Origin of the sequence: Helicobacter pylori, assembly GCF_003638305.1 — a bacterium.
Classification (GTDB): domain Bacteria; phylum Campylobacterota; class Campylobacteria; order Campylobacterales; family Helicobacteraceae; genus Helicobacter; species Helicobacter pylori_DJ.
The window spans coordinates 1-57,671 of sequence record NZ_MVYP01000006.1; the positions used below are offsets into that span (position 1 = coordinate 1).

The 57,671-nt window shown below is 37.8% G+C and carries 60 protein-coding genes and 2 pseudogenes (1 of these 62 running past the window's edge); 34 read left to right on the top strand and 28 right to left on the bottom strand.

The features are described 5' to 3' along the window. The 15 genes from EAL04_RS03600 to EAL04_RS03670 form a co-directional block, all read left to right on the top strand. On the top strand, positions 1-668 hold a 668-nt coding region (locus tag EAL04_RS03600; protein WP_120973461.1), incomplete at its 5' end, for an energy transducer TonB. 3 nt (positions 669-671) lie between these two features. Further along, the gene (pyrC, locus tag EAL04_RS03605) at positions 672-1,691 is read left to right on the top strand and encodes a dihydroorotase (protein ID WP_120973329.1); all 1,020 of its coding nucleotides are present in this window, start codon (positions 672-674) and stop codon (positions 1,689-1,691) included. Continuing rightward, positions 1,667-2,785 (top strand): 3-deoxy-d-manno-octulosonic acid hydrolase subunit 2, encoded by a 1,119-nt coding sequence (locus EAL04_RS03610; protein WP_120973331.1) that lies wholly within the window; start codon positions 1,667-1,669, stop codon positions 2,783-2,785. Before pyrC ends, EAL04_RS03610 begins: the two co-directional genes overlap by 25 nt. Before the next feature lie 6 nt (positions 2,786-2,791). Beyond that, on the top strand, positions 2,792-3,367 hold the full coding sequence (locus EAL04_RS03615) for a 3-deoxy-d-manno-octulosonic acid hydrolase subunit 1 (protein WP_120973333.1): 576 nt from the start codon (positions 2,792-2,794) through the stop codon (positions 3,365-3,367). Further along, positions 3,351-5,396, top strand: a complete 2,046-nt coding sequence (locus tag EAL04_RS03620) for an LTA synthase family protein (RefSeq protein ID WP_120973335.1) — start codon at positions 3,351-3,353, stop codon at positions 5,394-5,396. The genes EAL04_RS03615 and EAL04_RS03620 overlap by 17 nt, the downstream gene beginning before the upstream one ends. 80 nt (positions 5,397-5,476) lie before the next feature. Further along, positions 5,477-6,349 (top strand): bifunctional methylenetetrahydrofolate dehydrogenase/methenyltetrahydrofolate cyclohydrolase FolD, encoded by an 873-nt coding sequence (gene folD, locus EAL04_RS03625; RefSeq protein WP_205585778.1) that lies wholly within the window; start codon positions 5,477-5,479, stop codon positions 6,347-6,349. Then, positions 6,349-7,221, top strand: a complete 873-nt coding sequence (lepB, locus tag EAL04_RS03630; protein WP_120973339.1) for a signal peptidase I — start codon at positions 6,349-6,351, stop codon at positions 7,219-7,221. The genes folD and lepB overlap by 1 nt, the downstream gene beginning before the upstream one ends. A gap of 8 nt (positions 7,222-7,229) precedes the next feature. After that, on the top strand, positions 7,230-7,928 hold the full coding sequence (locus EAL04_RS03635) for a site-2 protease family protein (protein WP_120973341.1): 699 nt from the start codon (positions 7,230-7,232) through the stop codon (positions 7,926-7,928). Between the two features lie 20 nt (positions 7,929-7,948). Beyond that, entirely contained in the window at positions 7,949-8,410 is a 462-nt protein-coding gene (gene rpiB, locus EAL04_RS03640; protein WP_001039831.1) for a ribose 5-phosphate isomerase B, read from the top strand. A gap of 44 nt (positions 8,411-8,454) precedes the next feature. After that, positions 8,455-8,787: a hypothetical protein gene (locus tag EAL04_RS03645; protein WP_000495089.1), complete on the top strand. Its 333-nt coding sequence runs from the start codon at positions 8,455-8,457 to the stop codon at positions 8,785-8,787. A gap of 61 nt (positions 8,788-8,848) precedes the next feature. Further along, positions 8,849-9,388 (top strand): adenine phosphoribosyltransferase, encoded by a 540-nt coding sequence (gene apt, locus EAL04_RS03650; protein ID WP_001006106.1) that lies wholly within the window; start codon positions 8,849-8,851, stop codon positions 9,386-9,388. A 14-nt stretch (positions 9,389-9,402) separates the two neighbouring features. Further along, on the top strand, positions 9,403-9,981 hold the full coding sequence (locus tag EAL04_RS03655) for a DedA family protein (RefSeq protein ID WP_000393402.1): 579 nt from the start codon (positions 9,403-9,405) through the stop codon (positions 9,979-9,981). A gap of 47 nt (positions 9,982-10,028) precedes the next feature. Next, positions 10,029-11,519: a leucyl aminopeptidase gene (locus tag EAL04_RS03660; RefSeq protein ID WP_120973343.1), complete on the top strand. Its 1,491-nt coding sequence runs from the start codon at positions 10,029-10,031 to the stop codon at positions 11,517-11,519. A gap of 1 nt (position 11,520) precedes the next feature. Further along, positions 11,521-12,621 (top strand): redox-regulated ATPase YchF, encoded by a 1,101-nt coding sequence (ychF, locus tag EAL04_RS03665; protein WP_120973345.1) that lies wholly within the window; start codon positions 11,521-11,523, stop codon positions 12,619-12,621. 29 nt (positions 12,622-12,650) lie between these two features. Then, on the top strand, positions 12,651-13,523 hold the full coding sequence (locus EAL04_RS03670) for a radical SAM/SPASM domain-containing protein (protein WP_162982480.1): 873 nt from the start codon (positions 12,651-12,653) through the stop codon (positions 13,521-13,523). A 356-nt stretch (positions 13,524-13,879) separates the two neighbouring features. On the opposite strand, the gene EAL04_RS03675 is transcribed toward EAL04_RS03670, so the two are convergent. Further along, positions 13,880-14,929, bottom strand: a complete 1,050-nt coding sequence (locus EAL04_RS03675; RefSeq protein ID WP_000647337.1) for an AI-2E family transporter — start codon at positions 14,927-14,929, stop codon at positions 13,880-13,882. A 114-nt stretch (positions 14,930-15,043) separates the two neighbouring features. On the opposite strand from EAL04_RS03675, the gene dapF reads away from it, so the two are divergent. Together dapF and EAL04_RS03685 are read left to right on the top strand one after the other, a co-directional pair. After that, entirely contained in the window at positions 15,044-15,880 is an 837-nt protein-coding gene (gene dapF / locus EAL04_RS03680; RefSeq protein WP_120973347.1) for a diaminopimelate epimerase, read from the top strand. A gap of 96 nt (positions 15,881-15,976) precedes the next feature. Next, positions 15,977-16,624: a YkgB family protein gene (locus tag EAL04_RS03685; protein WP_001148267.1), complete on the top strand. Its 648-nt coding sequence runs from the start codon at positions 15,977-15,979 to the stop codon at positions 16,622-16,624. Positions 16,625-16,647: 23 nt separating this feature from the next. On the opposite strand, the gene EAL04_RS03690 is transcribed toward EAL04_RS03685, so the two are convergent. Further along, entirely contained in the window at positions 16,648-16,893 is a 246-nt protein-coding gene (locus tag EAL04_RS03690; RefSeq protein WP_000418870.1) for a ribbon-helix-helix domain-containing protein, read from the bottom strand. A 171-nt stretch (positions 16,894-17,064) separates the two neighbouring features. On the opposite strand from EAL04_RS03690, the gene EAL04_RS03695 reads away from it, so the two are divergent. The 7 genes from EAL04_RS03695 (at position 17,065) to EAL04_RS03725 (ending at position 23,093) form a co-directional block, all read left to right on the top strand. After that, entirely contained in the window at positions 17,065-18,315 is a 1,251-nt protein-coding gene (locus EAL04_RS03695) for a hypothetical protein (protein ID WP_120973349.1), read from the top strand. A 100-nt stretch (positions 18,316-18,415) separates the two neighbouring features. After that, the gene (gene rpsU, locus EAL04_RS03700; RefSeq protein WP_001117785.1) at positions 18,416-18,628 is read left to right on the top strand and encodes a 30S ribosomal protein S21; all 213 of its coding nucleotides are present in this window, start codon (positions 18,416-18,418) and stop codon (positions 18,626-18,628) included. Positions 18,629-18,666: 38 nt separating this feature from the next. After that, positions 18,667-19,410, top strand: a complete 744-nt coding sequence (gene fabG / locus EAL04_RS03705) for a 3-oxoacyl-ACP reductase FabG (RefSeq protein WP_001160863.1) — start codon at positions 18,667-18,669, stop codon at positions 19,408-19,410. A gap of 225 nt (positions 19,411-19,635) precedes the next feature. Further along, positions 19,636-19,872, top strand: a complete 237-nt coding sequence (acpP, locus tag EAL04_RS03710) for an acyl carrier protein (RefSeq protein WP_120973351.1) — start codon at positions 19,636-19,638, stop codon at positions 19,870-19,872. A 102-nt stretch (positions 19,873-19,974) separates the two neighbouring features. Continuing rightward, on the top strand, positions 19,975-21,213 hold the full coding sequence (locus tag EAL04_RS03715) for a beta-ketoacyl-ACP synthase II (protein ID WP_120973353.1): 1,239 nt from the start codon (positions 19,975-19,977) through the stop codon (positions 21,211-21,213). 22 nt (positions 21,214-21,235) lie between these two features. Beyond that, positions 21,236-22,174, top strand: a complete 939-nt coding sequence (gene accA / locus EAL04_RS03720; RefSeq protein WP_001029401.1) for an acetyl-CoA carboxylase carboxyl transferase subunit alpha — start codon at positions 21,236-21,238, stop codon at positions 22,172-22,174. Between the two features lie 481 nt (positions 22,175-22,655). Then, positions 22,656-23,093: a hypothetical protein gene (locus EAL04_RS03725; protein ID WP_120973356.1), complete on the top strand. Its 438-nt coding sequence runs from the start codon at positions 22,656-22,658 to the stop codon at positions 23,091-23,093. A 70-nt stretch (positions 23,094-23,163) separates the two neighbouring features. On the opposite strand, the gene EAL04_RS03730 is transcribed toward EAL04_RS03725, so the two are convergent. Genes EAL04_RS03730 through rpmE form a run of 5 tightly spaced genes read right to left on the bottom strand, consistent with a single transcriptional unit; the run spans position 23,164 to position 26,756 of the window. Beyond that, positions 23,164-23,985 carry a hypothetical protein gene (locus EAL04_RS03730; RefSeq protein ID WP_120973358.1) on the bottom strand — a complete coding sequence of 274 codons (822 nt, stop codon included), beginning with the start codon at positions 23,983-23,985 and terminating at the stop codon, positions 23,164-23,166. Beyond that, positions 23,982-24,956 (bottom strand): sialidase, encoded by a 975-nt coding sequence (locus EAL04_RS03735; RefSeq protein WP_120973359.1) that lies wholly within the window; start codon positions 24,954-24,956, stop codon positions 23,982-23,984. Before EAL04_RS03735 ends, EAL04_RS03730 begins: the two co-directional genes overlap by 4 nt. A gap of 12 nt (positions 24,957-24,968) precedes the next feature. After that, positions 24,969-25,652, bottom strand: a complete 684-nt coding sequence (rlmB, locus tag EAL04_RS03740) for a 23S rRNA (guanosine(2251)-2'-O)-methyltransferase RlmB (RefSeq protein ID WP_120973361.1) — start codon at positions 25,650-25,652, stop codon at positions 24,969-24,971. Between the two features lie 12 nt (positions 25,653-25,664). Next, on the bottom strand, positions 25,665-26,528 hold the full coding sequence (gene rsmI, locus EAL04_RS03745; RefSeq protein ID WP_120973363.1) for a 16S rRNA (cytidine(1402)-2'-O)-methyltransferase: 864 nt from the start codon (positions 26,526-26,528) through the stop codon (positions 25,665-25,667). A gap of 24 nt (positions 26,529-26,552) precedes the next feature. Continuing rightward, the gene (gene rpmE / locus EAL04_RS03750) at positions 26,553-26,756 is read right to left on the bottom strand and encodes a 50S ribosomal protein L31 (RefSeq protein WP_000715281.1); all 204 of its coding nucleotides are present in this window, start codon (positions 26,754-26,756) and stop codon (positions 26,553-26,555) included. A gap of 234 nt (positions 26,757-26,990) precedes the next feature. Between rpmE and rho the strand changes: the two genes are divergently transcribed. Next, positions 26,991-28,307 (top strand): transcription termination factor Rho, encoded by a 1,317-nt coding sequence (gene rho / locus EAL04_RS03755; RefSeq protein ID WP_001004709.1) that lies wholly within the window; start codon positions 26,991-26,993, stop codon positions 28,305-28,307. A 39-nt stretch (positions 28,308-28,346) separates the two neighbouring features. Continuing rightward, positions 28,347-29,114 (top strand): glutamate racemase, encoded by a 768-nt coding sequence (murI, locus tag EAL04_RS03760; RefSeq protein ID WP_120973365.1) that lies wholly within the window; start codon positions 28,347-28,349, stop codon positions 29,112-29,114. Between the two features lie 155 nt (positions 29,115-29,269). Here murI and EAL04_RS03765 read toward each other — a convergent pair whose 3' ends face one another. After that, entirely contained in the window at positions 29,270-29,644 is a 375-nt protein-coding gene (locus EAL04_RS03765; protein WP_080243588.1) for an AAA domain-containing protein, read from the bottom strand. A 107-nt stretch (positions 29,645-29,751) separates the two neighbouring features. On the opposite strand from EAL04_RS03765, the pseudogene EAL04_RS07975 reads away from it, so the two are divergent. After that, positions 29,752-29,853: pseudogene (locus EAL04_RS07975) on the top strand (RNA-guided endonuclease InsQ/TnpB family protein); the annotation flags it as partial. Here the strand turns inward: EAL04_RS07975 and EAL04_RS08075 are convergent. From EAL04_RS08075 to EAL04_RS03845, 15 genes are all read right to left on the bottom strand, one after another. Beyond that, positions 29,810-29,992 carry a hypothetical protein gene (locus tag EAL04_RS08075; protein WP_120973367.1) on the bottom strand — a complete coding sequence of 61 codons (183 nt, stop codon included), beginning with the start codon at positions 29,990-29,992 and terminating at the stop codon, positions 29,810-29,812. The pseudogene EAL04_RS07975 and the gene EAL04_RS08075 sit on opposite strands and share 44 nt — an antisense overlap. Positions 29,993-30,090: 98 nt before the next feature. Continuing rightward, positions 30,091-30,762, bottom strand: a complete 672-nt coding sequence (locus EAL04_RS08080) for an AAA domain-containing protein (protein WP_240454688.1) — start codon at positions 30,760-30,762, stop codon at positions 30,091-30,093. Further along, positions 30,671-31,669 carry a hypothetical protein gene (locus EAL04_RS08085; protein WP_240454690.1) on the bottom strand — a complete coding sequence of 333 codons (999 nt, stop codon included), beginning with the start codon at positions 31,667-31,669 and terminating at the stop codon, positions 30,671-30,673. The genes EAL04_RS08080 and EAL04_RS08085 overlap by 92 nt, the downstream gene beginning before the upstream one ends. A gap of 56 nt (positions 31,670-31,725) precedes the next feature. Then, positions 31,726-32,046, bottom strand: coding sequence for a hypothetical protein (locus EAL04_RS08090; RefSeq protein WP_120973369.1), 321 nt, complete (start codon positions 32,044-32,046; stop codon positions 31,726-31,728). Between the two features lie 42 nt (positions 32,047-32,088). Next, the gene (locus EAL04_RS08095; protein WP_240454692.1) at positions 32,089-32,415 is read right to left on the bottom strand and encodes a hypothetical protein; all 327 of its coding nucleotides are present in this window, start codon (positions 32,413-32,415) and stop codon (positions 32,089-32,091) included. Positions 32,416-32,632: 217 nt separating this feature from the next. Beyond that, a complete protein-coding gene (locus tag EAL04_RS03795) occupies positions 32,633-32,893 on the bottom strand; it encodes a hypothetical protein (protein WP_240454694.1) in 261 nt (86 codons plus the stop codon). Beyond that, positions 32,890-33,114: a hypothetical protein gene (locus EAL04_RS03800; protein WP_120973371.1), complete on the bottom strand. Its 225-nt coding sequence runs from the start codon at positions 33,112-33,114 to the stop codon at positions 32,890-32,892. The genes EAL04_RS03795 and EAL04_RS03800 overlap by 4 nt, the downstream gene beginning before the upstream one ends. Before the next feature lies 1 nt (position 33,115). Beyond that, entirely contained in the window at positions 33,116-33,649 is a 534-nt protein-coding gene (locus tag EAL04_RS03805) for a hypothetical protein (RefSeq protein ID WP_120973372.1), read from the bottom strand. A gap of 323 nt (positions 33,650-33,972) precedes the next feature. Then, positions 33,973-34,254, bottom strand: a complete 282-nt coding sequence (locus tag EAL04_RS03815) for a helix-turn-helix domain-containing protein (protein WP_120973376.1) — start codon at positions 34,252-34,254, stop codon at positions 33,973-33,975. A 250-nt stretch (positions 34,255-34,504) separates the two neighbouring features. Continuing rightward, the gene (csd6, locus tag EAL04_RS03820) at positions 34,505-35,497 is read right to left on the bottom strand and encodes a cell shape-determining L,D-carboxypeptidase Csd6 (RefSeq protein ID WP_120973378.1); all 993 of its coding nucleotides are present in this window, start codon (positions 35,495-35,497) and stop codon (positions 34,505-34,507) included. Beyond that, complete coding sequence (era, locus tag EAL04_RS03825; protein WP_162982481.1) at positions 35,494-36,399, bottom strand: GTPase Era; 906 nt, start codon at positions 36,397-36,399, stop codon at positions 35,494-35,496. The genes csd6 and era overlap by 4 nt, the downstream gene beginning before the upstream one ends. Further along, positions 36,399-37,730: an ATP-dependent protease ATPase subunit HslU gene (gene hslU / locus EAL04_RS03830; RefSeq protein WP_120973382.1), complete on the bottom strand. Its 1,332-nt coding sequence runs from the start codon at positions 37,728-37,730 to the stop codon at positions 36,399-36,401. The genes era and hslU overlap by 1 nt, the downstream gene beginning before the upstream one ends. Further along, the gene (gene hslV, locus EAL04_RS03835; RefSeq protein WP_101022799.1) at positions 37,730-38,272 is read right to left on the bottom strand and encodes an ATP-dependent protease subunit HslV; all 543 of its coding nucleotides are present in this window, start codon (positions 38,270-38,272) and stop codon (positions 37,730-37,732) included. Before hslV ends, hslU begins: the two co-directional genes overlap by 1 nt. A 3-nt stretch (positions 38,273-38,275) precedes the next feature. Further along, positions 38,276-38,725 (bottom strand): 50S ribosomal protein L9, encoded by a 450-nt coding sequence (gene rplI / locus EAL04_RS03840; protein WP_001880660.1) that lies wholly within the window; start codon positions 38,723-38,725, stop codon positions 38,276-38,278. A gap of 69 nt (positions 38,726-38,794) precedes the next feature. Then, on the bottom strand, positions 38,795-40,870 hold the full coding sequence (locus tag EAL04_RS03845) for a DUF262 and DUF1524 domain-containing protein (RefSeq protein ID WP_120973384.1): 2,076 nt from the start codon (positions 40,868-40,870) through the stop codon (positions 38,795-38,797). A gap of 136 nt (positions 40,871-41,006) precedes the next feature. Between EAL04_RS03845 and glnA the strand changes: the two genes are divergently transcribed. Further along, the gene (gene glnA, locus EAL04_RS03850; protein WP_120973386.1) at positions 41,007-42,452 is read left to right on the top strand and encodes a type I glutamate--ammonia ligase; all 1,446 of its coding nucleotides are present in this window, start codon (positions 41,007-41,009) and stop codon (positions 42,450-42,452) included. 232 nt (positions 42,453-42,684) lie between these two features. Here the strand turns inward: glnA and EAL04_RS03855 are convergent, their stop codons facing one another. Beyond that, on the bottom strand, positions 42,685-43,539 hold the full coding sequence (locus tag EAL04_RS03855; RefSeq protein WP_120973388.1) for an HP0519 family Sel1-like repeat protein: 855 nt from the start codon (positions 43,537-43,539) through the stop codon (positions 42,685-42,687). 267 nt (positions 43,540-43,806) lie between these two features. On the opposite strand from EAL04_RS03855, the gene cag1 reads away from it, so the two are divergent. The 6 genes from cag1 to EAL04_RS08200 all read left to right on the top strand — a co-directional run bounded on the left by cag1 (position 43,807) and on the right by EAL04_RS08200 (position 47,384). After that, positions 43,807-44,154: a cag pathogenicity island protein Cag1 gene (gene cag1 / locus EAL04_RS03860; protein WP_021176614.1), complete on the top strand. Its 348-nt coding sequence runs from the start codon at positions 43,807-43,809 to the stop codon at positions 44,152-44,154. 15 nt (positions 44,155-44,169) lie between these two features. Continuing rightward, entirely contained in the window at positions 44,170-44,328 is a 159-nt protein-coding gene (locus tag EAL04_RS08245) for a cag pathogenicity island protein (RefSeq protein ID WP_120973390.1), read from the top strand. Then, a complete protein-coding gene (locus EAL04_RS03870; protein ID WP_120973392.1) occupies positions 44,297-44,965 on the top strand; it encodes a topoisomerase DNA-binding C4 zinc finger domain-containing protein in 669 nt (222 codons plus the stop codon). Before EAL04_RS08245 ends, EAL04_RS03870 begins: the two co-directional genes overlap by 32 nt. Then, complete coding sequence (gene cag3 / locus EAL04_RS03875) at positions 44,950-46,395, top strand: type IV secretion system outer membrane cap subunit Cag3 (RefSeq protein WP_120973394.1); 1,446 nt, start codon at positions 44,950-44,952, stop codon at positions 46,393-46,395. The genes EAL04_RS03870 and cag3 overlap by 16 nt, the downstream gene beginning before the upstream one ends. A 9-nt stretch (positions 46,396-46,404) precedes the next feature. Continuing rightward, positions 46,405-46,914 carry a VirB1 family T4SS lytic transglycosylase Cag4 gene (cag4, locus tag EAL04_RS03880; RefSeq protein WP_120973396.1) on the top strand — a complete coding sequence of 170 codons (510 nt, stop codon included), beginning with the start codon at positions 46,405-46,407 and terminating at the stop codon, positions 46,912-46,914. A gap of 344 nt (positions 46,915-47,258) precedes the next feature. Then, positions 47,259-47,384 (top strand): hypothetical protein, encoded by a 126-nt coding sequence (locus tag EAL04_RS08200; protein ID WP_276205515.1) that lies wholly within the window; start codon positions 47,259-47,261, stop codon positions 47,382-47,384. Positions 47,385-47,393: 9 nt separating this feature from the next. On the opposite strand, the gene cag5 is transcribed toward EAL04_RS08200, so the two are convergent. From cag5 to EAL04_RS03905, 4 genes and pseudogenes are all read right to left on the bottom strand, one after another. Then, the gene (gene cag5 / locus EAL04_RS03885) at positions 47,394-49,640 is read right to left on the bottom strand and encodes a VirD4 family type IV secretion system ATPase Cag5 (RefSeq protein WP_120973398.1); all 2,247 of its coding nucleotides are present in this window, start codon (positions 49,638-49,640) and stop codon (positions 47,394-47,396) included. A gap of 8 nt (positions 49,641-49,648) precedes the next feature. Beyond that, the gene (gene virB11 / locus EAL04_RS03890; protein ID WP_120973400.1) at positions 49,649-50,641 is read right to left on the bottom strand and encodes a cag pathogenicity island type IV secretion system ATPase VirB11; all 993 of its coding nucleotides are present in this window, start codon (positions 50,639-50,641) and stop codon (positions 49,649-49,651) included. Between the two features lie 4 nt (positions 50,642-50,645). After that, positions 50,646-51,245, bottom strand: a complete 600-nt coding sequence (gene cagZ / locus EAL04_RS03895; RefSeq protein WP_108253487.1) for a cag pathogenicity island translocation protein CagZ — start codon at positions 51,243-51,245, stop codon at positions 50,646-50,648. Positions 51,246-51,382: 137 nt separating this feature from the next. After that, positions 51,383-57,671, bottom strand: a pseudogene (locus EAL04_RS03905) (CagY family CD-EC repeat-containing protein) (it continues 417 nt past the right edge of the window).

Sequence of the window (57,671 nt, forward strand, 5' to 3'; positions counted from 1 at the left end):
CTCCACCCACACCCCCAACTCCGCCAACCCCACCAAAACCCATAGAAAAGCCAAAGCCTGAGCCTAAACCAAAGCCCAAACCAGAACCCAAAAAGCCCAACCACAAACATAAGGCTCTTAAAAAAGTGGAAAAAGTGGAAGAGAAAAAAGTAGTAGAGGAGAAAAAAGAAGAGAAAAAAGTAGCAGAACAAAAAGTAGAGCAGAAAAAAATAGAAGAGAAAAAACCTGTCAAAAAAGAATTTGACCCTAACCAGCTTTCTTTCTTGCCTAAAGAAGTTGCGCCACCCAGAAAAGAAAATAATAAAGGCTTGGATAACCAAACCAGAAGGGATATTGATGAATTGTATGGCGAAGAATTTGGGGATTTAGGCACAGCCGAAAAAGATTTCATCAGGAATAATTTAAGGGATATTGGGCGCATCACGCAAAAGTATTTAGAATACCCTCAAGTAGCGGCTTATTTAGGGCAAGACGGGACGAATGCGGTAGAGTTTTACTTGCACCCTAACGGCGATATTACCGATCTTAAAATCATCATTGGCTCTGAATACAAAATGCTTGATGACAACACTTTAAAGACCATTCAGATCGCTTATAAGGATTACCCACGCCCCAAAACTAAAACCCTCATTCGCATTAGAGTGCGCTATTACTTGGGAGGCAATTAAAAAATGGAAATCACGCTTTTTGACCCCATAGACGCCCACTTGCATGTGCGAGAAAACGCGCTTTTAAAAGCGGTGTTAAGATATTCTAGCGAGCCTTTTAGCGCTGCAGTGATCATGCCAAACCTCAGTAAGCCCTTGATTGACACTCCGATCACCCTTGAATATAAAGAAGAAATTTTAAAAAATTCTTCAAACTTCAAGCCTTTAATGAGTTTGTATTTTAACGATGGTTTGACTTTAGAAGAATTGCAACGCGCTCACGAAAAAGGCATTAAATTTTTAAAACTCTACCCCAAAGGCATGACCACAAACGCGCAAAACGGCACTTCGGATTTGTTGGGTGAAAAGACTTTAGAGGTTTTAGAAAACGCCCAAAAATTAGGCTTTATTTTATGCGTCCATGCAGAACAAGCCGGGTTTTGTTTGGATAAAGAATTTTTATGCCATAGCGTTTTAGAAACTTTCGCCCTTTCATTCCCCAAACTCAAAATCATTATAGAGCATTTGAGCGATTGGCGCAGTATCGCTTTGATTGAAAAGCATGACAACCTCTATGCGACTTTGACTTTACACCATATCAGCATGACCTTAGATGATTTATTAGGGGGGAGTTTGAACCCGCATTGTTTTTGCAAACCTTTAATCAAAACCAAAAAAGACCAAGAAAGGCTTTTGTCCCTTGCTTTAAAAGCCCACCCTAAAATCTCTTTTGGCTCTGATAGCGCTCCGCATTTTGTCTCTAAAAAGCATAGCGCTAACATCCCGGCGGGCATCTTTTCTGCCCCTATTTTGTTGCCTGCGTTGTGCGAACTTTTTGAAAAACACAACGCTTTAGAAAACTTGCAAGCCTTTATCAGCGATAACGCTAAAAAAATCTACGCGCTAGACAATTTGCCTAATAAAAAAGCGCGTTTGTCTAAAAAACCTTTTATAGTCCCTACACACACGCTTTGTTTGAATGAAAAAATTGCTATCTTAAGAGGGGGCGAAACGCTATCTTGGAACCTTCAAGAAATCGCCTAAAACATGCCGCCTTTTTTGTGGGGCTTTTTATCGTTTTATTTTTAATTATAATGAAGCGCCAAACCCCCCCCTATGCTTTCATGCATAATCAAACCCTTGTTACTCAAACCCCCACCTATTTCACACAACTCACTATCCCTAAACCAAATGACGCTTTAAGCGTGCATGCGAGCTCTTTAATCGGCTTGCCTAACGACAATCTTTTGAGTGCTTATTTTAGCGGCACTAAAGAAGGGGCAAGGGATGTGAAAATCAGTGCGAATCTTTTTGACAGCAAGACTAATCGCTGGAGCGAAGCCTTCATTATTTTAACCAAAGAAGAGCTTTCTCATCATTCGCATGAATACATCAAAAAACTAGGTAACCCCTTGCTTTTCTTGCATGACGATAAAATTTTGTTATTTGTGGTAGGGGTGAGCATGGGCGGGTGGGCTACTTCTAAAATCTATCAACTTGAAAGCGCTTTAGAGCCGATTCATTTTAAGTTTGCGCGAAAGCTCTCTTTAAGCCCTTTTTTAAACTTGAGCCATTTGATAAAAAATAAACCTTTAAACACCACTGATGGCGGGTTTGTGCTACCGCTCTATCACGAATTAGCCACCCAATACCCCTTGTTGTTGAAATTTGATAAACAAAATAACCCACGAGAACTTTTAAGGCCTAATACCCTAAACCACCAGCTCCAGCCAAGCCTAACCCCCTTTAAAGACTGCGCTGTCATGGCGTTTAGAAACCATTCTTTTAAAGATAGCCTCATGCTAGAAACCTGTAAAACACCCACCGCTTGGCAAAAACCCACGCTCACGAATTTGAAAAACTTGAATGACGCTTTGAATTTGATCAATTTAAACAAAGAATTGTATTTGATCCACAACCCTAGCGATTTATCACTGCGTCGTAAAGAACTCTGGCTTTCTAAATTAGAAAACCCAAACTCGTTTAAAACCTTAAAAGTTTTAGACAAAGCCAATGAAGTGAGTTACCCAAGCTATAGTCTTAATTCTCATTTTATAGATATTGTCTATACCTACAACCGCTCTCATATCAAACACATCCGTTTCAATATGGCTTATTTAAATTCCCTTCTCAAGTAATCAATCATGTTTATATATTCTTCTTACACGCTGAGTTTTGTATGGGTTTTTTTAATTTTCTTTTTTTTCAAAAATAAGCCATTGGGTTTGAGGTTTTCGCTCTCTTTTATAAGCGTGATTTTAAGCAATATCACTTTTAAAGACTCTCTATCGCTCAATGAATTTTTAAGCAGTTTTACAGCCCCCTTAAGCCCTTTTAGCTGTCTTTTAATCCTTGCTTATGTGAGTTTTTCTTGTCATATGCTCAAAAAACCCCCTTTAGAAACTTTGTTATCTTATAGCGTCATTCTGTTTTTCAATCTGTTGCTTTTGACAGATATTTTAGGGTTTTTGCCTTTTTCAATCTATCATCATTTCATGGCTTCTCTGATTTTTAGCGCGCTTTTTTGCGGCAGTTTGTTTTTGAGCAGCCCCTTATTAGGTGTAATCGCTTTAGTAGCGTTATCCAGTTCGCTTTTGATGCATTCTAATTTTCAAATATTAGATTCTTTATTGGATTTCCCCTTGCTTCTTTTTGTCTTTTTTAAGACTTTATATCTTGTTAAAAAAGGTTGTATTAACGCTTATGAAACCCTTATCTAATGCCCTATTTTCGCTCTTTTTAAAAGGTTTTTATTTCACCTTTTTCATGAGCTTGTTGTTTGTGTTCAATCGTATCGGCTTTATCCTTTATACTGGCTATTATAAGCATGCCTTAAAAAACCCTATTTTTGATGAAATCATCAAAACCCTATTCAATGGGGCAAGATACGATAATCGTGTGGTCTCAAGCTTAGCGATTCTTTTTATCCTCATCGGGTTATTGGGGTTATTTATCCCTAAACACCAAACCAGAATGCTTAATATTATGGCGTGTTTTTCTATCGCTATTATCCTGTTTTTAAATATTGCTAACATTGTTTATTATGGCATTTATGGGAATGTGTTTGATGAAAATTTATTGGAATTTTTGCATGAAGACACGCTCACGATTTTAAAAATGAGTGGGGAATACCCTATTTTTTCTAGTTTTTCACTTTTTGTAATCCTTAGCGTTTTAATTTCTTTTATCTATTTCAAACTCCAAAACGCCCTTTTTAAGCCCACAAATGTTTATCAAACCACCAAACCCCTTAAAACTTTCATTTTATTTGTGCTTTTTTCGCTCACGCAAATGTTTTACATTAACGCGCAATTGAGCTTTGTTGGCACATCTTTAGATCTCAGCATAGAGCCAGCCAAAGATCCTTTTTTAATGAAAATTACCCCTGGGGCGTTTCGCAACCTTTATCTTTTGGCGCGCAATTACAGACAAAGCCATAACCTTAAATTCAGCGATTTTGCTAAAGAAACGCCTTTAGAAGTGGCGAAAAATTATTTCAATCTTAAAGAGAACCCCCAAAACAACCTCTATGAGTTGCTTTCTCAGACAAGCCACAACAACTCCAATCAAACCATTCAACATGTTTTTTATATCGTTTCAGAGTCCCTAAGTTCATGGCATTTTGATAAAAAATTTGATTCCATAGGACTAACGAGCGCTTTACAAGACTTGGTTAAAAAAGAGCATGCCCACATGCTTTCTGCTTTTATTGAAGGCGCCCCACGGACCGTTAAAAGCCTAGATGTTCAGATCACAGGCTTACCCTATATTAATGATAATAACTTAGTCAATTCAGGGGTGATCCTCCCTAGCTTTCCTATGGCGATTGGCAATATCACAAAAACTTTAGGTTATAAAAACAACTTTTATTATGGAGGCAGCGGGATTTGGAATAAATTAACCAGTTTCACCAAAAAACAAGGTTTTCACGCCCTTTATTTTAACAATCACCTCTTAGAATTTGTTAAAAACAAGCCCTACCCTAAGCCCATAGAGAGCAACTGGGGAGTGCATGATAATATTTTATTTGACTATATTTTAGAAAACACCAACCCCCATGAAAAAACTTTCAGCATGGTCATGACTTTAAGCAACCATGCGATCAAAAATGTGAATCTCAAAGCCTTTGGCGTGCCTTTAGAAAAAATCCAACAATTTGTGGGAAAAACCCCCAAATCAGAAAATCTACCGGACGCTAATTCGTTAGGGCATATTTACTGGTATGACAAAGTAATAGTCAATTTCATCAAAAAAGCCAGCCAAAAATTCCCTAACTCGCTTTTTATTATCACAGGAGATCATTTTGACAGGAGCTATGAATACGCTAAAAACGATTTGTATATCATTAAATCCGTGCCGCTTATTTTATATGCCCCCACTTTAAAGCCTAAAAAAATCAGTCAGGTCGGATCGCATTTAGACATCGCTCCTACGATTATTGAATTAATCGCTCCTAAAGGTTTTCAATTTGTGAGTTTTGGGAAGCCTTTATTTTCTAACAATACAACAAACCCCCCAAGCCACCCCAATTACGCGCTAGGCTATGAAGCGATCGCTACCCAAGATTATTTTTATAACCCGAGTTTGGGGTTAAGGTATTTGAATGAAAGCCCTAAAGAGCCAAAGGATAAACAAAACGACAAGAAACAAAACGACAAAATAGAAGCTTCTAAATTTTACCAACAATTAGAATCCTTAAAAGCTCTTAGTTTCTACTTGCTTTATCATGGGGCTAATCTTAAAGATTGACAAACTGAGTTTTTAATTCCCTTAAACGCATGATTTTTGCTACAATAGTAGGATTTTAATTATATAAAGGATAAATGGGCATGCCAAATAGGGGCGTTGTTTTATTAGACGGGCAAGCGCTAGCTTATGATATAGAAAAAGATTTGAAACATAAAATCCAAACAATAACCGTGCAAACGCATAAACGCCCCAAACTAGCCGTGATTTTAGTGGGAAAAGACCCTGCGAGTATCACTTATGTCAATATGAAGATCAAAGCATGCGAAAGGGTGGGCATGGATTTTGACTTAAAAACCCTCCAAGAAAATATTACTGAAGCCAAATTGCTGTCCTTGATTAAAGATTACAATACCGATCAAAATATTTCAGGCGTTTTAGTCCAGCTCCCTTTGCCCAGACACATTGATACTAAAATGATTTTAGAAGCCATTGACCCCAGTAAAGATGTGGATGGTTTCCACCCCCTTAATATCGGCAAACTCTGCACCCAAAAAGAATCGTTTCTGCCAGCCACCCCTATGGGCGTGATGCATCTTTTAGAGCATTATCACATTGAAATCAAGGGCAAGGATGTGGCGATTATTGGGGCGAGCAATATCATTGGAAAACCTTTAAGCATGCTCATGTTAAACGCTGGGGCTAGCGTGAGCGTGTGCCATATTTTGACTAAAGACATTAGTTTTTACACCCAAAACGCTGATATTGTCTGCGTGGGCGTGGGTAAGCCTGATTTGATTAAAGCGAGCATGTTAAAAAAAGGGGCTGTAGTGGTGGATATTGGGATCAATCATTTGAATGACGGGCGTATCGTGGGCGATGTGGATTTTACCAACGCGCAAAAAGTCGCCGGTTTTATCACCCCTGTGCCTAAAGGCGTGGGGCCTATGACGATCGTTTCGCTTTTAGAAAACACTCTAATCGCTTTTGAAAAACAACAAAGGAAGGGATTTTAATGAAATTTTTACGCTCTGTTTATGCTTTTTGCTCCAGTTGGGTGGGGACGATTGTTATTGTGCTATTGGTTATCTTTTTTGTCGCGCAAGCCTTTATCATTCCCTCTCGCTCTATGGTAGGCACGCTCTATGAGGGTGATATGCTCTTTGTCAAAAAGTTTTCTTACGGCATACCCATTCCTAAAATCCCATGGATTGAGCTTCCTGTTATGCCTGATTTTAAAAATAACGGGCATTTGATAGAGGGGGATCGCCCCAAGCGTGGCGAAGTGGTGGTGTTTATCCCTCCCCATGAAAAAAAATCTTACTATGTCAAAAGGAATTTTGCCATTGGAGGCGATGAGGTGCTATTCACTAATGAGGGGTTTTATTTGCACCCTTTTGAGAGCGGCAACGATAAAAATTATATTGCTAAACATTACCCAGATGCCATGACTAAAGAATTTATGGGTAAAATTTTTGTTTTAAACCCTTATAAAAATAAGCATCCGGGTATCCATTACCAAAAAGACAATGAAACCTTCCATTTAATGGAGCAGTTAGCCACTCAAGGTGCAGAAGCTAATATCAGCATGCAACTCATTCAAATGGAGGGCGAAAAGGTGTTTTATAAGAAAATCAATCACGATGAATTTTTCATGATCGGCGATAATAGAGATAATTCTAGCGACTCGCGCTTTTGGGGGAGTGTGGCTTATAAAAATATCGTGGGTTCGCCATGGTTTGTTTATTTCAGTTTGAGTTTAAAAAATAGCTTGGAAATGGATGCGGAAAATAACCCTAAAAAACGCTATCTGGTGCGTTGGGAACGCATGTTTAAAAGCGTTGAAGGCTTAGAAAAAATCATTAAAAAAGAAAAAACAACGCATTAAGGTTTTTTGTGCAATTTTTTGATTTCTCCCTAGAAAGTTTTATTACCACCTTAATGAAAATCCTAGCCCTTTTGATCGCTATCATAGGGCATGAGATCATGCATGGCTTGAGCGCGTTTTTATTCGGGGATAGGAGTGCGAAAGACGCCAAGCGTTTGAGTTTAAACCCTATCAGGCATTTAGACATGATAGGTTCGGTGCTTTTACCGGCTCTGTTACTCATTTTTCAAGCCCCCTTTTTATTTGGGTGGGCCAAACCGGTGCCTGTGGATATGCGCTGTATTGTCTCTCAAAAAGGCTCTCTAGCATGCGTAGTGGTGAGTTTAGCCGGGGTGATCTATAATTTCACTCTGGCCGTTCTGCTCGCTTTCATCACGCATTGGAGCTTCCAAAAACTAGGGATCAACGCTTTAAGCGTTGATGAGTTGAATCTTTATCAGCTTGCGTTAGTAACCTTTCTCATTCAAGGCATTCTTTATAATCTTGTCTTGGGCGTTTTCAATAGCCTCCCTATCCCGCCCTTAGACGGCTCCAAAGCGTTAAGCTTTTTAGCGTTACATTTTAAAAGCGCGTTTTTATTGGAATGGTTTTCTAAAATGGAACGCTACGGCTTGTTGATTGTGTTAGTATTCTTATTTATCCCCCCTTTATCGGAGTTTTTTATCCATGCACCCACAAGATTTTTATTTTCCTTACTCCTTTCTTAATCTTTTATCAAGGAGAGCTGATGAATAAGCCCTTAAATACCGCTCAAGTTTTTATAGGCAGCGATCATGCAGGGTTACATCTTGCAGAATTTGTTAAACATTTTTTAGAAGACAAGCGTTTTAAGATCCAAGCTTTTTTACCCACTATGAGGGTGGATTACCCTGATTACGCCAAATTAGTGTGCCAAAAGGTCTTAGAAAATCCGCAAAGCTATGGCATTTTAGTGTGCGCCACAGGGATAGGCATGAGCATGGGCGCTAATCGCTTTAAGGGTATTAGAGCCGCTTTGTGCCTTGATGCTTACATGGCTAAAATGACTCGCTTGCACAATAACGCCAATGTCTTGTGCTTGGGCGAAAAAATTAGCGGTATCGGCGTAGCAGAAAGCATTTTGGAAGCGTTTTTCTCTACAGAATTTGAACAAGGCCGTCATGTGTTGCGTATCCAAAAGCTAGATGAATCGCTGAAATCATCAACCTAATATAGTATAATTACATCGTTTCGCTAAAAGGATATTTTAATAGAATGTTTACCCAATGGTTTATCATCACTATCGCTATTGTTTTTATCCTTTATATGGGCGTGCGCACTTTCTTTTTTAAAACCGTGGCTAAACGGCAAGAACGCACCAATGCGTCCATGAAGCTCACCTTACAAGAAGCTGAAATTTTGATCCAAAAACACCAGTTGCAACTCCAAAGAGCTTTGGGTAATATTGATATTCTTACCCAAGAAATGAGCTCGTTAAAAACAGAACTGAAAGCCCTTAAACAGCGCAATTCTGAATACAAAGGCGAATCGGATAAATATAAAAATCGTATTAAAGAATTGGAGCAAAAAATAGAAGCTCTCCTTTAAAAACGCTATAATAAACCAAAATTCTACAACCAATCCGTTATATTAGATAGAGGATATCAAAATGAATGAAACGCTCAAAGAAGAACTTTTACAAAGTATCAGAGAAGTGAAAGACTACCCTAAAAAAGGGATTTTATTCAAAGACATTACCACGCTACTCAACTACCCTAAACTCTTTAACAAACTCATTGACGCGCTCAAAAAACGCTATCTCGCTCTCAATATAGACTTTATCGTGGGCATTGAAGCGAGAGGGTTTATTTTAGGCTCTGCTTTAGCTTATGCGCTTGGGGTGGGTTTTGTGCCTGTGAGGAAAAAGGGCAAACTCCCTGCGCACACCTTGTCTCAAAGCTACAGCCTAGAATACGGGAGCGATAGCATAGAAATCCACTCTGACGCTTTTAGGGGAATTAAGGGGGTAAGGGTGGTGTTGATTGATGATTTATTAGCCACTGGAGGCACAGCTTTAGCGAGTCTTGAGCTTATCAAAGCCCTACAAGCTGAATGCATAGAAGCATGCTTTTTGATAGGGTTAAAAGAATTACCGGGTATCCAACTTTTAGAAGAACGCGTGAAAACCTTTTGTTTGTTAGAATGCTAGGATAAGGGTGAATTTTGGAAGAATACATCATTGATTTGTGGAATCAGCATGCAGCGACTTGGGGGTATCTCATTTTATTTGGGTGGAGCATTTTAGAAGGCGAAATTGGGTTGATTTTAGCAGGGATTGCCAGCTATACCGGTCATATGCATTTAGGGTTAGCCATTTTAGTCGCAGGGATTGGGGGCTTTGTGGGGGATCAGATCTATTTTTACATCGGCCGCACCAATAAAGCTTACATCCAAAAAAAGCTAGAAAAACAACGCCGAAAACTAGCCCTAGCCCATTTATTGTTGCAAAAACACGGCTGGTTTATCATTTTTATCCAACGCTACATGTATGGCATGCGTACCATCATTCCCATTAGTATAGGCCTCACGCGCTATAGCGCTTTAAAATTCGCTATCATCAATCTCATTAGCGCGATGGTGTGGGCGAGCATTACCATTATTCTAGCGTGGTATTTAGGAGAAGAGTTATTGCATGCGTTAGAGTGGCTTAAAAAACACCCTTATGCGCTAATATTACTATTAGTATCTTTCTTGGCGTTAGTGCTGTGGTATTTCCAATACTATAGTAAGAAAAACCGCTAGAGTGCAATACAATTCTTGAAAGATATGAAATTAAAGAAGGAGACTTTATGTTAAAAATCAAATTAGAAAAAACCACTTTTGAAAACGCAAAAGCTGAATGCGGTTTAGTTTTTATTGTCAATAAGGATTTTAGCCACGCTTGGGTCAAAAATAAAAAATTGCTAGAAACCTTTAAATACGAAGGCGAAGGCGTATTTTTAGACCAAGAAAATAAAATCCTGTATGTGGGCGTTAAAGAAGATGATGTGCATTTATTAAGAGAGAGTGCGTGTTTAGCCGTTCGCACCCTTAAGAAACTCGCTTTTAAAAGCGTTAAAGTGGGCGTTTATACTTGTGGCGCACATTCTAAAGATAACGCACTTTTAGAAAACTTGAAAGCGCTGTTTTTGGGCTTGAAATTGGGTTTGTATGAATACGACACCTTTAAATCCAACAAAAAAGAAAGCGTTTTAAAAGAAGTCATTGTCGCTTTAGAATTGCACAAACCTTGCGAAAAAACTTGCGCGAATTCTTTAGAAAAGAGCGCTAAAGAAGCTTTAAAATACGCTGAAGTCATGACAGAAAGCTTGAATATCGTTAGAGATCTAGTCAATACCCCTCCTATGATTGGCACCCCGGTTTATATGGCTGAAGTGGCGCAAAAAGTGGCTAAAGAAAACCATTTAGAAATCCATGTCCATGATGAAAAATTTTTAGAAGAAAAGAAAATGAACGCCTTTTTAGCGGTCAATAAAGCCTCTCTCGCTGTCAATCCCCCTCGCTTGATCCACTTAGTTTATAAGCCTAAAAAAGCGAAGAAAAAAATCGCTTTAGTGGGCAAGGGCTTGACTTATGATTGCGGAGGGTTGAGCTTGAAACCGGCCGATTACATGGTTACCATGAAAGCGGATAAAGGCGGTGGCTCTGCGGTGATTGGGCTTTTAAACGCGTTAGCTAAACTGGGCGTGGAAGCTGAAGTGCATGGCATTATTGGGGCTACAGAAAACATGATAGGTCCGGCTGCTTATAAACCAGATGATATTTTGATCTCTAAAGAAGGCAAAAGCATAGAGGTCCGTAATACTGACGCTGAAGGGCGTTTGGTCTTGGCGGATTGTTTGAGCTACGCTCAAGATTTAAGCCCTGATGTGATCGTGGATTTTGCAACCCTTACTGGGGCATGCGTTGTGGGCTTAGGCGAATTCACTTCAGCGATCATGGGGCATAATGAAGAGTTAAAAAACCTCTTTGAAACTTCAGGGTTAGAATCCGGCGAATTGTTAGCCAAACTCCCCTTTAACCGCCATTTGAAGAAATTGATTGAATCTAAAATCGCTGATGTGTGTAATATTTCTTCTTCGCGCTATGGCGGTGCGATCACTGCGGGCTTGTTTTTGAATGAATTTATTAGAGATGAGTTTAAAGATAAGTGGCTACACATTGACATTGCAGGCCCTGCTTATGTGGAAAAAGAATGGGATGTGAATAGCTTTGGAGCGAGTGGGGCTGGCGTGAGAGCTTGCACAGCTTTTGTGGAAGAGCTTTTGAAAAAGGCTTGAAATGGGCTTGTCTGTAGGCATTGTGGGTTTGCCTAATGTGGGCAAATCCAGCACCTTTAACGCACTCACTAAAACCCAAAACGCCCAAAGTGCGAATTACCCTTTTTGCACCATTGAACCCAATAAAGCCATTGTGAATGTGCCTGACAGGCGGCTTGATGCGTTGGCTCAAATCGTAAAGCCTGAACGCATTTTGCATTCTGTGGTGGAATTTGTGGATATTGCCGGATTGATTAAGGGAGCGAGCAAGGGGGAGGGTTTGGGCAATCAGTTTTTAGCCAATATCAAGGAATGCGAAGTGATCTTGCAAGTGGTGCGCTGTTTTGAAGATGACAATATCGCGCATGTGAACGATAAAATTGACCCTTTGAATGATATAGAGACCATTGAATTGGAGTTGATTTTAGCGGACATTGCCACTTTAGACAAAAGGATCGATCGCTTGCAAAAAGCCCTAAAAAGCTCAAAAGACGCTAAAAATCTTTTGGAATGCGCTTTGAATTTAAAAACGCATTTAGAAGAATTAAAACCGGCGAAAACTTTCCCCTTGAATACAAGCGAGACTTTTTTGGAATTGGACAAGGAATTGCGTTTTTTATCCCATAAAAAAATGATCTATGTCGCTAATGTGGGCGAAGAAGATTTAAATATTCTCAATGAGCATGCCAAAAAAGTCAAAAACCATGCGAAAGCCCAAAATAGCGAGTTTGTCGTCTTGTGTGCTAAATTAGAAGAAGAAATGGTTTCTATGAGTGGAGATGAAGTCAAAGAATTTTTACAAAGTTTGGGCGTAGAAGAAAGCGGGCTAGAAAAAACCATTCGTTTGAGTTTTAAGGAATTAGGCTTGATCAATTATTTTACCGCTGGGGTCAAGGAAGTGCGATCATGGACGATTAAAAAAGGTTCTAGCGCGCCTGTGGCTGCTGGGGTGATCCATAAGGATTTTGAAAAAGGCTTTATTAGAGCTGAAACCATCAGTTATGATGATTTTATCGCTTATAAGGGCGAAGCCGGCGCGAAAGAAAAGGGAGCGTTACGCATTGAAGGTAAGGATTATATCGTTCAAGATGGCGATGTGTTGCATTTTCGCTTCAATGTCTAGTTCTCTTCGTTACTATTTTCTCATAAGAATTGACACCCAACAAGAAACTTTTTAAAAAAATCTATATAGAATTAAGCGATATTTGCGGGTTACAATGCAGTTTTTGCCCTAACCCCAAAAATATCAGAGGCGTGATGCCTTTAGAATTATTTGAAAAAGTTTGTAAAGAAGCGGCCCCCTTAACCCCAATCATCACCTTGCATGTATTAGGCGATCCTTGCAAGCTCAAAAATTTAAACCGCTATTTAAGCACCGCTAAACGCTTTTCTTTGAAAGTGGATTTGGTTACTAGCGGGGTGTATTTGCACGATTTTGAAACGCTTTTACAAGATGTAATCTATCAAATTTCTATTTCTTTAGACGCGGGGCTAGACAATCATAACAAAATCAACCAGCACCGCTACATCCAAAAAATTTTAGAATTTTGCCGCTACAAATTTGAAAAAAATAGCGAAGTGTTTTTGAATTTACGCATTCAAGATGGCACCCTTGAAAAACACCAGAATTTGATCAAGCCTTTTTTAGAAAGCTTTGAATGCGTTTCTTTAGAGGCTCTAAAATCGCAAGGCCGCGCTCGTCTGTTTAAAAAAAGTTTTTTGAATATCCAAAAAACCTTTAAATGGCCGAATTTGAACGCCCAAAATCCTTTAAACCAAGAATCAAAAATCCCCTATTGTTACGGCTTGATCAAGCAAGTCGCTATTTTATCTAATGGTGTTGTCGTGCCGTGCTGCATGGACACGCAAGCCAATATCAACCTTGGCGATTTAAACCATACGCCCCTAAAAGATATTTTAAAGAGCCAAAAAGCTATGGCTATCAAAACCCATTTTTTAAAGGGCGAAGCGTTAGAACTTTTATGCCAAAACTGCTCCTACCCTTTGATCCGCTACAAAAAATGAAACCACTCCCTTAAGAATTAGCCCTGCTTATTCCTTGAAAAGGCTGTTATTTTTAGCGCGTTTTGTAACCCTTTCAATAGCTCGTTAGTCATTGGTTTTACAATTGTGGTGGCGTTTAGTTCGCTTCAGTAATAAACAGCGATTAAAAGCTTTTACTCTTTATATTCTTATCTTTTATGTTTGGGTTGGTGCGTTAGAATTGTCAAAATTTTAAGTGTTAAAGGACAAGTGGCTCTTTTCTTTTGTGATAGCTTGCGGGGTCGAAAAAATCGTGGGCTTCTCTTGATGCCATTCAAAAACACTAATTGACCCCACTCTTTGATTTCTACGCTTTTAGTTGTTTTGCGTTATTTCATTCAACATTCGCATGCTTTTTGATCGTTTTGGATAAAATAATTTTCATACAATCGCAATAACGCAATAAAAAACGCTGTGATAGTAGGCCCTACAATGATCCCCCAAAAACCAAATTGTGAAATCCCAGCAATCATAGAAAAGAAAATCAGCATTTCATTGATTTTAAGGGTAGTTTTAAAAATTCTTTTTTTGATGAAGACGATTAAAATTGGCTTGATCACGCTATCAATCAACACGCTAATCAATAAAATGGAATACAAAGCGATAAAAATAGCCTCATTCACATTCCCATGATAAAGCTCATAAATCGCTATAGGGATCCAAATCAAAGCCCCCCCAACAGCCGGCACCAAAGACGCTAGGCCGTATAAAATCCCTAAAGACCAGCCGTCATGCCCAAACCATACGATCATCACCCCAAACGCCACGCCCTCTAAAATAACCGTGATGAGAGAAGTTAAAAGCACGATGCGTAAAATCCCAGCCACTTCTTCAAAAATCTTTTTGCTTTGATTGATTCCAAGAGGCAAGACCCCTAAAAAATAACGATAAAATCTCTCCCCATAATAAAAAAAGAAAAACAACAGCCCCAAAATAAACAAAGCGTCTGTAATGAGTTTCAAGCTGTATCTTCCCACATAGCTGCTTATTTTCAACAAATAACCCGTGATGGAAGCGGCGCTAAAATTTTCTAAAAACTTGCTCACTCCATCATGAATGGCAGGAAAATGCGACAAATTTTCGGTGATTGTCCCTTTAAGCCATTTGATTAGGGCTGAAAATTTTTCAAAATTGATTTCAAAAATGATATTAGAACTTTTATAAACAATAAAATACAACGGCACGATCAAAACGCTCGCTAAAATTAAAACGCATAAAAACGAACTGACAACATTGAAAAAACGCTTATCTAAAAAAACTTTCACTTGAAAAAACCCCACGCACAAAAGCCCAGCGATCAATGCATCCATTAAAAAATCTTGATACAAATAGATCATCCAATAAAAACCAATCAAAAAAAGAATCCAAAAAAAATACTGAGCTTTCATGAAATTATCCCCTTAAACTGAACCAAAAATTATCAAATGTTAGCTAAAAAACGCTCTTTTAAGGATAAAAAACCTCTTTTAACTTATAATTAAAATCAAAAAGGCTTGCAATCAATGGTGTTTTACAAATATTCAGGGAGCGGGAATGATTTTTTAATCACGCAAAGCTTCAAAAAAAAAGATTTTTCCAATTTAGCCAAACAGGTGTGCCATAGGCATGAGGGTTTTGGGGCTGATGGGCTTGTGGTCGTCTTACCAAGTAAAGATTATGACTACGAATGGGATTTTTACAATTCAGACGGCTCTAAAGCTGGCATGTGTGGGAATGCGAGCCGTTGCGTGGGGTTATTTGCCTACCAACATGCTATAGCCCCTAAAGAGCATGTTTTTTTAGCCGGAAAAAGAGAGATTTCTATTCGCATAGAAGAACCCAATATTATTGAGAGCAATCTCGGTAATTATCAAATCCTAGACACCATATCCGCCTTAAGATGCAAAAAATTTTTTACTAATAACAGCGTTTTAGAAAATATCCTTACTTTCTATCTCATAGATACAGGAGTGCCGCATTTAGTAGGATTTGTGAAAAATAAAGAGTGGTTAAATTCCCTTAACACATTAGAATTAAGGGCTTTAAGGCATGCGTTTAACGCTAATATTAACATCGCTTTTATAGAAAATGAAGAGACGATTTTTTTACAAACTTATGAGAGAGGGGTTGAAGATTTCACGCTGGCTTGCGGGACAGGCATGGCAGCGGTTTTTATCGTTGCGCACCTTTTTCATAACACCCCTAAAAAAGCCACTCTCATCCCTAAAAGCAACGAATTTTTAGAGCTTTCTTTAAAAAATGATGAAATTTTTTATAAAGGAGTCGCGCGTTATATTGGCATGAGCGTTTTGGGCATGGGTGTTTTGGGCATGGGTGTTTTTGATCATCATTTCTTATAATGGTAATCAAGATGATTTTGTCGTAATTAAATATAATGCGCTATCATTTCTAGGCTGTTTTTAGCAATATAAAAAATATCCTAAAGGAATAAAACCATGCAAGCGTTAAAATCATTGCTTGAATTGATCACAAAACTCCAGAATCTAGGCGGCTATTTGATGCATATAGCTATTTTCATCATTTTTATTTGGATTGGAGGGCTTAAGTTTGTGCCGTATGAAGCTGAAGGGATCGCCCCTTTTGTGGCTAACTCCCCTTTCTTTTCTTTCATGTATAAATTTGAAAAACCCGCATACAAACAACACAAAATGTCTGAATCCCAATCCATGCAAGAAGAAATGCAAGATGACCCTAAAATCGTTGAAAACAAAGAATGGCATAAAGAAAACCGCACTTATTTAGTGGCTGAAGGTTTAGGGATCACGATTATGATCCTAGGCATTTTGGTGCTTTTAGGGCTTTGGATGCCTTTAATGGGCGTAGTTGGGGGCTTGCTTGTCGCTGGAATGACAATCACGACTCTATCTTTTTTATTCACAACGCCAGAAGTGTTTGTCAATCAGCATTTCCCATGGCTTTCTGGAGCTGGAAGGCTAGTGGTTAAAGACTTGGCGTTATTTGCTGGAGGCTTATTTGTGGCCGGATTTGATGCGAAACGCTATTTGGAGGGTAAAGGATTTTGCTTGATGGATCGCTCATCGGTAGGGATTAAAACTAAATGCTCTAGCGGGTGTTGCTCTTAAAGAGCGAATACCTTAAAGTAGGCTTAAAGCCTACTAGAAGAATCATAATTGATAGAAGAATCTTGGTTAGCACCTTTTTTGTAAATAATTGTTTTTAAAATGTGGCGTTTGACAAAGGAATTGACGCTTTCTACTTCTTCATCAGCTAGTCGTCTTAAAACATCATGCTCTTCTTTAGAGAGATAAAAAGTAACTGAAAAATTGCGTTTCAACTCATCTACAGCGACACGCTTACGACCGGGTTTTATATTTTTATTTCCTAATTCCATTAAAATTTCCTTTTTTAGTTAGTGTGTTGTAACATCATAGTGGCTATTCTAACATGAAATAAACGCCATTTTATATTAAATCTAAAGAAAAATATTTTTAGATGTGCTAGAATACCCATTTGTTACAAGATAAGCTTTTTTATCAAAAAAATGATGACATAGGGGTAACAAGTGGTGATAAACACCTTTTTAAAACATTCTTTTCTGGCTTGTTTGTTAGCGGTTAATTCTTACGCTTTTGATTGGAACATTTTTAAATACAATCTGGGTTTCAATATGTTCATCATGGACCATGAAGGCTCAACGCCTTATTGGGTCAATACTAACACCAATCTTAAAACCCGTCTAACTCCAAATTTTGGGATCCAATTTTATACAAGAGGTGTGGAGCAAAGCTTGACTGTGGGGGCGTATTTCTTTCAAAACTTCCATAACTACAGCACCAATTTTCCCTACCGTTGGGGGCCTACTATGTATTATAAGGCTAGGGGAAAACATTTTACTTTTTATGGCGGCATCTTTCCTAGAAAAAACCTCTTAGGGAGGTATGGTTTGAATGTTTTTGCCCCCTATTATTGGTTTATAGACCCCAACGCTAGAGGGTTTTTATTGCAGTTTCAAAACCATTATTCGCCTTCAAAACCCTATTATGGGCATGCGGAGTTCATGCTAGATTGGTTTGGAGGCAATTGTTACAACACTTGTAAATTTGGGAGGAACCCTTATGGGAACGCAATGGATAGGTTTCAAATGAACGGCTCTGTCGCTTATAATTTCTTTAAGGATTTATTGGGTATTGGAGGGTATTTTGTCTTGTTCCATAACGAAGACAAATACCTTTTGAATGGGGCTGATGGCATGCAATTTAATGAAAAAAAAGCGATTGATAGCAATAATATTTATCTTATGGATCGCCTTTATTTTAACGCTTACATAGGGACAAGCCTCTTAGACATCGCCCCCTTTATGGAAAAGCTCAATGCCAGTTTTGGTATGGTTTCTGAATCAAGCCGATTAAGGCAAATCCACAAAAATGTGCCTTTTATGAACAGCGTGGGCGGGCAATTTGATGTGGAGATCCAATACAAAGGCTTTGGAATACACAATTTATTTTATTTCGCTAAAACCCCAGAAATGCCTTTTTATAACCAATACCAGTATGTTGAAATGTATTGCACGCCTTCTTACTGCCCCACGCCTATTTATCGTGGCGTGCCATTCTTTCAAGCTAATTTATACAATCGTTTTGATTTTTATTATAATTGGAAAAACGACTTCGCATCCGTTCGAATCAATTTCGTGCTTAATGCGATGCGTGGGGGCTTTGATAGGAGTTTGCCTTGGTCAGAATCTTACCAAGTGTATATGACAGTCGCCTTTGATCCTTATAACCTTATTAACAAAATTGCTAGAAAAAAGTGAAAATTCTTGACAACCAGTTAATTCGTCTTATATAATGCTGTTTCATTTGTAGCCATTGTTAAGCAATGATTTTAAGCTATGGAAAAGAGGTGATAGCAGTATGCCAGGGATTAAGGTTAGAGAAGGCGATGCGTTTGATGAATCTTACAGGAGATTCAAAAAGCAAACCGATCGCAATTTGGTGGTAACAGAATGTCGTGCTAGAAGGTTCTTTGAGTCTAAAACTGAAAAACGCAAAAAACAAAAAATCAGCGCTAAAAAGAAAGTTTTAAAGCGTCTTTACATGTTAAGGCGTTATGAATCAAGACTATAAAAACTTGAACGAATTTAAAATTTAAGGATTATTGAATAATGCAATTCACAGGGAAAAATGTTCTTATTACTGGAGCTTCTAAAGGCATTGGGGCTGAAATCGCCAAAACTCTCGCTTCTATGGGGCTGAAAGTTTGGATCAATTACCGCAGTAATGCTGAAGTGGCTGATGCTTTAAAAAATGAGCTTGAAGAAAAAGGCTATAAAGCGGCTGTCATTAAATTTGACGCGACCTCTGAAAGCGATTTTGTTGAAGCGATACAAACCATTGTCCAAAGCGATGGAGGTTTGTCTTACTTGGTGAATAACGCCGGTGTGGTGCGCGATAAATTGGCGATCAAAATGAAGACAGAAGATTTTCACCATGTCATAGAAAATAACCTCACTTCAGCGTTTATAGGTTGCAGAGAGGCTTTAAAGGTGATGAGTAAGAGTCGTTTTGGGAGTGTGGTTAATGTCGCTTCTATCATTGGTGAAAGAGGCAATATGGGGCAGACAAACTACTCAGCGAGTAAGGGGGGGATGATTGCGATGAGCAAGTCCTTTGCTTATGAGGGAGCTTTAAGGAATATTCGTTTCAACTCTGTAACGCCAGGCTTTATAGAAACCGACATGAACGCTAATTTGAAAGATGAACTCAAAGCGGATTATGTTAAAAACATTCCTTTAAATAGGCTAGGGTCTGCTAAGGAAGTGGCAGAAGCGGTAGCGTTTCTTTTGAGCGATCACTCTAGTTACATCACTGGGGAGACTCTCAAAGTCAATGGCGGGCTTTATATGTAGTCCTAAACATTCTTTTAGCGATAAAAGTTTGTAAGTAGCAAAAATCATGCTAACATTATGAGGTTATTCTAAAACAAAGAGGTTATTATCAAATGGGGATTATTTACTTAATATTGTTTCTCATTGTAATTTATTTGTTGTATAGGATTTTAGATGTTTTGGAGCAAAAATAAACGCTCCAATGAATGGTTGATTTAATTTTTACAAAACAAGGGAGTTTTAATTATGGCTTTATTTGAAGATATTCAGGCAGTTATTGCTGAGCAGTTGAATGTGGATACGGTGCAAGTTACGCCAGAGGCGGAATTTGTGAAGGATTTGGGTGCAGACTCTTTAGATGTCGTGGAATTGATCATGGCGTTAGAAGAAAAGTTTAGCATTGAGATTCCTGATGAGCAAGCGGAAAAAATCGTCAATGTGGGCGATGTGGTGAAGTATATTGAGGATAATAAACTAGCTTAATCTTTTTAACTTGGAGCGTTTGTCTCCAGGTTTTAGTCAAAAATTTAGCTTTAGCTAAAATCTAGTTTTATTGAATTAAAGTTTTGAAATGAGGAGCTATTGGTGCGTCGGATTGTAGTAACTGGAATGGGGATGATCAATTCGCTAGGTTTAAATAAAGAAGATTCTTTTTTAGCGATCGCTAAAGGGGAATGCGGTATCAAAAACATAGAAAGTTTTGATGCGAGCGCGTTTCCTGTGCGTATTGCTGGAGAAATCACTGACTTTGACCCTACAGAGGTGATGAATCCCAAAGATGTTAAAAAGGCGGGTCGTTTCATTCAATTAGCCTTGAAAGCCACGAAAGAGGCGATGAAAGATAGTGGGATTTTAGACGCTCGCAATAGATGCCCTGAAGAATTGGCAAATCGCATGGGCGTAAGCTCTGGCTCTGGGATTGGCGGATTAGGCAATATTGAAGCGAATTCCATTTTTTGTTTTGAAAAAGGCCCTAGAAAAGTCAATCCCTTTTTTATCACTTCTGCGTTAGTGAATATGATTGGAGGTTTTACTTCCATTGAGTTTGGCATTAAAGGGCCTAACCTCTCTAGCGTAACGGCTTGTGCAGCAGGCACTCATGCGATTATTGAAGCCGTTAAAACCATTTTGCTCAATGGGGCTGATAAAATGCTCGTCGTGGGAGCGGAATCCACCATTTGTCCTGTAGGGATTGGCGGGTTTGCGAGCATTAAAGCCCTTTCTACAAGGAATGATGATCCCAAAAAAGCTTCAAGACCTTTTGATAAGGATCGCAATGGTTTTGTGATGGGCGAAGGCGCTGGGGCTTTGGTGCTTGAAGAATATGAGAGCGCGAAAAAAAGAGGGGCTAAAATTTACGCAGAATTTGCTGGGTATGGCGAGAGTGGCGATGCTAACCATATCACAGCCCCAGCCCCTGAGGGTGAAGGGGCTTTTAGAGCCATGAAAATGGCTTTGGAAATGGCGAAAGTGGAAGTAGGCTATGTGAACGCTCATGGGACAAGCACGCATTATAACGATTTATATGAGAGCATCGCTCTAAAAAATGTGTTTGGCTCTAAAGAAAAAGTCCCCCCTGTTAGCTCCACTAAAGGGCAGATTGGGCATTGCTTGGGCGCTGCGGGCGCGTTAGAAGCCGTTATTTCTATCATGGCCATGAATCAAGGGATCTTACCTCCTACTATCAATCAAGAAACGCCTGACCCAGAATGCGATCTGGATTATATCCCTAATGTGGCTAGAGAAAAACAAGTGGATGCGGTGATGAGTAACTCATTTGGTTTTGGTGGCACTAATGGTGTTGTGATTTTCAAAAAAGCCTAGTTTTACAAAGTTAGGATTTTGAATGGCCATTTATTTAGATTTTGAAAATCATATTAAAGAGATTCAAAATGAAATTGAATTAGCCCTTATTAGAGGCGATGAGGACGCTAAAGAAATCTTAGAAAAAAGATTGGATAAAGAAGTTAAAACCATTTACTCCAATCTCACAGACTTTCAAAAACTCCAATTAGCAAGACACCCTGACAGACCCTACGCTATGGATTACATTGATCTCATCTTAAAAGATAAATATGAAGTCTTTGGCGATAGGCACTATAACGATGATAAAGCGATCGTGTGCTTTATAGGGAAAATTGATAATGTCCCGGTTGTGGTGATCGGAGAAGAAAAAGGCAGAGGGACTAAAAACAAACTCTTAAGAAATTTCGGCATGCCTAACCCTTGTGGCTATCGTAAAGCTTTGAAAATGGCAAAGTTTGCTGAAAAATTTAATTTGCCTATTTTAATGCTTGTGGATACAGCCGGGGCGTATCCGGGGATTGGCGCAGAGGAAAGAGGCCAGAGTGAAGCGATCGCTAAAAACCTCCAAGAGTTCGCCTCTTTAAAAGTCCCTACTATTTCTATCATTATCGGTGAAGGGGGCAGTGGTGGCGCGCTAGCGATTGCGGTGGCAGACAAGTTGGCTATGATGGAATATTCCATTTTTAGCGTTATATCCCCAGAAGGTTGTGCGGCGATTCTTTGGGATGACCCTAGCAAGACTGAAGTGGCTATTAAAGCGATGAAAATCACGCCTAGAGATTTAAAGGAGGCGGGGCTTATTGATGATATTATTTTAGAGCCTAGCAAAGGGGCTCATAGAGACAAATTTTCAGCCGCTAACACGATCAAAGAATATTTTTTAGACGCTCTAAGGACTATCCAACAAGACCCTCATTTCCTTGACAACCGCTATCAAAAATTGATGTCGCTTGGCTCGTTTGTGGAGAGCATGAATTAGATCTATAAAAAACTTTGCCTTAATAAAATATTGATAGCTGGTTCTTTAACTTTTAAAAATTGTGTTTTTAAACTTTATTTTAAACCCATTTTCTTAAGGAGATAAGAGGGTATTTTGAAATAATTCTCCAACTAAAATCCCCCCTAAATCCATAAGACCGCTTTTAAAAATATCTCTTGATAAAATCAAGCTCTCTATTATCCAATCTTAAAAATACAATATTTTTTAGATTTGATAACCAACGCTCAATAAAAACAAAGTCAAATTTTTCACCACTTGCTATCATTTTAGAAAAAGGCGAATATTTTACATAGTTTGTAAAATAATATAAAAAATATCATTGTGTTACCAATCTGCTATCTCTATCCTTTTGTTTGAATATAAAAAGACAATCATCATGCTCAGCGTATTGAATGAAAGCATTCTTATTTTACAATACAAAAATTAGGTCTAATGGTATTTTAAAAAAGAAAGAAATCCCATGGTTATATATGAAAAAATCAAAAGCCGCTTTTCTAGGAATTGGTCTTTAAGGGATAGGGGCAGGCATTTTGCATCTGCAAGCGTGTATTTTTTCTCACTTCTTGTCATTACAGCGGTTAATAGAAGTAGTGCAGTTGCTTGGTTATTGATGCCTGAACATTTGATTTGGTGGTTTTTGATTTCTTTTAGTGGGGAATTTGTAGCAGACATGGCGTTTGGCAAAAAAAGTAAAATCCTTAAAACCCGCTTTGGAATTTCTATTGTGAGCGGCGTTTCACTATTGCTTGGCGCTTTACCAGCGCATTTATTTTTTGTATGGTTTGGTTTTATTAATTGGTGGGTTGTCTTTTTTATAGAAGCGGGAGCTGATCTATTGGTGGGTTGTATGATACAAAAGATTTTTTTTGGTAAATATTGGGTGGATCGCTATTATTAAGGCTCTTTTTTTTAAGCCTAAAAGCGGATTTTCTTATATTCCAATCAATTGGATAAGGGTTACCCCCTACTTAAGGCATCGCATCAAAAACCACGCTGATCCCATTTTTTAAAATGATAGGGTTTTTTGCATCAGTGATATGGATAAAACGCACGCCATCAAGCAAATTAAGAGCGATTTCTTGTTGTCTGTTTTCTTTAGCAATGATTTGAATGATCTTTAAGTTTTCATCATAAAAAATGATTTTGGGTTGCCACAAAGGGTTATTAGAGCTTATTTTTAAATACGCGTTTTGATTCACGCTCAGCCAGTATTTCCCGCTCGCTTCCTTAAACTCCACAGGATCGCTACTCAAAACTAAGGCTCTCGCGTTAGGGAGCTTGACTTCTTGTAAAGAAAAATCGTATTCCCACTCTTTCAAGGATATGCGCCTAATATCCACAAAATCAAAACCATGTCTCTTCATCGTTTCTATCAAAATGTTAGGGTCTAAAACATATTCCGTTTTAAGCTCGTATGAAAAAACATTCTCGCCCAAAGAGCTTTGCATTTTAATAGGCAAAACATACGAATACCCCATCATGTTCAAAGAATTATTGATGCTTTTGGCAAACGCTAGGGGATTGCTTGAAGCCTTGAAAGTGATTTTTAACATGCTTGGCTTGTCAAAATTAAAAGACAAAAGCCCGTTTTCTTTGAGAGTGTTGAGCAGTTTCAAGGAATCCAAACGCCCCATTACATAGAAAGCCTTACGATTTTTAAACAAACGCTCTAAAAAAAGCTTGTTCGTATGATAAGCTCGCTCCCCCATTAAATTCTCAATCTTATCATTTAAAGCGTCAGCGTTTAAAAGCATTCCCCCAACAATAAAAGCTAAAAAAAGGTTTTTCATTGCTGGAGTTCTTTGTATTGGGCCTCGTTGATGAGCGTTAAGCCTTTATTTGGCTCGTATAAAAACCGCCTGGTTTTGCTGTCGTTATAATCTTGTTCTTGATGGTTGTTTTTAAGACTAAGATGCCCATGCCCAAAACGCAACAACAAGCGGTGGTTTTTGGTTTCTAAAGAATAATTTTTTTTAAAAACCTTTTGAAAGGAGTTTTTTTTCTCATCCAAATCAATCACTTCTACCCAAATATCTCGTTTAGGGATGATATAAATGGTATTAGGATTTTCTTTGATCGCTTCTTTTCCTTGCTTGTCGTGTTCTGTTTGTTTTTCTTGTTTTTCTTTTGGTTTAGGCGTTGGCTCTGGCTTGTTTTCTTCTGTAGGATTAGCTTCATTGAAAGAACTCTTTTTAGTGCCGGATTTAATAGCGCTTTCTTGCTCTCTTTCTTCTTTTAAAGAAGAGCTGTTTTGAATAATAACGACCGCTAAAATAATGACAACCACCCCTAAAACGATAACAAAGGGTTTCCATTTGGAAGACTTTTTGGATAATGAAGTATTGGCTTGATTGATGCTGTAATCCAATTCAACCTTAAGGGGTTTTTTTGCTGTTTCTTCAGGGCTTGTTTCTTGATTTTTTTCTTCTCCCACGCCCTCTTTAAAAACACACACTTTGTCAAATTCTTTCATCCATGCGCTCAAATCAATTTTATACTCGCGCTCTAAAATCTGTATAAAACCCCTAGCATGCACCCTTGATAAAGACTCATAGCGTTTTTCCAAGATGGAACGGATATTTTTAGAAGCGATTTTAGTCGCCTTACAAATTTCTGCCACTCCAACTTCTTTTAAAATCTGCAAATTTTTATCTAAATTTTTAAGCGATAATTCTTCTAATGCCGCACCAGAAATATCTTTAGAAATATTTTGAACATCAGAAAGATCTAAATTTTCTAAACTTTTTTTATTCTGTTCCATTCAATTGACCACCTAGTTGATTTTATCCATTAAGATCCCTGCTGCCACGCTCACATTGAGCGAATTAAAATCCCTTCGCATCTTCACACTCAATATAGCATCCATTTTAGCAAGGATTTTTTTAGACAACCCCTCATGCTCGCTCCCCAAAAAAAGAGCGCATTTTTTTAAGGACAGATTTTCTGCTTGGCTAGAGCCTTGCATGCTCGTGCCCAAACATAAAAACCCGCTCGTTTTCAATTCATTGATTAAATCCAGCGTGTTAGGCATAACGCTAAAAGGCAAATCATACATAAGCCCCAAGCTGGATCGCACAATCCCCTCATAAGCCAATTCTTTAGCAAAATCTAAAATAACGCCATCCATTCCTAAGCAATACGCGCTCCTAAAAATCCCCCCAATATTCCCCACATCCGTAATGCCACAAAGCACCAAAAGCTTTTGAGCTTTTTTAACCTCTTTTAAAGAAGCCGCTAAGGGCAGTTCCACCTTAGCTAAAACCCCTTGATGATTCCCCCCCCTAGCCAAACTTTGCGCTTTTTTATTATCCACTTTGATGATATTAGGGCATGCTTTTTTGAGCGCGAAAAAAAACTTTTTGTCTATTTCTTTAGAAAGATAGATTTCTTGCAACTTTTCTTGATGGGAGTTTAGAATATGCATAATCACCTGCTTGCCATAAACCACTGCTTGCATGCTAAACCCCTTTTATTGATCTTTTTCTTCTAACAAACGCTGGAAATAAAGCTCTTTAGCGTTTTTTTGCGTCATAGCGGCTTCAATTTTAGCCTTAATTTTAGGAGGTAAATCCAACTCTAATAACGCCGATAGCCCCATGCAAGGCTCTATTTTTTTCTCGTTCAAAAGCACTAAAACCCACTCCCCTTGGATATTGCTTTTTTGCAACCGCTCTATGATTTGAGAAATTTCTCCCAAATAATACTGCTGGTGGAGTTTGGTAAGCTCTTTAGCCGCAAACAAATGCATGCCTTGAGCCAAATCGTTTAAATCCTTTAAAGTCTCTAACAATCGGTGCGGGCTTTCATAAAAAACCACCGGGGTTTTTTCTTCCAAATACGCTAAAGCGTTTAAAATTTTAGCGATTTTTAAGTGCCTTTCCTTACTCTTATGAGGTAAAAAGCCGGCGTAAAAAAACCGCCCTTCTAAAAACCCGCTCGCGCAAAATGCCGTAGTGAGCGCGTTAGCCCCGGGCAAAACATCGTATTGAATGTTATGTTTTAAGGCGTAAGCGACTAAACTCATGCCTGGATCGCTCAAACTTGGCATGCCCGCATCGCTCATCACAGCGATTTCTTTGTCAAAAAAAGAAAGCTCTATTTGGTTTAAAAATTCCTGATCGTTGTGCGAATGGAATGCGATAAATTCTCTTTTTTTAGCAGCGATATTAGGGAAAGAATGGCCAATAATAGGGTTTTGTGCGAGCAAGTGCAACAACCTCTTACTCACCCTTGTATCTTCGCATAAAAAAACCTCGCAACGCTCTAAAACTTCTAAGGTGCGTAGCGTAATGTCAGCGAGATTACCTATAGGAGTGGGCAAAAAATACAGCACAAAAAGCCACGCTTTTTAAAAGAATTACTTCAAGTTGTAGCGTTGCTTGAATTTCTCTACTCTCCCTGCAGTGTCAGCGATCTTATCGCTACCGGTATAGAAAGGGTGGCAAAAGCTAGAAATATCAATACGCATTTCAGACTTGGTGCTTAAAACTTCAATTTCTTTCCCGCTCGTTACGCAAGTAACTTTGCATGGGATATATTCGGGGTGAATGCCTTTTTTCATCAAGTATCCTTTGTTCTTAAATTTAAACTTAAAATTATAGCATAAGTAACAATAAATTAAAACCACTCTAAAGTTAAAATAAAATTTGACTTTGTTAAAAAAATTATGATAGCATAACGAAGCATTACGAAATTCAACGCTTGTGGCATGCGCCACTTATTAGCATCTTAGCTTTTTGTACTTTTATCTTAATTGAAACAACTAGAAACCTCTTTTTAATTAAAAGGAAATTTAATGAACGAAAACGCGCCTACGCACAAAAGTTCGCACAAAGTCAAAACGCACACGCCAGTGAGCGGTTATCACATTGAAGATTTACGCACCTACCCTACTGAAAAGCTTTTAGAAATCGCTAACAAGCTCAAAGTGGAAAACCCCCAAGAATTCAAACGACAAGACTTGATGTTTGAAATTTTAAAAACCCAAGTTACGCAAGGCGGATACATTCTTTTTACCGGGATTTTAGAAATCATGCCTGATGGCTATGGCTTTTTAAGAGGTTTTGATGGGAGTTTTTCAGACGGGCATAACGACACATATGTTAGCCCCTCTCAAATCAGGCGCTTTGCTTTAAGGAATGGCGATATTGTTACCGGTCAAGTGCGATCCCCTAAAGACCAGGAAAAATACTACGCCCTTTTAAAAATAGAAGCCATCAATTATTTGCCTTCAGATGAGATTAAAAACCGCCCTTTGTTTGACAATCTAACCCCCCTATTCCCTGATGAACAAATCAAATTAGAATACGAACCCACTAAAGTTACCGGCAGAATGCTGGATTTATTCAGCCCTGTGGGGAAAGGTCAAAGGGCTTTGATCGTCGCGCCACCAAGGACTGGGAAAACGGAGCTGATGAAAGAACTCGCCCAAGGCATCACTTCTAACCACCCTGAAGTGGAGCTGATTATCCTTTTAGTGGATGAGCGCCCTGAAGAAGTTACGGATATGCAGCGAAGCGTTAAGGGTCAAGTTTTTAGCTCCACTTTTGATTTGCCAGCCAATAACCACATAAGAATCGCTGAATTAGTCTTAGAAAGGGCTAAAAGGCGAGTGGAAATGGGCAAAGATGTGGTGGTTTTATTGGATTCTATCACCCGTTTAGCAAGGGCGTATAACGCCGTAACGCCCTCAAGCGGTAAGGTTTTAAGCGGAGGCGTGGATGCGAACGCCTTGCACAGGCCCAAGCGCTTTTTTGGGGCCGCAAGGAATATTGAAGAAGGCGGGAGCTTGACGATTATCGCTACGGCGTTGATTGAAACGGGATCTAGAATGGATGAGGTGATTTTTGAAGAATTTAAAGGCACCGGGAATAGCGAAATCGTTTTAGCGAGGAATATTGCGGACAGGCGCATTTACCCGGCCTTTGATATTTTAAAATCCGGCACACGAAAAGATAATATCTTGCTTGGCAAAGACCGCTTGACTAAAGTGTGGGTTTTAAGGAATGTGATGCAACAAATGGACGACATAGAAGCCTTAAGCTTTGTGTATTCTAAAATGCAACAAACTAAGGACAATGAAGAATTTTTAAATTTAATGAATGAAAAATAAAATCCCTCATTAAAATCCCATTAAATTAAAAATAGTGGCATGAAAATAGGCGTTTTTGATAGCGGTGTGGGAGGGTTCAGCGTTTTAAAAAGCCTTTTAAAAGCGCGATTGTTTGATGAAATCATCTATTATGGCGATAGCGCTAGAGTGCCTTATGGCACTAAAGACCCCACCACGATCAAGCAATTTGGCTTAGAGGCTTTGGATTTTTTCAAACCGCATGAGATTGAATTATTGATTGTGGCATGCAACACGGCGAGCGCTCTGGCTTTAGAAGAGATGCAAAAGCATTCTAAAATCCCTATTGTGGGCGTGATTGAGCCAAGCATTTTAGCGATCAAACGGCAAGTGGAAGATAAAAACGCCCCTATTTTAGTGCTAGGGACAAAAGCGACGATTCAATCTAACGCTTATGATAACGCCCTGAAACAACAAGGCTATTTGAATGTTTCGCATTTAGCCACTTCCCTTTTTGTGCCTTTGATTGAAGAAAGTATTTTAGAGGGCGAATTGTTAGAAACTTGCATGCGTTATTATTTCACTCCATTAGAGATTTTACCTGAAGTGATTATTTTAGGTTGCACGCATTTTCCCTTGATCGCTCAAAAAATTGAGGGCTATTTCATGGGGTATTTTGCCCTTCCAACGCCCCCCCTACTCATCCATTCGGGCGATGCTATTGTAGAATATTTGCAACAAAAATACGCCCTTAAAAGCAATGCGTGCACATTCCCTAAAGTGGAATTTCATGCGAGCGGTGATGTGATCTGGCTAGAAAAACAAGCTAAAGAATGGCTCAAATTGTAACGCTAATAAAAATTTAGGGTTAAATAACTCAATTCCCAAAAAGGGCTATCTCTCACACTATAAGGGTATTGTGTTGATTATAAAGCGCTTTAGAGAGATCCATGAAAGCGTTTTGAAGCGAAGAATATCTAATGGCTATCTTTGGAAAAGATTACCTATCTACAGACTTGCAAAATAGCGCTAAAGATATTGTTCTTATCGCTTCGTAAATTCTCAAAGAAAGACTTTTTACCCACAAAAATGAGATTTTCTTTTGCCCTAGAAATAGCTACATTCAAGCGTTTAGAATCTAGCAAGAAAGAAAGATTACCACAAGTTTTCACGGTGGAATAAATAATAATATCTGCCTCCTCGCCTTGAAAGGCATCCACAGTGTCTATTTTGAGCTCATCAAAATTCTTGAAGCCGTATTTTTCCACTTCTGATCGCAAGCGTCTTTTTTGGGCATTATAAGGTGTGATAATTCCTATGGTTTTTCTGATTTTTCTTTGGTTAAGAGCGCGATCGATTTGCTCTAAAAGCTCTATGATTTTTTGAACTTGATCTTTGTTATAGCTACTTGTTTTTTCTAGTTGATGCTCTCTTTATAACCCTTAATTAATTTTCGCACTATAGCACGAACCCACTAACACAATCAAATTTAATTTTAAGCAAAGGGTTAAGTTTTTTTGGGGTAGGAAATATCCATGCAGACTTTAAAGAACAAAGCCTTTCGTTAGTATCTGTCGGGATATTTTAAGGTGAAGTGCCCAACCGCTAAAGACGATTGGGCTTCCTAGGCTGATGTTGCCCGTAGGGAGAGTTTGGTTCTCACTCTGTGTCCCTATAGTAGGGATTTTACAGAGTTTGAGCTCCAACGCATTCCCTACAGGTCTCACACATCATATCTCCAAAGGCGTAACTTTGCACGCTTCCTGCGCTAGATACGAATGTATGGGGATATGATACCATGAATTGGTAGCATTCATCACAAACACTAAAGATACTTGGGATTTCTGCTAAGGAGTATTAAAAGTTGTTTGATGTCATTATCAATATCTCTAAAATCCTTGTCTTTTATACACTCATGCCATTTGTTCATATAGTGGTGCAACCTAGCATTTTTGGTTGCATTTATTGAATTCTGTTTTATCTTTTTTTCTATCTTTTCTTTATAAGATGACCACCAGTTTTCTAAAACATAGGGCTTAATGTTTTCATATTGCACCTTATCTTCTTTACCGATGTGCACTATTGATCTAATACTCTGCTGTTGCAAGCCGTTCAAAACATTGTCCACGGCTATATTTTGCTGAGAAATGATACATACTTTGGCAAAATGGCTAGCGTTGAGAATTTGAAACACAATTTCTTTAATCACGGTTGTTTTGCCCGCTCCCGGTGGACCTTGGATTAAAAAGATATTCTTTTCATTGAGAGCTTTTAAGACAATTTCTTTCTGATTTTTTGTTAGTTGCTGATTATAAAACTTCTCAAGGCGTATGCCAAGGGGGGGTATAAAAATTATCTTTGGATCGAGCAAGAAACGCTTGAGATCTTGATTGACAATCTCGTTTTTATTGAACCGTTCTAAAGCTTTTTTTTTGCCGCTCCAAAGGGGCAATATAATCCGTTCTAAGAAACAAGAAACCTTTTTGCGGGAATTCAACTTCTTGCGGGAATGTAACACCCAGAGGTTTAAATTCTATACAGATCTCTTTATTAGTTTTATCAATTCCGCCGATCACTTTGCCTATTCTTTGGACTGCTTTTTCACCCACGAAACCATCCACTTTCGCTTCGATCGCACTCTCTATTTTCTCTATTTTAGGATCAGTAGTTTTAAAAGTATATTGATGATTTTTCTGCGTATAAGATTGATAAGCCACTTGAGTGTAAGAATTGGTTTGAATTTGGTGCTTGATGATTTGTTGCCATTTTTTAAAGGGATCATCCTCAGGTGCTTGATATTGGCTTAAACGCATCTGAGTTTGAATATAGACTAGCATGTCTTCCATACCCACACCGCTTGCTACCGCTAATTCATCGTAACGCCCTTTCTCTTTCTCATACACAAAAGTGATGCCTCGCTCTAGGGGAAAAATTTTATCGTTGAATTTTTCAGTGAAATTTTCAGGCAGTTTTCTAACCTCTTGCAATACGAGATAATTAGGAGTGGTGCGGCATTTTAGCATCAGATGAGCGATTCCCAAGATTAAAACATTCTTTTGATAATCTAACACGGAATAATTAAGATTGAAGTCATTAAAAATATAAACATATTTTAAAATTTGAGATCCCAGTCGGTCATTAAAGAGCATAATCACATCCATGTGTTTGGGTTCTGACTCTTTTTCAGCAATGAATACACTTTTTAGCAAGCTGTCATAATTTGTTACCCACACCTTGAGAGTATCCCTTGGTGTGTACTTTTTATGTTTAAATTCCTTGTATGCAATGGGCAGTGAAAGTTGTATCCCATGAAACAAACACTTGGTTATTTTCCAATCAATTGCATTCTCATACATGGGCGACACTTCAAAAACGCTCTCTTCTAAAATGTGTTTATAGAGCAAACCTTTACACAAGCTAGCTTTGAAAAATCTGTTGTCTTCTTTATTTTGCCGTGTGATTAAAATATAAAATTCCTCTTAAGAGTTATAAGAATCCCATAACTTTTTTCATGTTCTCCAGATTCCAAACTTAGGCGTTGCCCATAAATATTGCTTTCTTCATCTCCATCATGTGCATAGATTTCACTTTTATTGACACAAGCAAGTTTTCCAACATAAAGAAAGTCTTGAGGCAAGAGATAGTTTGGCTCCATAGTTTGGATATGCTTTAAAATTTCATCTATGGCGCATTCTTTTTTCTTTATCCAGTTTTGAGTATTATTGATAAAGTGCCAAGCCCTGTCAATTTTTTCTTGTCTTTCATCCATCCACTCTTGCATTTTAACGGCATTCTTTGGGTTATTAGATTACGATTCATCACGCTATTCTTCAAATTGTTCTAATGCCTCTTGATGTTTCTCAATATCCTTTTCATTCTCTTTGACCTTTTGCTTTAATTTTTTAATCTCACCCAAATCGCTTTTAAGGCGTTTTTCTTTCTCTTGTAATTGAGTTTTTAAACAAGACAAATAATCCAAATAAGCTAAAGCGCGGCGTTGCGCGTCTTCAAAGCGGTTGTAATATATTTGCAGTGCATGTTTTGCTGTATGGGTAGAGGTTTCATTTCTTGTTGGATTTGCTCTAAGAACAGCCTCTAATTGCGTGGGTGTCTCTTTCTTTTCTTGTTGTAATCTTTCAATTTCTTGCAAATAGCGTTGGATAATATTGAGACAATGGTCTGCAATCTTTAGGGTTTGTTGGTGTTTGTGGCGTTTTTTAGCCTGTTGCGCTTTGTGCGTGTAGTCCTTAATATCTTTTTTGAGCGTGTTTTGGCGTTCTTTTTCTTTTTCGGTTTCAACATCAAAAAAAACGCTAACGCTCCAAAACCAACTGCTAGGATAGCCCCACCCACAATAAAGGGTAGCATTAATTCACCTTAGATGTTAATGCAAGCAAAGCTTGTTGGTAATGAATCAGTTGCGCATGCAATCCATCCACCATTTGGTGTTCCCCATGTTCGCAGATTAAAAATTGATTCAGCGAATCAATCTTATTGATGATGCCTTGCATTATTTCTAAACGCTTCATGTCTTTTTCATGCTCATTGGAGAGTCTGAGCATTTCTTGTTCATGCATCTTATTGAGTGCTGTTATATCTCTTTGGAATTCAGCGATCTTTTCTTTCAATCTGTTGTTCTGTTGTTTGAAGCTATAATCTCTTGATTTGCTTGTATTTCTACTTGTTTAGTCTTTTCTTGCTCTTTGCTAATTTCTTTCTGGGCATTGATCGCTGATGAAATCAAGTCTTTAGAAGCAGTTACCAACTTTAACATATCTGATAAAGAGAGATTGTCAAGGAAACCCCCTTTAGAGTTTCCTTTTGGTGTGGGTAAATTAACGCTTTTCATATTAACCTCCTATAAAGTTTAAAAACGCTTGGCAATGCGCTGTGAGCGCTTCATGGTATTGTTGGTGCAAGGCTACAATTCTTTGGGCATTGTCATAAGGGAATTTTTTCTCGTATTCATCTAAATGCTCCTTGATGCATTTTAAAACCATAAAGCTGTTTTCATAAGCTAATTTAAGCAGATGCATTTTATCCGCATTCTTGCGTATTCTAGCATCTATCTTTTCTAAGTCTTGGGCAAGCTGTAATCTGAGCTTCTGTTTGTCTAATCTTAATTCTATCAAAAGATTTTCATATTGTTTTCTTAAAGTATTGCGTATTTTTTCTAGTTGTTTGGTCTGCTCTTTAGCGGTACGATATTGGCCATAAGAATGGATCATATCAGCCAAACTAATCACCACATCCACACAGACTAAGACCGGACTCACTTTAGCAATTCCTTTTACTCCATAGCGTATGGCACTATAGATGATTTTTGTGTTGCGCATACCACATGCAAAACGCCCATCGGTTTTAAAGAGATCGATGCTTATCATAGTTGCTTGCAGAGTGTTTCTATCTCTATAAAACACTCTTGCTCCCCATGGACTGCACGAGCATATGTTTTCCCTTCGATTTTTGTAGGTGCTAGCACTTTTGGATTGATTTTAAAAACTAAAAACCGCTCTACTTTCTTTGGTTCTAAACGCACCCTGATCTCATCTGAAACATCTTTGAAGTCTTTCGCATTATCCAATAAGCGCAATACCCGATCAATATCCTTGCGCACATTATAAAGTTCCTCAAATTCTTGTAGGCTTAAATCTTCTCCTGCGATGAGCCACCCACAGGAACGATCTGTTAGCTCTTGGCGTTCACGCTATCTTTTTATTTTTTCTCTCGCTGCATTTTCTAAAAACACCACCCGATTTGTGCGATTAAATTTGTTGATTTCATCATGTAATTTTAAAATGTTGCACCCATAAGCGCTGATCTTGTGTTTTTCATTGATAAAACCCCGCTTTACTAAAAAGTCTAGGTGCTTTTGAATGGTCATAGAATCAATCTCTGTAACTTGCGATAAATCACTAAGATTTAATCCATCCCCAAAAGCATGCAAGCAAAATAGAGTGAATTCCCCTATATCTTCAATTCTTTCCAAACAAAAAACTTAGCTTATATCCCCAATATGGAATACTCACATCTACAAAACCAGTGCCATGCTTCATCCTTATAACTCCTAAAATCCTCTATTCATAATTCTAATTAATGTTTCTTAATCATTTGTTATTTTTAAAGCTTCATTCTCTTTTTCACTCTGTAAAGTTGCACGATTATTTCTAATGCCAATGACTTTGGCTTCCATTACTTTGTCTTTATGGTGGCTTGACTTTTTAGTACCTATCCCTAGCTTATTTTTCCATTATGATAGACACTTGATTGTTTTCAATCTCTATATAGAGTTCTTTTTGAGAATTGGAGCTATAAGAGAGTTTGTTTTGCTGGTAGGCTTTGTAATCTTGGTCAAACGCCACATAAAACAAGCGTTTGTTTTGGGAGTTGGGGTAAGGGATCACATTGATAGAAGAAAAAGCGATATTCTTTTTTTCGTTTTTCGCAAACACCCTTTTTTTATACTCTTTAAAAGCGTTGAATTTCATGCCGTCATAGCGAGTGAAATTGGGGCTATAAAAACGCATGTAGCGTTCAAAATCGCCCCTAGCCCAAGCTTCTTTCCATTGAAAAAGGGAGCTTAAAATCATGCTCAATTCTTCTTTGGTGCTGGGGAAAAACTTGTCTTCATAGGTGATGAGGAACGCTTTTTCGCCTTTTAATACCTTATCATAAGAGCTTAGAATAGGGTTTTCAATCGCAATGCAACCCTTGGTGTTCAATTCATTCCTATCGCCATTTAAAGGCATTCCATGCACCCAAATGCCATGCCCGGTGCGCTTTTTCAAGGTGTCATACAAATTAGGGTAATTCGTTACAAAAGCCAAAACGCCATAATATTGATCCAAACGCTCTAATTTCTGCGTGATACGATACACTCCAATAGGCGTGGCCAAATCGCCCTCTAAAGTTTTATCGCCCTTTTTAGAGCCTACAAGGGCTTTAGAGCTGTTGATTTTTTTAAGCATGTTATTTTCTATCTCATAAAACTCCAAACTGGGCTTGGATTTATCAGCCACAAATAAAAACTGCTTGTTTTGATAATAGCCAAAATCCGTATCCTTATTTTGAAGCTCTTCTGCCCAAAAAGATTTATCTGCTAAATAAGAATCCAATTTTTGACCCACCACTTCCAAGCCTTGTTTTTGATAAAGGCGCATGATTTCTAACAAACGATCACTAGCATTCAATCCCACAAACCCCATTAACAGAGCCGGTAATATTTTTTTCAATCCCTATTCCTTTGATAGATATAACCCAGTTTTTGCAAGCTCTTTTCTTCCTTGCTCCATGATTTTTGGGCGATCACTTGCAAGTTTAAAAAAACCTTTTTTTCGCCCACTTCTTGCATTTTTAATCGCGCGTTAGTCCCGATGCGTTTGATATTCACCCCGTTTTTGCCTATCACGATTTTTTTTTGGCTTTCTTTTTCTACGATAATACGCGCATACACCTTGTCTATGCGTTCTTCTTCTATAAATTGATCAATCATCACATCGCTTTCATAAGGGATTTCATCGCTCAAAAAATCAAACAAACTCTCCCTAATGATTTCCTTATAAATATCGCACATTTTTTCATCGCTCATCAAATCCTTTTCAAAAAGCCATGCGCTAGGGCTTAAATGCTTGCTGATGCATTCTAAAAGCGCGTTTAAATTTTGAGATTTTTTCGCGCTCAAAGGCACTAGAGCTAAAAATTGCGAAGCGTATTTTTGATACTCTTGTAATTTTTGCAAAACTTGCCTATGCGTGGCCATATCAATCTTACTCAAAGCCAAGATATGGGGTTTTTGGCACAAACTCAAAAACTCTTCATAGCCTTTTAAATCATCATGCACAGAAGCTAAAAAGACACACAATTCAGCATCGCCCATCGCTTTTAAAGCCTGTGAGAGCATGCACTGGTTGAGTAATTTTTCTTGATGATGGAGCCCTGGTGTGTCTAAAAAAATGATTTGGCTCTCATACCCTTCTTTGTCTTTAAAAGGCACGATGCATTTCATTAATTTTCTTGTCGCATTAGCCTTATGCGAAACGAGAGCTAAATGAGCGTTTAATAAAGTGTTTAAAAGAGTGCTTTTTCCAGCGTTTGGTTTGCCTATAAGAGCTACAAAGCCCGCCTTAGTTTTCATTATAAAATATACTTCACTAAATTTTCATCAGCCACTAAATCCTCTAGCTTGGATTGAACCAATTCTTTAGTGATAGTAACCTTTTGCCCAAAATAATCCTCCGCTTCAAAACTAATGTCTTCTAGCACTTTTTCAATGGTGGTGTGCAACCTTCTAGCGCCTATGTCTTCGCTTTTTTGATTGGCGTTATAAGAAAGTTTGGCTAACTCTTTGATCGCATCGTCTTCAAACGCAATTTCTACGCCCTCCACTTTTAAAAGGGCTTGGTATTGCTTGATGATAGAGGTTTTAGTTTGGGTTAAAATCATATACATGATTTCTTCGGTTAAATTCTCTAACTCCACCCTTAAAGGGAAACGCCCCTGCAATTCAGGGATCAAATCGCTTGGTTTAGAAAGATGAAAAGCCCCTGCTGCAATGAATAAAATATGCTCTGTCTTAATAGAGCCATACTTCGTATTCACCACACTCCCCTCTACAATCGGCAACAAATCCCTTTGAACCCCCTCTTTACTGGGATCTTGACGGCTTCCTTCTTTAGAGCTGACAGCGATCTTATCAATTTCATCAATAAAAATCACCCCTGAACTTTCCGCGCGCTTCAAACCCTCCATTTTAATGGCTTCGCCATCTAAAAGCGTGTCGCTGATTTCTGCTTTTAGGGCTTCTTTAGCCTCTTTAACGCTTAAGGTTTTTTTGACTTTATCCTGTTCTTTATGGAAAACTTTAATCAAGTTTTCTTGAACCCTTAAAATTTCAGGCGGCACATTAGAATCAATCTCTATACTTTTTTTACGCACTTCAATTTCAATTTCTCTACTATCCAACTCGCCTTGCGCGATCCTTTGTTGCATTTTTAAAAGGCTGTTAGCGTATTCTTGTTTTTTTTCTTCGCTCACGCCACTAGGCAAGGGGGGCAGGAGTTTTTTAGCGATTTTTTCTATAACCGCCTCTTCAATCTTGTCTTTTAATCTTTCTTTATGCTCATTTTCCACTAAAAGCACGCTGTTATTGACCAAATCCCTTACCATAGACTCCACATCGCGCCCCACAAAACCCACTTCTGTGTATTTGCTCGCTTCCACTTTCACAAAGGGGAGTTCCATGATTTTTGCTATTCTTCTTGCGATTTCCGTTTTACCCACGCCAGTAGAGCCAATCATTAAAATGTTTTTAGGCGTGATTTCTTCTTGTAAGGATTTTTCCAGTTGCAAACGCCTGTAACGATTCCTAAAAGCGATAGCGATAGACTTTTTAGCTTCCTTTTGCCCAATGATGTATTCATCCAAATAAGCGACAATTTCTCTTGGGGTCATATTCAATTTAGACATTAAAGCTCCAAAATTTTAATATTCGTGTTCGTGTAAATACAAAGATCCCCTGCGATTTTTAAGGACTCTTCTACAAGTTTTCTAGGCTCTAAATGAGCGAAATGATCCAAAGCCCTAGCCGCGCTCAAAGCAAAATTCCCCCCACTCCCAATAGCAGCGATCTTATTGTCTTCAGCTTCTAAAACATCGCCTGTGCCGCTCAAAATAAAAATGTGATCGAAGTTTAAAACGATCATCATCGCTTCCAATCGGCGCAAATACTTGTCTTTGCGCCATTCTTTGCTGAAATCCACCACGCTTTTAAACAAATCTCCCTTTTTGCTCTCTAAAATGCGTTCAAACATATCAAACAAACTAAAAGCGTCCGCCGTGCTTCCGGCAAACCCGCTTAAAACCTGGTTATGATACAAGCTTCTGATTTTTGTCGCATTGGCTTTGACTACGCAATTACCCAAAGTTACTTGCCCATCGCCTCCAATGAACGCGAACTTTTTATTATCAAATTCCCCTCTATAGCCCAAAATCGTCGTCGCTTCAAACATTTTCTACTCAGCCACCACATCAATTTTAAACGCACCCGCAATCCCCGATCCAAGCTTGACTTCAATCTCATAAATCCCTGTGCTTTTAATCGGGTGTTTGAGCTCAATGTCTTTTTTATCTAAATTTAAACTCGCATGCTGCTCTTTCAAACGCTCTGTGATCTCTTCTTTAGTGATCGCTCCAAATAAAGAGCCGTTCGCGCCGACTTTTTTATGGATAGTCAGCGTGATGGTTTGTAAGGTTTCTACCATTTGCAATTTTTGTGCCTTTTCTAGGGCTTCTTTTTCCGCTTTCTTTTTAACTTCGGCTTTGTATTTGTTGATCACTTCGTTAGTGGCGAGTTTGGCTTTTTGGTTAGCGATTAGAAAGTTATTCCCATAGCCATCTTTAACCTCACACACTTCACCCGCTTTGCCTAAATTTTTCACATCTTCTAGTAATAGAACCTTCATTACATCCCCTTTAAGTTGTAAGTAATTTGTAATTATACTCTTTATTTTAATAAGTTGGGTTTTTATTGCCTATTTACCACCCATCTGTTTTTCTAAAGCCTGTTTGATCAATCCCAAACAATAAGGGATATTTTCTTTTGTTTCTAGCTCTACTTCCATGTTTCCAACGCATGGACGACCGATATTAGAAACATCTCTGATTTTTAGTTTTTCCTTTATTTCATCTTGCAATTCATTCAAGTTCATTTTTAAATACAATTTTAAGCCTTTTTCTTGCACAACAATATCCACAAAACTTATTTTACAAAACTTATAAGCTATATATTGTTGATTAAATTTTTCAGTTATCCTTTCATCAAGAGCTTTAATCCCTTTTCTTAAAATATCAAACAATTCCCTTGAATTAGGGCTAAACTTATAAGAGCTTAAATCATAAACCTTTTTTGCTTTCTTAGATTTATATTCCTCTAATGTTTCAAGGTCTAGCTTTGGGTAAGTCCAAATCTTTAAAGCCCAATCCGCCAAATCACTAGCTCTTTTTTCAATCTCTTTTTCGCCAAAAGATTCTAAATTTTTTAAACCCTGATTGAGTCTCAACGGGCTTTGTTTAAAGCCCTTCTCCACATCTCTTTTTTCTTGGAAAGGCTTGTTACTATACTTCTCGTTATAACCGGTTAGAGTGAGATTCCCTATTGTGTGGAGGTATTTATCGTGTATTGCTTGAAAATTTTCACCCAAATCCCTTTCCCATTCTTCTGTGAGGGTTTGAGGCATGATGTGTTCTATACTGCATTTTTGAGTATTGACCGGCTCTTTTGTGTCAAAATTTTCTAACCTTTCAAGAAAGTATCTAATTTCCTTTTTTTTCTTTGGAAGTTCTTTCGTAATCAAAGAATCTCTAAAGTCAGAATCTTTAGGAAATTTTCCTGTCGTCGTTTCCAATAATAAAAAATGCGCTTTCATGCTTTCAAGATATTGATTTTTATCAATCTTTTTTGTAAAAGAGGGAAAGATTTTATTGAGACCATTTGATCCAAACCCACACACCGCCCTTCTGCAAAGATAGCTCTCTGTTAAAGCGATAATAGGGGTAAAATCCTGCTTGGATAAAACGCCATCGCTATAATCGCTATAAAGCTCCAATAATAGCGGATACACCACATCCATTTCCAAATCTACAAGAAAACTTAAAGCCTTGTTTAAATCTTTATCGGCTTCTTTTTTGAATGCAATCTGGCAAAAATACCCGCAATATTTTTGCAAATCTTTCAATAAATCCTCTATTTCTATCCCCTCTTTTTGCTGGTAATGCTTGAAAGCTTCATAAACTCTTTTCTCTTTGGGAATCTTTCCTGTTTTGATCGTGAGGTAATGCCGGACAAACCGATCAAACAATTTTTCATTTTGTTTAAAATCCTCCTCCATAGCCCTCCAATATTGATTATAAAAATCTTCTTGTTTTTCACCCTCTGTTTCCATTACGATATAGTTTCTGATCAAATCCGCTTGCGTGAGTTCGATACCTTTTGAGTTCATGCTCTCAAAAATAAGTTGAGGATCATCTCCTTTTTCTAAAGCAATCCAAACTATCATGAGTTTTTTTAATCCTTTAAAAATCGTTTCTAGTTTGTCGGTGTTTTCACTGATCCATTTTTCAAACAATTCAAAATTTTCCACTATTTTTACCGAAGGCTCGCTCGGCTTTCTTTTGTTTTTATCAATCAAAGACAACAAGGTGTCTTTATCAGACTCTGATAAGATGAGTCTGAATTTCTTATCGCCGTCCTTATCGCTGTTGATAAGATAGCTCTCTATTTTTTTACGCGAAAATTTTTCCAAAATTTCAACTTCATCGCTTGAGTGATTTTTTAAAGCGATGAGTAAAAGCGTGATGGTGGTGAGCCTTTGTTGGCCGTCAATGATGAGTAATGGGCTAGATGGCGTATTACCATCTAGCACATACAAAATAGAACCGATAAAATGCCCGTTCATTTTATCATTTCCGCCAATTTTTATAATATCATCCCATAATTGTTCGCATTGTTCCTTTTTCCAACTATACAACCTCTGATAGATAGGAATGACAAATTGATTGTTTTGATTTTCTTCAAAAAATCTTAATAGTGTGGCTTCTTTTGCTTCCATAATACACTCCTTGATTTAGCGGATTTTACCGCATGCATCTTAATCAAACTTGATACAAATTCTACTTTTTTTACCCCATAAATGCTATAATCACCCCTATCAATCAAACTCAATTCATAATAATTAAAGGTGGTTAATGATAGTAAGAACTCAAAATAGTGAAAGCAAGATCAAAGAGTTTTTTGAATTTTGCAAAGAAAATGAAGTGGAATTTGTGGATTTTAGATTCAGCGATATTAAAGGCACTTGGAATCATATCGCTTATTCTTTTGGGGCTTTAACGCATGGCATGTTTAAAGAAGGGATTCCTTTTGATGCGAGCTCTTTTAAAGGCTGGCAAGGCATTGAACACTCTGATATGATTTTAACCCCTGATTTGGTGCGTTATTTCATTGACCCTTTTAGCGCGGATGTGAGCGCGGTCGTGTTTTGCGATGTGTATGATGTGTATAAAAACCAGCCTTATGAAAAATGCCCTAGAAGTATCGCTAAAAAAGCCTTACAACATTTAAAAGATTCAGGTTTGGGCGATGTGGCTTATTTTGGTGCAGAGAATGAATTTTTTATCTTTGATTCCATTAAGATTAAAGACGCTTCCAATTCCCAATACTATGAAGTGGATAGCGAAGAGGGCGAATGGAATAGGGATAAAAGCTTTGAAAACGGCGTGAATTTTGGGCATAGACCGGGCAAGCAAGGGGGCTATATGCCTGTGCCGCCAACGGATACGATGATGGATATTCGCACAGAAATCGTGAAAGTCTTAAACCAAGTGGGGCTAGAAACTTTTGTCGTCCATCATGAAGTCGCGCAAGCGCAAGGCGAAGTGGGCGTGAAATTTGGGGATTTAGTGGAAGCGGCTGACAATGTCCAAAAACTCAAGTATGTGGTTAAAATGGTCGCTCATTTAAACGGGAAAACGGCTACTTTCATGCCAAAACCCCTATATGGGGATAACGGGAGCGGGATGCACACCCATGTGAGCGTTTGGAAAAACAACGAAAACCTTTTTAGTGGCGAAACTTACAAGGGCTTGAGTGAGTTTGCCTTGCATTTTTTAGGGGGTGTGTTGCACCACGCTAGAGGGTTAGCCGCTTTCACTAACGCTTCCACTAACTCTTATAAACGCCTAATTCCTGGATATGAAGCCCCATCCATTTTAACCTATTCGGCTAATAACAGGAGCGCGAGCGTGCGCATCCCTTATGGGATTTCTAAAAACAGCACAAGGTTTGAATTCAGGTTTCCTGACAGCTCATCAAACCCCTACTTGGCTTTTGGGGCTATTTTAATGGCGGGCATTGATGGCATTAAAAATAAAATGGATCCCGGCGAAGCGATGGACATTAACCTTTTCAAGCTAACTTTGGACGAAATCAGAGAAAAAGGCATCAAACAAATGCCCCACACTTTAAGGAGATCGTTAGAAGAAATGCTAGCCGATAAGCAGTATTTAAAAGAGGGTCAGGTCTTTAGCGAAGAATTTATCCAGGCCTATCAGTCTCTTAAATTCCATTCTGAAGTGTTCCCATGGGAGAGTAAACCCCATCCTTTTGAATTTATCACCACTTATTCATGCTAAAACAATGAGTGGGTTCATAAATCCCACTCTAAAAATTTAGAATGAGGCAAAAATACCTTGTTCTTAAAAAGAGTGGTTGAAAGAATTTATTTTCTTTGCTTTTTAGTTTTGTTCTAATAGGGTATTGATCGTAAAATTTAAAAAATAGCTTAAAGGCATTTTTTAAGATTAAAGCAAAGAACTTGATTTTAGCCAAGTGATAGTAAAGATTAGGTAAGTGTATTTTCTAAAACTACAGAGCTTCCATGGCTTTTTCATAGCCAAATTCTGCGGATTTTTGCAGGAATTTTTTAGCCATGTCCTTTTTCTTTCTAGTGCCAAGCCCTTCTTTATAAGCGATCCCAATCCTATAAAGGATCTCCCCCATTTGTTGTTTGAGTAAAATAATATTGCTTGAAATTTCAGCAATGTCTTCCCAAAGAAGTGTCTTATCTTTGATTTGAGTGGATTTCTTAACAAGTATTCCAAACTTATTTCCAAATTTTATAGGATTCGCGCTCAAACCTGAAAGATCAATGAATCGCGATCCAATAAGCATACTAGTGAACGCAAGGTTTGGTAATCTAAAATTGTTAGCAAAATAATTTGTGCTTTTATTAGAAAACATGCGAACCACATGCCTGTAAGTCTTAAGCGCTTGTTTCAAATCCTTTTTCATCCCTAAGCCTTCTGCTTGCATGCGTCCTAAAATAAGAGCGCCCCCTAACAACCCGCTCCCATACCCTTTGATAGCGTTTTGTGCATAGAATTGCGCTTTTTTGTAATCCACTTTCACGCCCTTTCCCTCCAAATACATTTTGGCTAAATAAACGCTGCCAAGCCCAATGCTGTATTCTTGTGCCAATTTAAAATCTTTAAAGGCTTGTTTGTATTGGCCTTGATTAAAATGGTCTAAACCATTTTCAAAATAATATGTCTTATGATTTCGTGCAATTTCATCCCACTGATTTCGCGCCCTTTCATCCCAATCATCACTGATGCTAATATATTCATCAGCTATACAAAGTGAAAACGGCAACAATAAAACTAGTAAAAGCAATAAAGGCTTTAAAAAAGAGAGGGTGGTGCGATAAAAATCTTTAAACATGTCAAGTCCTTTTACAATTTGAGCCATTCTTTAGCTTGTTTTTCTAGCCAGATCACAAGCGAACTTTCAAAGCAATTTGAATGGATAGTAGCAAGCTTAATCAATCTAACTTAAACGCTTCATTCTATCAAATCATCTCTTTTTTAGACTACAAACAACAGCATAATGGCAACAAGCAATAGGGAGATGGTTTCATATTTTTTGCTATAATAACATGAATTTGTTTCATAGTAACAAATTGAGAATATACCTTATGGAGGTAACACTATGGCTGACACAATCAATACAACTGAAACAACCCATGAAACAAAGAAACCAAACGCTTTTGTAAATTTTTTCAAAAACAATTTGACTGATAAGCGTTATGATTCATTAGGTCTCATTGGAGCAGGGGTTTTATGTTGTGTCTTGAGCGGTGCTATGGGGATTGTTGGGATAATCTTTGTCGCAATAGGAATCTTTTTGTCTTTTTCTAATATCAACTTAGTGAAATTAGTTGAAAAATTGTCCAAAAAACAACCTAAAGCGGCAACAACTGTCAATAACGAAACCCAAAAATCTCAAGCAACAAGCGTTACCAACGGACCAACTGAAGCTAAAGAGACTAAAGACTGAGGTAAAACAACGATTTTGACTAAAGAAAGAATAAGAGAAAATTCCAAAAATTTAGGTGTTCTGGTGGTTTGTTACTCACTGCATGACCTAAACAAGCAACCTATAAATTCTTTTTTTAGATTTAAGAGTAGTTATTTGCAATATGAGTCTAGCTACGAGTTACAATGTGAGTAATAATTTTTCTAAGTTTAATATTAAGAGAGTCAGAGAATATTTGATTTGCCTTGTTTGTAACACACCTAAAATGATACAAAGAGAATTGAATGGTGTCTCATTTTATGGTTGCTCTAATTATGTAAATAAAGGCGACTGTAAGGGCATTTTACGAGAAATAAATGGCTCAATGAAAATGGTCTGCTTGCATTGTGAAAACACGCTCATAATGGAAAAAGTAGAAAGTGGTAGGGGAGGAGCTTACGCTTGTAAGAATTGCAATAGGAAGTTTTACTTTATCGATCTTGCAAAACAAAACGAACGAAAAAAAGATTTAGAAAAAGAAAAAAAAGAATTGCTTAATAAGATTGAAAAGCAAAAAATCAAACGCCTTGAGCGTTTCATTTTGGCTGGTGTAAAAGCTAATATTAAAGAAAATTCTTTTTTCTTAGGATGTAAAAATTATCATAAGTGCAAATGGACTGCTAGTATGGATTCACAAGATCCTAAATGTCCCAAATGCAATAGATTAATGAAAAGAAAAAAGAATTTCAAAAACAATGAGTTTTTTACAGCTACATCACTTACCTTAAATGCAATGGAATTTTGTCTCTATATCAATCTGAAAAAAAAAGGAAACCAATGTTTAGAAAACTAGCAATCTCTGTATCGCTCATAGGCTTACTAACCTCTAACACTCTTTATGCTAAAGAAATAAGTGAAGCCGATAAGGTTATTAAAGCCACTAAAGAAACTAAAGAGACCAAGAAAGAAGCTAAACGACTCAAAAAAGAAGCTAAACAGCGCCAACAGATCCCTGATAATAAGAAACCTCAATATGTCTCTGTTGATGACACAAAAACTCAAGCGCTTTTTGATATATACGACACTTTGAATGTGAATGACAAAAGCTTTGGGGATTGGTTTGGTAATAGCGCTTTGAAAGACAAAACTTATCTCTACGCTATGGATCTGTTGGATTATAACAACTACTTATCCATAGAAAACCCTATTATCAAAACAAGAGCAATGGGAACTTATGCGGATTTGATTATCATCACAGGCTCGTTAGAACAAGTCAATGGGTATTACAACATTTTAAAAGCGCTCAACAAACGCAACGCTAAATTTGTCTTAAAGATTAACGATAAGATACCTTATGCTCAAGCGACTTTTTTGAGAGTGCCAAAAAGAAGCGATCCTAATGCCCACACGCTTGATAAGGGAGCGTCAATTGATGAGAATAAGCTTTTTGAACAACAAAAGAAAATGTATTTCAACTACGCCAACGATGTGATCTGCAGACCCGATGATGAAGTGTGTTCGCCCCTAAGAGATGAGATGGTAGCTATGCCCACTAACGATAGCGTTACCCAAAAACCCAATATTATTGCTCCTTATAGCTTGTATAGACTCAAAGAGACAAATAACGCCAATGAAGCCCAACCATCACCTTATGCCACCCAAACCGCTCCTGAAAACAGCAAAGAGAAGCTCATAGAAGAGCTAATCGCTAACTCCCAACTCGTAGCCAATGAAGAAGAGAGGGAAAAGAAACTCTTAGCAGAAAAAGAAAAACAAGAGGCTGAATTGGCTAAATACAAACTCAAAGACTTAGAAAATCAAAAGAAACTAAAAGCTTTAGAAGCAGAGTTGAAAAAGAAAAACGCTAAGAAACCTAGAGTAGTGGAAGTGCCTATTCCTCCTAAAACAAGTGATTCTGATGAAACAATGAGAGTTATCAAAGAAAAAGAAAACTATAATGGATTATTAGTGGATAAAGAGACTACGATCAAAAGAAGCTATGAGGGGACTTTGATCAGTGAAAATTCTTACAGCAAAAAAACACCCATCAACCTTGAGGACTTGAGAAGCTTAGAAGAAGAAATTAAGAGCTACTATATCAAGTCTAATGGCTTGTGTTACTCTAATGGCATTAACCTCTATGTAAAAATCAAAAATGATCCCTACAAAGAGGGAATGCTGTGTGGTTATGAGAGCGTTCAAAAACTGCTCTCACCACTAAAAGACAAGCTCAAATACGACAAGCAGAAGTTACAAAAAGCGTTACTGAAAGATTCAAAGTAAGTTAAAGTTTTGTTTGAGAAATGGATTGGTTTGACCTTACTTCTTAATTCCTTAGCCTATCCATGCCAAAAGGTAGCCATTAGTTTCAAGCAATACGAAAATCTTATCCATATCCATCAAAAAGGTTGCAACAATGAAGTGGTGTGCAGAACGCTCATCTCTATCGCTTTATTAGAAAGCTCTCTAGGGTTGAACAATAAGCGAGAAAAATCCCTCAAAGACACTTCTTATTCCATGTTTCATATCACTTTAAACACCGCTAAAAAGTTCTACCCTACCTATTCTAAAACGCTCCTCAAAACCAAATTATTAAACGATGTGGGTTTTGCGATCCAATTAGCCAAACAAATTTTAAAAGAAAATTTTGATTATTACCACCAAAAACACCCCAACAAAAGCGTGTATCAATTAGTAGAAATGGCCATAGGCGCTTACAATGGGGGAATGAAACACAACCCTAATGGCGCTTATGTGAAGAAGTTTCGTTGCATTTATTCGCAAGTGCGATACAACGAATAAAGCATGCTAGAACTAACTTATTTTGAATCTTTATAATTTTTACAAGCAATCTTGATGATACATTTCTCCTATCTTATTGATTTATAATAATATCATTTACATCATTATCTTTTAATCTTTTTAAAATATATTTTGATTCTTTTTGTTAAGATATTTTGTCTTTTTATTTTTTGGAATAGGCTTTTGCTTTCCTTATAAAGACATATAGCGTAAGAATTCTTCCAATTCGCACCATTTTCTCTGATCATGGGTACTGTAAGAATGGCTTGATGAATTTTAACCTAGCACATGCAGCAATCCAATAAGAGCGATGGCTGGCAAATCAAAGAACACACAAGCTTTTGGTGAGTGAAAATTCCACTAAAGATATAGGAAAACTCAAACGCTTCATGCAAGACAAAGATTATTTTTTTAACAAAGAAGCGTTTGATCTGATTTTGAAGGATTTCCAGAACGAAATCAATGATTAGAAATTAAAATCACAGTTCGCTTGAACCCACAGGCACTAAAGACTTGTCATAGCTCAATTCGCCTCTGGTTTTAGCGGCTTGCAAATCATCATAAAAAGTCGTCTGATCAGGCACTTTCCCCAATTTGTATTTCTTGCTCAAACTCGGACTCACCTTAATGAGCTCATCGGTGAAAAATGGATCATCGTAGTAAAGCGCCTTGTGGCATTTGATAGGTTTGAGCGTGTTCTCTAAAATGATAAGCTCATCGCCCATAGTCATCAGTTCATCAGGGGTCATCAAAAACCGCTCCTTGTTGCTGATAGAAGTGTTGGTCTTACCTGTATTGTCATCAATGCTTCGGCTCACATCTTGCCTTGTGTATTTCCCTAACACTTTAGAAAGCTTTTCAAAATGTTCATAGTAGTTATCGTTGTTGATCCCATAATACATATTCAAAGAAAGGTTGTCTAAAATAGTCTTAGCGCCATTCCTACCATAACCAAGTGGGGGGTCATTCTCTAATTGCGCCTTACTTTGAAACACAAAAGCGGGTCGCATGTTGTATTCTGCCATGATCCCTACCGCTTTAACAAAGGTCTCTAAATAGCCACACAAAGTGAATTCATCCATGAGCATCAAGCAACTTCTTTTGCATTGTGGATCATGGATTGGCAGAATCAAATTGCTATAAATCATCACGTTGAAAAACAGTTCTAATATCGGTCCAACAATAGTGCTTTCTTTAGGATTAGCGATCACACCAATACTCACTGCATCAATTCTCAAACGCCTGAAATCAAAATCATTAGCGCTCGTGAAATTTCTAATCATGGCGTTATTATAAGGCGCAAAGGCTGAAGTGTATACCCCTTGAACCGAGCTATAAGTTTCTCTAGCGCCACCCATTGTCTTAAAGTTATTCCACATGTTTCTAGTGGCAGGACTAAGCGCTCTTAGATTATCGCCACTCTTATCTTCTTCACCTCCAAAAAATTCCATTAAAGACACGACTTTTTCCATGTTTGTGTCTTCATCAATCAGGTTGATCCCGCTTGCCATAGAACCTATGAAAAACATCGTAGGGGTTTCAGGCATGATGATTTTTTTTCTTTTGACAAACTCAAGCCCCTTTTTAGTCCACATGAGATCCCTGTAAATATTGCAATTGATGACAAAAAGGTTTCGCGCTTGATTGCTAAAAAAAGGATCTTTTTCATTAGGTCTTTCAGGGAACACCAACTTAGCCAATCCAAAGATTTGAGTGGAAAAATCCCCTCCACTAGCCACCATGCCATGCCCTTTTAGGCGTGTGTCAATTTGAGAGAGTATGTCTTCGGTCAAAACCACATCATTACCAAAATCCACATAAGCGAAAGGATTAAATCGGTGTGTTTTTAAGGAGAAAGGTTCATAGATGAACACTTTTTGGTTGAATCGTTTTTCTCTGATTTTCCCACAAGTTTCCATAGTGTCAGCTTTAGGGTCAAACACAACGATATTTTGAGGATAATTGATCATATTGGGCATGATGAAACCCACACCTTTACCGCTTCTAGTAGGAGCAATCAAGCCAATGAACGCCTGCCCTGCGTAAGCGATAAAATCCCCCAATCCTCGCCTGCCTACAATCACCTCTCGTTTGTCAAAGGCGCGTTTTTTATTGTTGGGTGTGATAAGCTTGGCTTTGATCATTTTCTCTTCAGTTTCCCAACTCGCGCTACCAAAGAGATCATCAACTTTTTTATTCGCTCCTATGTCTCTAGTCCGAGTTAAGTATTTCAAAAACCACACAAAAAAGGTAATGAAGATATAAGAGCATAAAATAGAACTATATACGACTAAGGATATATTGAACCCATAAATCTTGAGCGAGCTAAAAGTGAGCGCCTTAAAATAGTATGCAGGAAAATCTTGTATCGCATAGACCCATATATCAAAAAGATCATCATCGCTCTCAGGCAATTTATTATCATCATAAAAATTACCTAAGAGGATCAAGAAAAATAACCCTGATGTGATAAAAGAATAGGATAGTAATAGTATAGCTTGCAACCAAAAGCCAAAGGTTTTAACCCTTTCCTTCAGCCCATCTGTAATGATTTCTTTAAAGCTTTTTTTCTTTTGAGGCTGATTAGCTTTATCTTTAAAAACCTTTTTTTGAGTTTTTATGAATTTGTAGAGGAAAAATAACGCTATTAACCCTATGAAACTAAAAATAATAACCAACTTATAATCCTCTATGAAGTATAAGGTGTTATACAAAAAGTCTTCCATTATGCCTACTACCTATGTTTGATATAAAACTCATCACACTGTTTGTGGTGGTTGATATGGACAATTATATCAATCAAATCTTTAAAGCCTTCAATGAGACTTTCAAACTTGATATTCCTTGCTGCGCTATTAGATGAACTCATGTTGGCTAAACGAATAAACGCTTCTTCACTGCTCCCTGCATGCAGAGTGGTTAGCGTGCCTTTATGACCGCTACAAAGCACATTATAAAAATCGTATGCCTCACTGCTTCTGAGTTCCCCTAGAATGATTCTATCAGGCCGCATTCTCAAACATGACTTTAAGCAATCAGCAGAGGTGATATTCCCACCAAAAAAAAGCTGTGTGTAGTTCTTGTGGTGTTTGAATACGATCTCTTCGGTGTCTTCAATGGATATGATCCTTTCTTCTTTGGGGATAAACTCCATAATGCTTTTGATATAAGTCGTTTTACCGCTTCCTGTGCCACCACAAACAATCACATTTTTACCAATAGCAATACCATCTTTAATCGCACTGATCGCTTGTTCTTTGTTGTCTAGTAGATTATAAAAACCTTGTTCTTCAAAAAAGCTATGAGGGTAGGTTGTTTTGCTAGGTATCCTTATGGATATGGAAATGGTTTCATCATTCACTGTAACAGGGGAAAGGACAATCTGCACCCTTTCACCATTCGCTAAATTGCTGCTCAAAATAGGATTTTCATAGTTGTCTATTGTTTTTTTCTTAAAACTTGCACAACATCGAGCGAAATGCATTAAACGAGACAGGCTAAAGGCTTTCTTGTTTCTCACATCAAACGGTTGCCATTCGCCATTATTTTTTAAAACCCATACAACCTTGTCCCCATTGTAACAAATCTCAGTGATATTTTCCATTTTTAAAAAATCACCAAAAAGTTCTTCAGTAGCATGCCTTAGAGGATTTAATGCCGCTTCTTTTAAAGCTCTTTCTACTTCTAGAAATTTTCTATCTTCTGCGCTCAATCTGTCTTCAGTCATGTTCTTATTCCAAATTTAATTTTAACTGGGTTATCAATTTAGCCCTTTCTAAAGAAGTGAGATAAGTCTTATTTTTGCTCAAAATGATATATTTAGTCCCTATATCTTGGACAATCTCATTGAGCTTTTTCCCAAAATCATCTATCCCTAGAATCTGAAACGCCACGCCCATCATATTGCCATCTATGAATGGCGGTAAATACTCTCTTGGCAGATAAGAAGCCACTAGGTCTGAAATTCTTGCCACTTCATCACACATGAAATTATTGAAGTTGTCAGAAATTTCTGCAACAAACTCTCCAAGCGTTAGTTCATTTTTGATCGTGCTTTCTGCAAAAGTCTTTTCTTGTTTGCAACGATTGTAACTGGCTAACACAAGGTTGTTTAAATAGTTGTAATAAGCATCAAAACTAATAAAATTCTTTTGCATATTGATTCTTAACTCTTGAACCCTTCTCAAAAAATCTTGTGGATCGTTGCTATCTTTTAAAGAAGTGGCGTAATTTTGAATAAACTTATCCCTTACTTCATTCGCATTTCTCATAAGAGAGCTGTTGCTATCTAATATCTTTTGTCTTTCTGCTTCATTGAAACCGAGTTCCATTGCTGTTTCCTTTCATTGTTTTTACTTGGTTTTTTTTCGCCACTATATCCTCTAGAAGAGCCTGTTGTTGGTTTTGTCTTTTATTTTGTAAAGAACCGAGTTTAATAACATGAATATATTTTATCCTTTCTCTTGAATCAATTGCCACCTTTGGGGCTTGTGGTGATTTCTTCATGTTCTCTAGACAAAGTTTTGGTGCTTTGTTTGATAATTTCATCTACCACAGATTTGTTGGTAATTTTAACATCATACACACCGCTAAAATCAATATCGTCCATTGTGAGAATCTTAATACTATCGCCCTCATTTTTGTAAAAACTTGGGGGGATATTCATCAGTTGCCCTAGAATTTGATTAGACATCTGAGCTGAACTTTGCATGCTGCCATTGATAGCTTGACCCAAAGCGTAATTAAATTCAGGTGTCCTTTCACTTCTGCCTTTGCCAAGACCTATGAGTTTATCTAGGGCTATGATAGGCGCAGTTTGCAAGAAGCTATTAACCACGCTTGCTATCACAGCAAAGCCTATGCGCTTCATAAAGTGATTATTCACATAGCCATCTACCCCTGCTTCACCCAGCATGCCTGCTGCTTGAGCGTTTGCTAGAGGTATCACCACCCCATCAGGCGTAATGGCTTTAGTGAAGACTATCATTAAGCGTGTCATAATAGGCGTGCCACCTTTCACGCTTTGATAATTCCCATACACCTTAGTGCCTTTGTCTAATAAGATCATAGTGCCGTTCATGTTCCATACATCTTTGGCTACAACCCCACTCACTATACCTGTGAGAGTGGCATCTACTTTAGAAGTCAGAGTGATTTCAATGGGGGTGTATTGCGCTAAAACAAATGTGGGATCACTCTTGCCTATAAAGGCCTGTTTGACAGGGCTTGTTTCATCTTGTTTTTCTTCTTTCTTTTTATCATCAATGGGATTACCATTTTCATCTACAAAATCCCCACTCTTTTCTTTTTTGTTCTTAAGAGCGATTTCGCTGATATTTTTGGCAGTTTCTGCGACATCTTTGTCTATCTTATTGCTTTCTGCTTTAGTTTCTGCTGTGGGTTTTTTATTTTTTTCTTTATCGTCATCTTTTTTGTCGCCACCTAAAGCCTTAGTCAATTTAGCTTCTAAATTCTTATCCTTAATGGTTTTTTCTGTTTCGTATTGCTTGGTAATATCAGGCTCTATGGAAGCATAAATAGGATTATCGCTAGCTATTTTGTCCGCATCAACATTAGTGGCGTTAATAGTGGCAATATCGCCACCATTTTTAAAATCCATTGGCAACAATGGATAACCTTTAGCCGCCATGTTATCAAAGGTTTTGCGGCTTCTTAGATCGCTATAAATCCGATCCACTTCATCAGCTTGTCGTTTGATTCCCAGAATTAGCGCCCTTTCGCTATCGCTCAATCCCTCTAAACATTGCTCTATGGCTTCTTGATCAGTAGGGTCATCTAAGTTATCCAAGCACTCGCTTGCTTGATGCAACCTTTCTGTTTTACTCAATTGATTTTGTTTGTTCTGTGCCCTTTTATTTTGGATTTCTTGGATCAAATCGCTATAAAGGTTTTGGCATTTCCTTTTTTCTTCATCGGTCCTAGCCGTTTTCAAACAATCCAAGACAGCCTTTTCTCTGGCTTCTTGCAGGTATTTGAGCTTCTCTTCATCGCTCAAACCATCCAAACACTTCATAATAGCCGCTCTGTCGTTAGGATCGGCGTTTTTTAGGCAATCTTTTATCGCTTTATCTTTTTGTTGGTGCTGTTTCTCTAAAAATTTCCTAGCTTCAGGCGTGAGTAATTTCTCGCATTCTTTTTTCTCATCTTCATTCCTAGCTTTTGATACGCAATCCAAATAAGCCTTAACGCTCTTTTTAACTTCTTGCTCTAATAGTTTCCTCGCTTCAGGCGTGAGTAATTTCTCGCAAGCTTTCCTTTCAGTTTCATTTCTAGCTTGGGAGAGGCAGTCTTTATAAGCTTTAAGGCTCTCTTTAGCTAAAACATTTTTCTGTAAGTCTTTAGGAAGATTTTTAAAACATGCTTTTCTTTCTTCTTCATTTCTAGCTTTTTCCAAACAACTTAGCGCTTGCTTCTCTAAAAATTTCCTCGCTTCAGGCGTGAGTAATTTCTCGCATTCTTTTTTCTCATCTTCATTCCTAGCTTTTGATACGCAATCCAAATAAGCCTTAACGCTCTTTTTAACTTCTTGTTCTAGTAGTTTCCTCGCTTCAGGCGTGAGTAATTTCTCGCAAGCTTTCCTTTCAGTTTCATTTCTAGCTTGGGAGAGACAGTCTTTATAAGCTTTGACGCTTTCTTTAGCTTCTTCTAAAAGTTTTCTCGCTTCAGGGGTGAGTAATTTCTCGCATTCTTTTTTCTCTTTTTCATTCCTAGCTCTTGATACGCAGTCTTTATAAGCTTTAACGCTTTTTTTAGCTTCTTCTAATAGTTTTCTCGCTTCAGGGGTGAGTAATTTCTCGCATTCTTTTCTTTCAGCTTCGTTTTTGGCTCTTGATACGCAATCCAAATAAACCCTAACGCTCTCTTTGGCTAAAACCTTTTTCTGCAAGTCTTTAGGGAGATCTTTGACACACCTTTTTTTATCAGATTCGGTTTTAGCGTTTTTCAAACAATCTAGTGCTTGCTTCTCTAAAAATTTTCTCGCTTCAGGGGTGAGTAATTTCTCGCATTCTTTTTTCTCATCTTCATTCCTGGCTCTTGATACGCAGTCTTTATAAGCCTTAACGCTCTTTTTAACTTCTTGTTCTAGTAGTTTTCTCGCTTCAGGGGTGAGTAATTTCTCGCATTCTTTTTTCTCATCTTCATTCCTGGCTCTTGATACGCAATCCAAATAAGCCTTAACGCTTTTTTTAGCTTCTTCTAATAGTTTTCTCGCTTCAGGCGTGAGTAATTTCTCGCATTCTTGTTTCTCTTTTTCATTCCTAGCTTTTGATACACAATCCAAGTAAGCCTTAACGCTCTCTTTGGCTAAAACCTTTTTCTGCAAGTCTTTAGGGAGATCTTTGACACACCTTTTTTTCTCAGCTTCGGTTTTAGCGTTTTTCAAACAATCTAGCACTTGCTTCTCTAAAAATTTTCTCGCTTCAGGGGTGAGTAATTTCTCGCAAGCTTTCCTTTCAGTTTCATTTCTAGCTTGGGAGAGACAGTCTTTATAAGCTTTGACGCTCTCTTTAGCTTCTTCTAAAAGTTTTTTCGCTTCAGGGGTGAGTAATTTCTCGCATTCTTTTCTTTCAGCTTCGTTTTTGGCTCTTGATACGCAATCCAAATAAACCCTAACGCTCTCTTTGGCTAAAACCTTTTTCTGCAAGTCTTTAGGGAGATCTTTGACACACCTTTTTTTATCAGATTCGGTTTTAGCGTTTTTCAAACAATCTAGTGCTTGCTTCTCTAAAAATTTTCTCGCTTCAGGGGTGAGTAATTTCTCGCATTCTTTTTTCTCATCTTCATTCCTGGCTCTTGATACGCAGTCTTTATAAGCCTTAACGCTCTTTTTAACTTCTTGTTCTAGTAGTTTTCTCGCTTCAGGGGTGAGTAATTTCTCGCATTCTTTTTTCTCATCTTCATTCCTGGCTCTTGATACGCAATCCAAATAAGCCTTAACGCTTTTTTTAGCTTCTTCTAATAGTTTTCTCGCTTCAGGCGTGAGTAATTTCTCGCATTCTTGTTTCTCTTTTTCATTCCTAGCTTTTGATACACAATCCAAGTAAGCCTTAACGCTCTCTTTGGCTAAAACCTTTTTCTGCAAGTCTTTAGGGAGATCTTTGACACACCTTTTTTTCTCAGCTTCGGTTTTAGCGTTTTTCAAACAATCTAGCACTTGCTTCTCTAAAAATTTTCTCGCTTCAGGGGTGAGTAATTTCTCGCAAGCTTTCCTTTCAGTTTCATTTCTAGCTTGGGAGAGACAGTCTTTATAAGCTTTGACGCTCTCTTTAGCTTCTTCTAAAAGTTTTTTCGCTTCAGGCGTGAGTAATTTCTCGCATTCTTTTTTTTCAGCTTCGTTTTTGGCTTTTGATACGCAATCCAAATAAGCCTTAACGCTTTTTTTAGCTTCTTCTAATAGTTTTCTCGCTTCAGGGGTGAGTAATTTCTCGCATTCTTTTTTCTCTTTTTCATTCCTGGCTCTTGATACGCAGTCTTTATAAGCTTTAACGCTCTTTTTAGCTTCTTCTAAAAGTTTTCTCGCTTCAGGGGTGAGTAATTTCTCGCATTCTTTTCTTTCAGCTTCGTTTTTGGCTTTTGATACGCAATCCAAATAAACCCTAACACTCTCTTTGGCTAAAACCTTTTTCTGCAAGTCTTTAGGGAGATCTTTGACACACCTTTTTTTATCAGCTTCGGTTTTAGCGTTTTTCAAACAATCTAGCGCTTGTTGTTCTAAAAGTTTTTTCGCTTCAGGCGTAAGTAATTTCTCACACTCTTTTTTTTCATCTTCAGTTTTGGCTTGAGATACGCAATCCAAATAAGCCTTAACGCTCTCTTTGGCTTCTTCTAACTTTTTTCTCGCTTCAGGCGTGAGTAATTTCTCGCATTCTTGTTTCTCAGCTTCAGTTTTGGCCTGAGATACGCAATCCAAATAAGCCTTAACGCTCTCTTTGGCTTCTTCTTCTAAAAGTTTTTTCGCTTCAGGGGTGAGTAATTTCTCACACTCTTTTTTCTCATCTTCAGTTTTGGCTTGAGATGCGCAGTCTTTATAAGCTTTCAGACTCTCTTTAGCTAAAATATCGCTTTGTAAGTCTTTAGGGAGATCTTTCAAACACTTTTTTCGTTCTTCATCGGTTTTAGCGTTTTTCAAACAATCTAGAACCTGTTGTTCTAACTTTTTTTTCGCTTCAGGCGTGAGTAATTTCTCGCATTCTTGTTTCTCAGCTTCAGTTTTGGCCTGAGATACGCAATCCAAATAAGCCTTGACGCTCATATCAGCTAGTAGTTCTTTTTGCAAGTCTTGGGGAATATTTTTCAAGCACTCGTTTCGTTCTTCATCGGTTTTAGCGTTTTTCAAACAATCTAGCGCTTGTTGTTTCAATCTTTCTATAGCTTCTTTAGACAAGCCTTTCAAGCATTCGTTTTTCTCAGCCTCTGTTTTGGCGTTTTTGACACAATCCTTATACTCTTGAAGCTCTTTTTGAAGCTCTAATTCCTTACGAAATTTCTCTCTAATATCAGGGTCATTTATGAGTTTTAGGCACTCGTTTCGTTCTTCATCGGTTTTAGCGTTTTTCAAACAATCTAGCGCCACTTGAACTTTTTGTTGGTTCAGTAAGCTTTTTTTCAGGTTTTCATCTTTGATTAAATCTAAACACTTGATCCTTTCTTCTTCAGTTTTGGCATTTTTGATGCAGTCATTATAAGCCTCTAGAGTTTTTTCATTTGCTCTTGAAGTTTTTTGTCTTTGATAAGCTTCAAACATTCTTCATAGTTGCCACCATTACCAATACACTCATAAAAGGCTCTCAATGGGTTTTTGTCCTCAATTTCTGCAATATTCAAATAGTTGTATAAGGTTCTATTGGGATCGTCATTGAAGAAAAGATTCTTATCGATCATATTGCCTTTTTCATTCCGTTCTTTCAGCAATCGGTTATACTCTTGCCTTATTTGGATTTCATCATTGACATAAAGATTCCTGTCTTTGCTAAAACGAGAGCTTTTATCTTCCAAAGGTATAAAGTAGTGAAAAATGCTTCTAGAAAATAAAATAATCACGATAAGAACAGCGACTACAATGCCACCAATAATGTATTTTTTTTGCTTCCTTTGATAATCTCTTGATCGTTAGAGTCGTCAGTTATTTCTTCTAGCTTGTCTTCATCAAAATGGGTTTTAATTTCTGTGGAATTGTCAAGATGATTGTCTGAGCTTTCTTCTTTTAAAAGATCTTCAAAATGATTGGCTTCTGTTGCTTCTTCATTAGATAGATCTTGGGGTGAATCTTGTTGGGTTTTTTCAGAAGTTTCATCATCAATCAAATCCGTTTGAGTTTCTTCTTGATACTCATTATTTTCTTGATCGTCTTCTTCGTTCAGTTTTTGGGTTTCTTCATCTAAACTCTTTTGCTGAGTGAAAGGTCTTTTATCATCAACTAATTTTCTGGCTTTCTTGAATAACTTGTCTGCCAGACTGCCATTGCTAGATTCTGAAGTTTCATTACCTCCAGAATCCATTTGAGTTTGGGTTTCTTCTAGCTTGTCTTCATCAAAATGGGTTTCAGTTTCTTGGGTTTTAGTTTCTGCGGAATTGTCAAGATGATTATCTGAACTTTCTTCTTCAAGATGATTATCTAAACTTTCTTCTTCAAGATGATTATCTAAACTTTCTTCTTTTAAAAGATCTTCAAAATGATTGACTTCTGTTACTTCTTCATTAGATGAATCTTGGGGTGAATCTTGTTGGGCTTTTTT

Excerpts from the sequence above, each read along its gene's own strand:
- EAL04_RS03800 (WP_120973371.1), bottom strand. The coding sequence starts at position 33,114 with ATGAAAAGCGTTAATTTACCCACACCAAAAGGAAACTCTAAAGGGGGT.
- EAL04_RS03855 (WP_120973388.1), bottom strand. The coding sequence starts at position 43,539 with ATGTTTAAAGATTTTTATCGCACCACCCTCTCTTTTTTAAAGCCTTTA.
- EAL04_RS03685 (WP_001148267.1), top strand. The coding sequence starts at position 15,977 with ATGCAAGCGTTAAAATCATTGCTTGAATTGATCACAAAACTCCAGAAT.
- fabG (WP_001160863.1), top strand. The coding sequence starts at position 18,667 with ATGCAATTCACAGGGAAAAATGTTCTTATTACTGGAGCTTCTAAAGGC.
- accA (WP_001029401.1), top strand. The coding sequence starts at position 21,236 with ATGGCCATTTATTTAGATTTTGAAAATCATATTAAAGAGATTCAAAAT.
- ychF (WP_120973345.1), top strand. The coding sequence starts at position 11,521 with ATGGGCTTGTCTGTAGGCATTGTGGGTTTGCCTAATGTGGGCAAATCC.
- EAL04_RS03690 (WP_000418870.1), bottom strand. The coding sequence starts at position 16,893 with ATGGAATTAGGAAATAAAAATATAAAACCCGGTCGTAAGCGTGTCGCT.
- hslU (WP_120973382.1), bottom strand. The coding sequence starts at position 37,730 with ATGTCTAAATTGAATATGACCCCAAGAGAAATTGTCGCTTATTTGGAT.
- rpsU (WP_001117785.1), top strand. The coding sequence starts at position 18,416 with ATGCCAGGGATTAAGGTTAGAGAAGGCGATGCGTTTGATGAATCTTAC.
- EAL04_RS03725 (WP_120973356.1), top strand. The coding sequence starts at position 22,656 with ATGGTTATATATGAAAAAATCAAAAGCCGCTTTTCTAGGAATTGGTCT.
- EAL04_RS03735 (WP_120973359.1), bottom strand. The coding sequence starts at position 24,956 with ATGGAACAGAATAAAAAAAGTTTAGAAAATTTAGATCTTTCTGATGTT.
- dapF (WP_120973347.1), top strand. The coding sequence starts at position 15,044 with ATGGTGTTTTACAAATATTCAGGGAGCGGGAATGATTTTTTAATCACG.
- rpmE (WP_000715281.1), bottom strand. The coding sequence starts at position 26,756 with ATGAAAAAAGGCATTCACCCCGAATATATCCCATGCAAAGTTACTTGC.
- rpiB (WP_001039831.1), top strand. The coding sequence starts at position 7,949 with ATGAATAAGCCCTTAAATACCGCTCAAGTTTTTATAGGCAGCGATCAT.
- hslV (WP_101022799.1), bottom strand. The coding sequence starts at position 38,272 with ATGTTTGAAGCGACGACGATTTTGGGCTATAGAGGGGAATTTGATAAT.
- EAL04_RS03615 (WP_120973333.1), top strand. The coding sequence starts at position 2,792 with ATGTTTATATATTCTTCTTACACGCTGAGTTTTGTATGGGTTTTTTTA.
- rplI (WP_001880660.1), bottom strand. The coding sequence starts at position 38,725 with ATGAAGGTTCTATTACTAGAAGATGTGAAAAATTTAGGCAAAGCGGGT.
- EAL04_RS03845 (WP_120973384.1), bottom strand. The coding sequence starts at position 40,870 with ATGGAAGCAAAAGAAGCCACACTATTAAGATTTTTTGAAGAAAATCAA.
- EAL04_RS03645 (WP_000495089.1), top strand. The coding sequence starts at position 8,455 with ATGTTTACCCAATGGTTTATCATCACTATCGCTATTGTTTTTATCCTT.
- lepB (WP_120973339.1), top strand. The coding sequence starts at position 6,349 with ATGAAATTTTTACGCTCTGTTTATGCTTTTTGCTCCAGTTGGGTGGGG.
- folD (WP_205585778.1), top strand. The coding sequence starts at position 5,477 with ATGCCAAATAGGGGCGTTGTTTTATTAGACGGGCAAGCGCTAGCTTAT.
- cag3 (WP_120973394.1), top strand. The coding sequence starts at position 44,950 with ATGTTTAGAAAACTAGCAATCTCTGTATCGCTCATAGGCTTACTAACC.
- rho (WP_001004709.1), top strand. The coding sequence starts at position 26,991 with ATGAACGAAAACGCGCCTACGCACAAAAGTTCGCACAAAGTCAAAACG.
- cagZ (WP_108253487.1), bottom strand. The coding sequence starts at position 51,245 with ATGGAACTCGGTTTCAATGAAGCAGAAAGACAAAAGATATTAGATAGC.
- apt (WP_001006106.1), top strand. The coding sequence starts at position 8,849 with ATGAATGAAACGCTCAAAGAAGAACTTTTACAAAGTATCAGAGAAGTG.
- EAL04_RS03805 (WP_120973372.1), bottom strand. The coding sequence starts at position 33,649 with ATGATAAGCATCGATCTCTTTAAAACCGATGGGCGTTTTGCATGTGGT.
- glnA (WP_120973386.1), top strand. The coding sequence starts at position 41,007 with ATGATAGTAAGAACTCAAAATAGTGAAAGCAAGATCAAAGAGTTTTTT.
- EAL04_RS03675 (WP_000647337.1), bottom strand. The coding sequence starts at position 14,929 with ATGAAAGCTCAGTATTTTTTTTGGATTCTTTTTTTGATTGGTTTTTAT.
- cag5 (WP_120973398.1), bottom strand. The coding sequence starts at position 49,640 with ATGGAAGACTTTTTGTATAACACCTTATACTTCATAGAGGATTATAAG.
- EAL04_RS03730 (WP_120973358.1), bottom strand. The coding sequence starts at position 23,985 with ATGAAAAACCTTTTTTTAGCTTTTATTGTTGGGGGAATGCTTTTAAAC.
- pyrC (WP_120973329.1), top strand. The coding sequence starts at position 672 with ATGGAAATCACGCTTTTTGACCCCATAGACGCCCACTTGCATGTGCGA.
- EAL04_RS08090 (WP_120973369.1), bottom strand. The coding sequence starts at position 32,046 with ATGCAAGAGTGGATGGATGAAAGACAAGAAAAAATTGACAGGGCTTGG.
- murI (WP_120973365.1), top strand. The coding sequence starts at position 28,347 with ATGAAAATAGGCGTTTTTGATAGCGGTGTGGGAGGGTTCAGCGTTTTA.
- cag1 (WP_021176614.1), top strand. The coding sequence starts at position 43,807 with ATGGCTGACACAATCAATACAACTGAAACAACCCATGAAACAAAGAAA.
- EAL04_RS03620 (WP_120973335.1), top strand. The coding sequence starts at position 3,351 with ATGAAACCCTTATCTAATGCCCTATTTTCGCTCTTTTTAAAAGGTTTT.
- EAL04_RS03870 (WP_120973392.1), top strand. The coding sequence starts at position 44,297 with ATGAGTCTAGCTACGAGTTACAATGTGAGTAATAATTTTTCTAAGTTT.
- rlmB (WP_120973361.1), bottom strand. The coding sequence starts at position 25,652 with ATGCAAGCAGTGGTTTATGGCAAGCAGGTGATTATGCATATTCTAAAC.
- era (WP_162982481.1), bottom strand. The coding sequence starts at position 36,399 with ATGAAAACTAAGGCGGGCTTTGTAGCTCTTATAGGCAAACCAAACGCT.
- acpP (WP_120973351.1), top strand. The coding sequence starts at position 19,636 with ATGGCTTTATTTGAAGATATTCAGGCAGTTATTGCTGAGCAGTTGAAT.
- virB11 (WP_120973400.1), bottom strand. The coding sequence starts at position 50,641 with ATGACTGAAGACAGATTGAGCGCAGAAGATAGAAAATTTCTAGAAGTA.
- EAL04_RS03660 (WP_120973343.1), top strand. The coding sequence starts at position 10,029 with ATGTTAAAAATCAAATTAGAAAAAACCACTTTTGAAAACGCAAAAGCT.